The organism is Antarcticirhabdus aurantiaca (genome assembly GCF_009765365.1).
Lineage (GTDB): Bacteria > Pseudomonadota > Alphaproteobacteria > Rhizobiales > Rhizobiaceae > Antarcticirhabdus > Antarcticirhabdus aurantiaca.
This window is the reverse complement of the sequence record NZ_VTOM01000013.1, coordinates 1-52442: the sequence shown is the minus strand read 5'-3', so window position 1 is coordinate 52442 and position 52442 is coordinate 1. Positions and strand designations below refer to the sequence as shown.

At 67.5% G+C, this 52442-nt stretch carries 71 protein-coding genes and 1 tRNA gene (1 of these 72 running past the window's edge); 12 read left to right on the top strand and 60 right to left on the bottom strand.

Going from position 1 to position 52442, the window contains the following annotated elements:
* The 9 genes from bamA to FZN60_RS16055 form a co-directional block, all read right to left on the bottom strand.
* A protein-coding gene (bamA, locus tag FZN60_RS16095) for an outer membrane protein assembly factor BamA (protein WP_158874522.1) crosses the window boundary here: on the bottom strand, nt 1-764 show its 5' end (the start). The gene continues 1729 nt to the left of window position 1, outside the view; the window shows 764 of its 2493 coding nt (coding positions 1-764); it begins with the start codon at nt 762-764; its stop codon lies beyond the left edge, outside the window.
* Between the two features lie 206 nt (nt 765-970).
* Nucleotides 971-2110: an RIP metalloprotease RseP gene (gene rseP, locus FZN60_RS16090; protein WP_158874521.1), complete on the bottom strand. Its 1140-nt coding sequence runs from the start codon at nt 2108-2110 to the stop codon at nt 971-973.
* 51 nt (nt 2111-2161) lie between these two features.
* Nucleotides 2162-3013 carry a phosphatidate cytidylyltransferase gene (locus tag FZN60_RS16085; RefSeq protein ID WP_158874520.1) on the bottom strand — a complete coding sequence of 284 codons (852 nt, stop codon included), beginning with the start codon at nt 3011-3013 and terminating at the stop codon, nt 2162-2164.
* Between the two features lie 9 nt (nt 3014-3022).
* Entirely contained in the window at nt 3023-3739 is a 717-nt protein-coding gene (locus tag FZN60_RS16080) for an isoprenyl transferase (RefSeq protein WP_158874519.1), read from the bottom strand.
* 48 nt (nt 3740-3787) lie between these two features.
* Complete coding sequence (gene frr / locus FZN60_RS16075) at nt 3788-4345, bottom strand: ribosome recycling factor (protein ID WP_158874518.1); 558 nt, start codon at nt 4343-4345, stop codon at nt 3788-3790.
* Between the two features lie 32 nt (nt 4346-4377).
* The gene (gene pyrH / locus FZN60_RS16070; protein ID WP_158874517.1) at nt 4378-5085 is read right to left on the bottom strand and encodes a UMP kinase; all 708 of its coding nucleotides are present in this window, start codon (nt 5083-5085) and stop codon (nt 4378-4380) included.
* Nucleotides 5086-5187: 102 nt separating this feature from the next.
* Nucleotides 5188-6114: a translation elongation factor Ts gene (gene tsf, locus FZN60_RS16065; RefSeq protein WP_158874516.1), complete on the bottom strand. Its 927-nt coding sequence runs from the start codon at nt 6112-6114 to the stop codon at nt 5188-5190.
* A gap of 145 nt (nt 6115-6259) precedes the next feature.
* Complete coding sequence (gene rpsB / locus FZN60_RS16060) at nt 6260-7060, bottom strand: 30S ribosomal protein S2 (RefSeq protein ID WP_158874515.1); 801 nt, start codon at nt 7058-7060, stop codon at nt 6260-6262.
* 209 nt (nt 7061-7269) lie between these two features.
* Nucleotides 7270-8079, bottom strand: a complete 810-nt coding sequence (locus FZN60_RS16055) for an EipB family protein (RefSeq protein WP_158874514.1) — start codon at nt 8077-8079, stop codon at nt 7270-7272.
* Between the two features lie 93 nt (nt 8080-8172).
* Here FZN60_RS16055 and FZN60_RS16050 point away from each other — a divergent pair, with 93 nt between their 5' ends.
* The 4 genes from FZN60_RS16050 to FZN60_RS16035 are packed head-to-tail and all read left to right on the top strand — an operon-like array spanning nt 8173 to nt 11125.
* The gene (locus FZN60_RS16050) at nt 8173-8640 is read left to right on the top strand and encodes a RidA family protein (protein WP_158874513.1); all 468 of its coding nucleotides are present in this window, start codon (nt 8173-8175) and stop codon (nt 8638-8640) included.
* A 3-nt stretch (nt 8641-8643) separates the two neighbouring features.
* Entirely contained in the window at nt 8644-9363 is a 720-nt protein-coding gene (locus FZN60_RS16045) for a glycerophosphodiester phosphodiesterase family protein (protein WP_158874512.1), read from the top strand.
* Between the two features lie 49 nt (nt 9364-9412).
* Nucleotides 9413-10666 (top strand): GNAT family N-acetyltransferase, encoded by a 1254-nt coding sequence (locus FZN60_RS16040; RefSeq protein WP_158874511.1) that lies wholly within the window; start codon nt 9413-9415, stop codon nt 10664-10666.
* A gap of 33 nt (nt 10667-10699) precedes the next feature.
* Complete coding sequence (locus FZN60_RS16035; protein ID WP_158874510.1) at nt 10700-11125, top strand: HIT family protein; 426 nt, start codon at nt 10700-10702, stop codon at nt 11123-11125.
* Between the two features lie 13 nt (nt 11126-11138).
* Here the strand turns inward: FZN60_RS16035 and FZN60_RS16030 are convergent, their stop codons facing one another.
* The 5 genes from FZN60_RS16030 to FZN60_RS16010 all read right to left on the bottom strand — a co-directional run bounded on the left by FZN60_RS16030 (nt 11139) and on the right by FZN60_RS16010 (nt 15886).
* Entirely contained in the window at nt 11139-11516 is a 378-nt protein-coding gene (locus FZN60_RS16030; protein ID WP_158874509.1) for an AzlD domain-containing protein, read from the bottom strand.
* The gene (locus FZN60_RS16025) at nt 11513-12268 is read right to left on the bottom strand and encodes an AzlC family ABC transporter permease (RefSeq protein ID WP_158874508.1); all 756 of its coding nucleotides are present in this window, start codon (nt 12266-12268) and stop codon (nt 11513-11515) included. The genes FZN60_RS16030 and FZN60_RS16025 overlap by 4 nt, the downstream gene beginning before the upstream one ends.
* Nucleotides 12269-12356: 88 nt before the next feature.
* A complete protein-coding gene (gene clpA, locus FZN60_RS16020; RefSeq protein WP_158874507.1) occupies nt 12357-14906 on the bottom strand; it encodes an ATP-dependent Clp protease ATP-binding subunit ClpA in 2550 nt (849 codons plus the stop codon).
* 8 nt (nt 14907-14914) lie between these two features.
* On the bottom strand, nt 14915-15256 hold the full coding sequence (gene clpS, locus FZN60_RS16015) for an ATP-dependent Clp protease adapter ClpS (RefSeq protein WP_158874506.1): 342 nt from the start codon (nt 15254-15256) through the stop codon (nt 14915-14917).
* 237 nt (nt 15257-15493) lie between these two features.
* A complete protein-coding gene (locus FZN60_RS16010) occupies nt 15494-15886 on the bottom strand; it encodes a phasin family protein (RefSeq protein WP_158874505.1) in 393 nt (130 codons plus the stop codon).
* A 310-nt stretch (nt 15887-16196) separates the two neighbouring features.
* Here FZN60_RS16010 and FZN60_RS16005 point away from each other — a divergent pair, with 310 nt between their 5' ends.
* Entirely contained in the window at nt 16197-17696 is a 1500-nt protein-coding gene (locus FZN60_RS16005) for a serine hydrolase (RefSeq protein ID WP_422570232.1), read from the top strand.
* A 211-nt stretch (nt 17697-17907) separates the two neighbouring features.
* Here the strand turns inward: FZN60_RS16005 and FZN60_RS16000 are convergent, their stop codons facing one another.
* The 4 genes from FZN60_RS16000 to FZN60_RS28655 form a co-directional block, all read right to left on the bottom strand.
* The gene (locus FZN60_RS16000) at nt 17908-18612 is read right to left on the bottom strand and encodes a DnaJ domain-containing protein (protein WP_246726862.1); all 705 of its coding nucleotides are present in this window, start codon (nt 18610-18612) and stop codon (nt 17908-17910) included.
* Complete coding sequence (locus tag FZN60_RS15995; RefSeq protein ID WP_199266575.1) at nt 18609-19328, bottom strand: VWA domain-containing protein; 720 nt, start codon at nt 19326-19328, stop codon at nt 18609-18611. Before FZN60_RS15995 ends, FZN60_RS16000 begins: the two co-directional genes overlap by 4 nt.
* A 71-nt stretch (nt 19329-19399) precedes the next feature.
* Nucleotides 19400-19834, bottom strand: coding sequence for a DUF1489 family protein (locus FZN60_RS15990; RefSeq protein ID WP_158874503.1), 435 nt, complete (start codon nt 19832-19834; stop codon nt 19400-19402).
* Between the two features lie 52 nt (nt 19835-19886).
* Nucleotides 19887-20036, bottom strand: coding sequence for a hypothetical protein (locus FZN60_RS28655; protein WP_199266574.1), 150 nt, complete (start codon nt 20034-20036; stop codon nt 19887-19889).
* Between the two features lie 177 nt (nt 20037-20213).
* Between FZN60_RS28655 and FZN60_RS15985 the strand changes: the two genes are divergently transcribed.
* Both FZN60_RS15985 and FZN60_RS15980 read left to right on the top strand, forming a co-directional pair.
* Nucleotides 20214-20930: a DUF599 domain-containing protein gene (locus FZN60_RS15985; protein WP_158874502.1), complete on the top strand. Its 717-nt coding sequence runs from the start codon at nt 20214-20216 to the stop codon at nt 20928-20930.
* Complete coding sequence (locus FZN60_RS15980; RefSeq protein ID WP_158874501.1) at nt 20927-21193, top strand: DUF3253 domain-containing protein; 267 nt, start codon at nt 20927-20929, stop codon at nt 21191-21193. Before FZN60_RS15985 ends, FZN60_RS15980 begins: the two co-directional genes overlap by 4 nt.
* Here the strand turns inward: FZN60_RS15980 and FZN60_RS15975 are convergent.
* Both FZN60_RS15975 and FZN60_RS15970 read right to left on the bottom strand, forming a co-directional pair.
* Nucleotides 21154-21984: a YdcF family protein gene (locus FZN60_RS15975; RefSeq protein WP_158874500.1), complete on the bottom strand. Its 831-nt coding sequence runs from the start codon at nt 21982-21984 to the stop codon at nt 21154-21156. The two genes, FZN60_RS15980 and FZN60_RS15975, sit on opposite strands and share 40 nt — an antisense overlap.
* Before the next feature lie 13 nt (nt 21985-21997).
* Entirely contained in the window at nt 21998-22828 is an 831-nt protein-coding gene (locus FZN60_RS15970) for an aldo/keto reductase (RefSeq protein WP_158874499.1), read from the bottom strand.
* Nucleotides 22829-22922: 94 nt separating this feature from the next.
* On the opposite strand from FZN60_RS15970, the gene FZN60_RS15965 reads away from it, so the two are divergent.
* The gene (locus FZN60_RS15965) at nt 22923-23885 is read left to right on the top strand and encodes a heparan-alpha-glucosaminide N-acetyltransferase (protein ID WP_246726861.1); all 963 of its coding nucleotides are present in this window, start codon (nt 22923-22925) and stop codon (nt 23883-23885) included.
* Nucleotides 23886-23891: 6 nt separating this feature from the next.
* On the opposite strand, the gene FZN60_RS15960 is transcribed toward FZN60_RS15965, so the two are convergent.
* The 3 genes from FZN60_RS15960 to FZN60_RS15950 all read right to left on the bottom strand — a co-directional run bounded on the left by FZN60_RS15960 (nt 23892) and on the right by FZN60_RS15950 (nt 26028).
* On the bottom strand, nt 23892-24290 hold the full coding sequence (locus FZN60_RS15960) for a MerR family transcriptional regulator (protein ID WP_158874498.1): 399 nt from the start codon (nt 24288-24290) through the stop codon (nt 23892-23894).
* Nucleotides 24291-24382: 92 nt separating this feature from the next.
* Nucleotides 24383-25798 carry a magnesium transporter gene (mgtE, locus tag FZN60_RS15955; RefSeq protein WP_158874497.1) on the bottom strand — a complete coding sequence of 472 codons (1416 nt, stop codon included), beginning with the start codon at nt 25796-25798 and terminating at the stop codon, nt 24383-24385.
* Nucleotides 25799-25943: 145 nt separating this feature from the next.
* Nucleotides 25944-26028: transfer RNA gene (locus tag FZN60_RS15950), tRNA-Leu, on the bottom strand.
* A 143-nt stretch (nt 26029-26171) separates the two neighbouring features.
* Between FZN60_RS15950 and lipB the strand changes: the two genes are divergently transcribed.
* The gene (lipB, locus tag FZN60_RS15945) at nt 26172-26909 is read left to right on the top strand and encodes a lipoyl(octanoyl) transferase LipB (protein ID WP_158874496.1); all 738 of its coding nucleotides are present in this window, start codon (nt 26172-26174) and stop codon (nt 26907-26909) included.
* A 4-nt stretch (nt 26910-26913) separates the two neighbouring features.
* Here the strand turns inward: lipB and FZN60_RS15940 are convergent, their stop codons facing one another.
* Complete coding sequence (locus FZN60_RS15940) at nt 26914-27867, bottom strand: DMT family transporter (protein WP_158874495.1); 954 nt, start codon at nt 27865-27867, stop codon at nt 26914-26916.
* Between the two features lie 62 nt (nt 27868-27929).
* Between FZN60_RS15940 and FZN60_RS15935 the strand changes: the two genes are divergently transcribed.
* The 3 genes from FZN60_RS15935 to FZN60_RS15925 all read left to right on the top strand — a co-directional run bounded on the left by FZN60_RS15935 (nt 27930) and on the right by FZN60_RS15925 (nt 30038).
* Complete coding sequence (locus FZN60_RS15935; protein WP_158874494.1) at nt 27930-28370, top strand: YaiI/YqxD family protein; 441 nt, start codon at nt 27930-27932, stop codon at nt 28368-28370.
* Nucleotides 28371-28446: 76 nt separating this feature from the next.
* Complete coding sequence (locus FZN60_RS15930) at nt 28447-29256, top strand: cytochrome b/b6 domain-containing protein (protein WP_158874493.1); 810 nt, start codon at nt 28447-28449, stop codon at nt 29254-29256.
* Entirely contained in the window at nt 29253-30038 is a 786-nt protein-coding gene (locus FZN60_RS15925; RefSeq protein WP_158874492.1) for a molybdopterin-dependent oxidoreductase, read from the top strand. Before FZN60_RS15930 ends, FZN60_RS15925 begins: the two co-directional genes overlap by 4 nt.
* 27 nt (nt 30039-30065) lie before the next feature.
* Here the strand turns inward: FZN60_RS15925 and FZN60_RS15920 are convergent, their stop codons facing one another.
* The 36 genes from FZN60_RS15920 to FZN60_RS15745 form a co-directional block, all read right to left on the bottom strand.
* Nucleotides 30066-30788: an ATP12 family chaperone protein gene (locus FZN60_RS15920; RefSeq protein ID WP_158874491.1), complete on the bottom strand. Its 723-nt coding sequence runs from the start codon at nt 30786-30788 to the stop codon at nt 30066-30068.
* Nucleotides 30789-30860: 72 nt separating this feature from the next.
* On the bottom strand, nt 30861-31562 hold the full coding sequence (locus FZN60_RS15915) for an HAD-IA family hydrolase (protein WP_158874490.1): 702 nt from the start codon (nt 31560-31562) through the stop codon (nt 30861-30863).
* The gene (locus tag FZN60_RS15910; protein WP_158874489.1) at nt 31562-32551 is read right to left on the bottom strand and encodes an RluA family pseudouridine synthase; all 990 of its coding nucleotides are present in this window, start codon (nt 32549-32551) and stop codon (nt 31562-31564) included. The genes FZN60_RS15915 and FZN60_RS15910 overlap by 1 nt, the downstream gene beginning before the upstream one ends.
* A gap of 37 nt (nt 32552-32588) precedes the next feature.
* Nucleotides 32589-32969, bottom strand: a complete 381-nt coding sequence (crcB, locus tag FZN60_RS15905) for a fluoride efflux transporter CrcB (protein ID WP_158874488.1) — start codon at nt 32967-32969, stop codon at nt 32589-32591.
* Nucleotides 32970-32971: 2 nt separating this feature from the next.
* The gene (locus FZN60_RS15900; RefSeq protein ID WP_158874487.1) at nt 32972-34321 is read right to left on the bottom strand and encodes a replication-associated recombination protein A; all 1350 of its coding nucleotides are present in this window, start codon (nt 34319-34321) and stop codon (nt 32972-32974) included.
* Nucleotides 34322-34324: 3 nt separating this feature from the next.
* Nucleotides 34325-35854 (bottom strand): DegQ family serine endoprotease, encoded by a 1530-nt coding sequence (locus FZN60_RS15895; protein WP_158874617.1) that lies wholly within the window; start codon nt 35852-35854, stop codon nt 34325-34327.
* A gap of 132 nt (nt 35855-35986) precedes the next feature.
* Nucleotides 35987-36178, bottom strand: a complete 192-nt coding sequence (locus FZN60_RS15890) for a hypothetical protein (protein ID WP_158874486.1) — start codon at nt 36176-36178, stop codon at nt 35987-35989.
* A gap of 282 nt (nt 36179-36460) precedes the next feature.
* Nucleotides 36461-37477, bottom strand: coding sequence for an NAD-dependent epimerase/dehydratase family protein (locus tag FZN60_RS15885; protein ID WP_158874485.1), 1017 nt, complete (start codon nt 37475-37477; stop codon nt 36461-36463).
* A gap of 119 nt (nt 37478-37596) precedes the next feature.
* Nucleotides 37597-38019: a 50S ribosomal protein L17 gene (gene rplQ / locus FZN60_RS15880; RefSeq protein WP_158874484.1), complete on the bottom strand. Its 423-nt coding sequence runs from the start codon at nt 38017-38019 to the stop codon at nt 37597-37599.
* 151 nt (nt 38020-38170) lie between these two features.
* Nucleotides 38171-39196: a DNA-directed RNA polymerase subunit alpha gene (locus FZN60_RS15875; protein WP_158874483.1), complete on the bottom strand. Its 1026-nt coding sequence runs from the start codon at nt 39194-39196 to the stop codon at nt 38171-38173.
* Nucleotides 39197-39331: 135 nt separating this feature from the next.
* The gene (rpsK, locus tag FZN60_RS15870) at nt 39332-39721 is read right to left on the bottom strand and encodes a 30S ribosomal protein S11 (protein ID WP_158874482.1); all 390 of its coding nucleotides are present in this window, start codon (nt 39719-39721) and stop codon (nt 39332-39334) included.
* Nucleotides 39722-39853: 132 nt separating this feature from the next.
* Nucleotides 39854-40222, bottom strand: coding sequence for a 30S ribosomal protein S13 (gene rpsM, locus FZN60_RS15865; protein ID WP_158874481.1), 369 nt, complete (start codon nt 40220-40222; stop codon nt 39854-39856).
* A gap of 179 nt (nt 40223-40401) precedes the next feature.
* The gene (locus tag FZN60_RS15860) at nt 40402-40986 is read right to left on the bottom strand and encodes an adenylate kinase (protein ID WP_158874480.1); all 585 of its coding nucleotides are present in this window, start codon (nt 40984-40986) and stop codon (nt 40402-40404) included.
* A complete protein-coding gene (gene secY, locus FZN60_RS15855) occupies nt 40983-42326 on the bottom strand; it encodes a preprotein translocase subunit SecY (RefSeq protein ID WP_158874479.1) in 1344 nt (447 codons plus the stop codon). The genes FZN60_RS15860 and secY overlap by 4 nt, the downstream gene beginning before the upstream one ends.
* Nucleotides 42327-42482: 156 nt before the next feature.
* Nucleotides 42483-42965, bottom strand: coding sequence for a 50S ribosomal protein L15 (gene rplO, locus FZN60_RS15850; protein WP_158874478.1), 483 nt, complete (start codon nt 42963-42965; stop codon nt 42483-42485).
* A gap of 22 nt (nt 42966-42987) precedes the next feature.
* Nucleotides 42988-43194, bottom strand: coding sequence for a 50S ribosomal protein L30 (gene rpmD / locus FZN60_RS15845; RefSeq protein WP_158874477.1), 207 nt, complete (start codon nt 43192-43194; stop codon nt 42988-42990).
* 23 nt (nt 43195-43217) lie between these two features.
* Nucleotides 43218-43784 carry a 30S ribosomal protein S5 gene (rpsE, locus tag FZN60_RS15840; RefSeq protein ID WP_158874476.1) on the bottom strand — a complete coding sequence of 189 codons (567 nt, stop codon included), beginning with the start codon at nt 43782-43784 and terminating at the stop codon, nt 43218-43220.
* Between the two features lie 161 nt (nt 43785-43945).
* Nucleotides 43946-44308 (bottom strand): 50S ribosomal protein L18, encoded by a 363-nt coding sequence (gene rplR, locus FZN60_RS15835; protein WP_158874475.1) that lies wholly within the window; start codon nt 44306-44308, stop codon nt 43946-43948.
* Nucleotides 44309-44319: 11 nt separating this feature from the next.
* Nucleotides 44320-44853 (bottom strand): 50S ribosomal protein L6, encoded by a 534-nt coding sequence (gene rplF, locus FZN60_RS15830; protein ID WP_158874474.1) that lies wholly within the window; start codon nt 44851-44853, stop codon nt 44320-44322.
* A 47-nt stretch (nt 44854-44900) separates the two neighbouring features.
* Nucleotides 44901-45299, bottom strand: a complete 399-nt coding sequence (gene rpsH / locus FZN60_RS15825) for a 30S ribosomal protein S8 (protein WP_158874473.1) — start codon at nt 45297-45299, stop codon at nt 44901-44903.
* A gap of 12 nt (nt 45300-45311) precedes the next feature.
* Complete coding sequence (gene rpsN / locus FZN60_RS15820; RefSeq protein WP_158874472.1) at nt 45312-45617, bottom strand: 30S ribosomal protein S14; 306 nt, start codon at nt 45615-45617, stop codon at nt 45312-45314.
* A 27-nt stretch (nt 45618-45644) separates the two neighbouring features.
* On the bottom strand, nt 45645-46202 hold the full coding sequence (rplE, locus tag FZN60_RS15815; RefSeq protein ID WP_158874471.1) for a 50S ribosomal protein L5: 558 nt from the start codon (nt 46200-46202) through the stop codon (nt 45645-45647).
* On the bottom strand, nt 46195-46506 hold the full coding sequence (rplX, locus tag FZN60_RS15810; RefSeq protein WP_158874470.1) for a 50S ribosomal protein L24: 312 nt from the start codon (nt 46504-46506) through the stop codon (nt 46195-46197). The genes rplE and rplX overlap by 8 nt, the downstream gene beginning before the upstream one ends.
* 11 nt (nt 46507-46517) lie before the next feature.
* Complete coding sequence (gene rplN, locus FZN60_RS15805) at nt 46518-46886, bottom strand: 50S ribosomal protein L14 (RefSeq protein WP_158874469.1); 369 nt, start codon at nt 46884-46886, stop codon at nt 46518-46520.
* Nucleotides 46887-46961: 75 nt separating this feature from the next.
* Complete coding sequence (gene rpsQ / locus FZN60_RS15800) at nt 46962-47213, bottom strand: 30S ribosomal protein S17 (RefSeq protein ID WP_158874468.1); 252 nt, start codon at nt 47211-47213, stop codon at nt 46962-46964.
* 9 nt (nt 47214-47222) lie between these two features.
* Entirely contained in the window at nt 47223-47423 is a 201-nt protein-coding gene (gene rpmC, locus FZN60_RS15795; RefSeq protein ID WP_158874467.1) for a 50S ribosomal protein L29, read from the bottom strand.
* A 12-nt stretch (nt 47424-47435) separates the two neighbouring features.
* The gene (rplP, locus tag FZN60_RS15790; RefSeq protein WP_158874466.1) at nt 47436-47849 is read right to left on the bottom strand and encodes a 50S ribosomal protein L16; all 414 of its coding nucleotides are present in this window, start codon (nt 47847-47849) and stop codon (nt 47436-47438) included.
* A 25-nt stretch (nt 47850-47874) separates the two neighbouring features.
* Complete coding sequence (gene rpsC, locus FZN60_RS15785) at nt 47875-48591, bottom strand: 30S ribosomal protein S3 (RefSeq protein ID WP_158874465.1); 717 nt, start codon at nt 48589-48591, stop codon at nt 47875-47877.
* The gene (gene rplV, locus FZN60_RS15780; protein ID WP_158874464.1) at nt 48591-48980 is read right to left on the bottom strand and encodes a 50S ribosomal protein L22; all 390 of its coding nucleotides are present in this window, start codon (nt 48978-48980) and stop codon (nt 48591-48593) included. The genes rpsC and rplV overlap by 1 nt, the downstream gene beginning before the upstream one ends.
* Nucleotide 48981: 1 nt before the next feature.
* Nucleotides 48982-49260, bottom strand: a complete 279-nt coding sequence (gene rpsS / locus FZN60_RS15775; protein ID WP_158874463.1) for a 30S ribosomal protein S19 — start codon at nt 49258-49260, stop codon at nt 48982-48984.
* Between the two features lie 11 nt (nt 49261-49271).
* Nucleotides 49272-50108, bottom strand: a complete 837-nt coding sequence (rplB, locus tag FZN60_RS15770) for a 50S ribosomal protein L2 (protein ID WP_158874462.1) — start codon at nt 50106-50108, stop codon at nt 49272-49274.
* 22 nt (nt 50109-50130) lie between these two features.
* Nucleotides 50131-50424, bottom strand: coding sequence for a 50S ribosomal protein L23 (locus FZN60_RS15765; protein ID WP_158874461.1), 294 nt, complete (start codon nt 50422-50424; stop codon nt 50131-50133).
* Complete coding sequence (gene rplD, locus FZN60_RS15760) at nt 50421-51041, bottom strand: 50S ribosomal protein L4 (RefSeq protein ID WP_158874460.1); 621 nt, start codon at nt 51039-51041, stop codon at nt 50421-50423. Before rplD ends, FZN60_RS15765 begins: the two co-directional genes overlap by 4 nt.
* The gene (gene rplC, locus FZN60_RS15755) at nt 51041-51760 is read right to left on the bottom strand and encodes a 50S ribosomal protein L3 (protein WP_158874459.1); all 720 of its coding nucleotides are present in this window, start codon (nt 51758-51760) and stop codon (nt 51041-51043) included. The genes rplD and rplC overlap by 1 nt, the downstream gene beginning before the upstream one ends.
* A 60-nt stretch (nt 51761-51820) precedes the next feature.
* A complete protein-coding gene (gene rpsJ, locus FZN60_RS15750) occupies nt 51821-52129 on the bottom strand; it encodes a 30S ribosomal protein S10 (RefSeq protein WP_007066362.1) in 309 nt (102 codons plus the stop codon).
* 188 nt (nt 52130-52317) lie between these two features.
* The coding region (locus tag FZN60_RS15745; protein ID WP_500786075.1) for an EF-Tu C-terminal domain-related protein at nt 52318-52442 on the bottom strand (125 nt) is incomplete at its 5' end.

Genomic DNA, 52442 nt, shown 5'->3' with positions numbered 1-52442 from the left:
AGCTCGGCCACCGAGGACACGACGCGGAAGTCGGCATAGCCGCGATTGTAGTAGAAGCGCCGCAGCGTCTCCTCGTCAGCGCGCAGGCGGTCCTGATCATAGACGTCGTTGCGCTGCAGGAAGGAGAGGAGGCCCGACTCGCGCAGCGAGATGACCTGCTTCAGGCGGGCGTCGCTGAAGGCATTGTTGCCGACGAAGCTGATCGATTGGATCTGGGTGCGATCGCCTTCCTGGATGTCGAACACGACGTTGACGCGGTTCCCCTCGACGGGGATCGTGCGAACGCTGATGCCCGCGTCGGCGCGCCCGATCCGGGTATAGGCCTCGCGGATCGAGGCGACGTCGGCCTGCGCCGTCTGGGCGGAGTAGGCGCCGCGCGGCTGGGTCTGGACGACGGATGCGAGCTGCGGATCCTTCAGGCGCGAATTGCCCTGGAAGAGGACCTGGTTGACGATCTGATTCTCATCGACGTTGACGACGAGCGTTCCACCGGACTGGCTGATGCGGACGTCGGAGAAGAGCCCCGTCGAGAAGAGGCGACGGACCGCCTCGTCGATCTCCGACTCGCCGACGTTCTGGCCGGGGCGGATCTGAATGAAGGACCGGACGGTTTCGGCGTCGACGCGCTGGTTGCCCCGCACCTCGACCCTGTTGACCACCGCAGCCGCCGCGCTCGTCACCAGGGCGAGCGGCAGGCTCGCCATGATCGTCGAGGACAATGCGAGCGCCGAGGCGGCTTTGAAAAGCTTTGAACCAGGCTTCATCGGCCCCATCACCCTAAATTTCCAAGACGTCGCGCAAGCTTGAGCACAGCCTCGCCCCCGTCTGCGTTTTACCGGCTTACGAGGACGGTTCAAGCAAACTGGACCGAAGTCCTTGAGGATTCGACAAACCGTTGCAGCCGCGTCACGTCACGCGAACGGCATGGTAAACGAACGGTCAACGTCGTCCCCCTTCCCGGCGGATGCCTTCAGGCACGCCCCAGCGTGTCGTTCCAGAAGGCGAAGAGCATCAGCGCCATGACAAGAACGAAGCCGATGCGGAAGGCGATCTCCTGCACCCGCTCGCTCAGCGGCCGTCCCCTGACCGCCTCGTATGCGTAGAAGAGAAGATGCCCGCCGTCCAGCATGGGGATCGGCAGAAGGTTGAGGATACCGATCGAAATCGACAGGACGGCCGCCATGTTGAGGAGCGCCGCGAAGCCGAGCGTCGACACCTGGCCCGACATCTCGGCGATGCGGATCGGCCCGCCGATCTGGCTGACGTCCTGCTTGCCCTGCACCAGTTCGCGCATGAAGGCGAAGGTGCGCTCGGTGATGAACCAGGTCTGAGACAGACCGAACTGCACCGATTCGAGCGCCGACAGCTCCTCCACGCGGAAGGCCGAGGACTGGTCGTTGGCGACCAGGCCGATCACGGGCTGGGTGAAGGTGTTGCCGAAGGGATCGGTCTGGGTCTCGGTACGCGGCGTGACGGTCAGCTGCAGATCCCGCCCGTCGCGGTTCACCACCATCGCGATCGGCGAGTCGGGGCGCGACGAGACGTAGCGCTGGAGATCGCTGAAATAGGTCAGCGGCTCGCCGTCGGCCGAAACGACGCGGTCGCCCGGCTGGAAGCCCGCCGCCGCAGCCGGCGAGCCGGCGCGAACCTCGGCCACGACGGGATCGCCCACGACGCGCCCTTCGAAGAAGCCGACGCCGGTGAAGATCGCGATGGTCAGGAGGAAGTTGGCGATCGGGCCCGCGGCGACCGTCGCGGCCCGGCGCCCGACGCTCTTGGCCGGAAAGGCTTCCGAGCGCTCCTGCGCCGTCATCCGATCGACCGCCGCCCGGTCGGGAACGCTCGCCGCGTTCTCGTCGCCGAGGAAGCGGACGTAGCCGCCCAGCGGAATGGCGCAGAGCTTCCAGCGCGTGCCGCGCCGATCGTTGAAGCCGACGATCTCCGGGCCGAAGCCGATCGAAAAGGCGAGAACGCGAATGCCACACCAGCGGCCGACCAGGAAGTGCCCGAGCTCGTGGAAGAACACGATCACGGTCAGGACGAACAGGAACGGCACGATCCAGACGAGAACGCCGCTCCACAGCGAGGCGAAGCCCGCACCGAAATCCATCTGATGTCGCTCCTTGTCGCCGGGACGGCGACCGCGCCGCCCGCCCCGTCCTTATAGCTGAAATATGGCGCGGGCCGGATGCGCGAACCCGTGCATCAGGGTGCCGACCGCCCAAGCCGCGGCGATCGCGACGAGGAGCGCGTCGACGCGGTCCATCAGGCCGCCGTGCCCCGGAATGATCCGGCCCGAGTCCTTCACGCCGAAGCGCCGCTTGACCCAGGACTCGAACAGATCGCCGGCCTGCCCGATCAACGAAAGGACGGCGGCGAGCACGACCACGAAGACCGACACGAAACCGGTGACCCACCAGAAAAAAGCAACGCCGAACACGACCCCCGCGACGAGGCCGCCGACTGCTCCCGAGATCGTCTTCTTCGGCGAGACCGCCGGCAGGAGCTTGGGTCCGCCGAAGGTGCGGCCTGCGAAATAGGCGAAGATATCGGTCGGCCAGACGATGCAGATCACGAAGCCGAGCGCCGCGAGACCCTCGATCTCGTCACCGCGCAGCATGCCGGGCGCGAGGCCGGCGAGGGCCGCGTAGACGAGGCCGCCGAGCACCCAGTCGGCCTTGCGCTCGCGCCGGTCGACGAAGGCGATGAAGAGGCTGCCGAGCGCGACCACCGCCACGGCCAGCGTGTTGAAGCCGAAGAAGAAGAGGAGCAGCGACAGAAGCAGCGTTCGGCGGGCGAACGTGAAGATCGGCCCCGCCCGCTTGGCCCGCGTCATGCGCGACCATTCGTCGAACACGATCACCGCGGCGGCGCAGCAAAGGACGCGGAACGGCCATCCGCCGATGATCAGCAGCGCCAGGACGATGAGGCCGAGCACGACGGCCGAGATCAGGCGAGACTTGAGATCCGCCCAGGTGGGCGCTTCGATGATACGACGGAGGCTGAGACCCATCGGCCGGGACTATATCGCGATGTCGCAGGAGATCCCGCCGTAGCGTCGATCGCGACTCGCATACTGCGCCAGCGCCTCCTCGAAGGCGCGCCGATCGAAATCGGGCCAGAGGCAGGGCAGGAAGACGAATTCCGAATATGCGGCCTGCCACAGCAGGAAATTGGACAGGCGCAGCTCGCCGCTTGTGCGGATGATGAGATCGGGATCCGGAATGCCGGCCGTATCGAGATGCTGGTCGAGGCACTCGGCGGTCAGCTTGTCGGCGGGTATCTCGCCCGCCGCGAACTTCTCCGCGATGCGGCGCATGGCGCGGGCGACCTCGTCGCGGGCGCCGTAGTTGAAGGCGATGACGAGCGTCTGCCGATCGTTGTTCCGGGTGAGGTTTTCGGCCTCCTCCAGAAGACCGAGGATGTCGGCCGACAGGTTGTCGCGCGCGCCGATCACCCGGACCTTGACGCCCTCCTTGTGGAGGTCGGCGAGGTCGCGGCGGATGAAGTGCTTGAGGAGGCCGAGAAGCTCGTCGACCTCCTCCCTCGGCCGGCGCCAGTTCTCGGAAGAGAAGGCGAAGAGGGTCAGGACCTCGATGCCCATCTCACCCGCCGCGCGAACGGCGCTACGCACCGCTTCCACGCCGCGGCGATGTCCCATGGATCGCGGGAGGCCGCGGGACTTCGCCCAGCGTCCGTTTCCGTCCATGATGATGGCGACGTGTCGAGGATGCCGCACCGAAAACCGTCCTTGCCAATCGATGAAAACGACGCGCGAACCGCGCGCTCAGACCTGCATGATCTCGCCTTCCTTCGCGGAAAGCAGCTTGTCGATCTCGGCGATGGTGTCGTCGGTCATCTTCTGGACCTTGTCGGACATCTGCCGGCTCTCATCCTGCCCGATATCGCCGTCCTTCTCCATCTTTTTGAGGCTGTCCATGCCGTCGCGGCGGACGTGACGGGCGGCAACGCGGGCGCTCTCGCCATATTGATGGGCGACCTTGACCAATTCCTTGCGGCGCTGCTCGTTCAGCTCCGGAAGCGGGATGCGCAGCGTTTGTCCGTCGGTGATCGGGTTGAGGCCGAGGCTGCTCTCGCGGATCGCCCGCTCGACCTTACCCACCATCTGCTTGTCCCAGACCGTAACCGCCACCATGCGCGCTTCGGGCACGGTGATGTTGGCGACCTGATTGAGCGGCATCGAGGAGCCGTAGGCGTCGACCATGATCGGATCGAGGAGATTCGGTGAGGCGCGGCCGGTGCGAAGGCCGGCGAGATCGCTCTTGAAGCTGTTGATCGCGCCGTCCATGCGGCGCTGCAGTTCCTTGATGTCGAGGCTGGCCATGGCCCTCTCCTTCGATGACGCGTTCGTCTGGTTCAGTCGGATACGATCGTGGCGCGGCCGCGCCCGTCGAGGATGCGTTCCAGCTCGCCCGGCTGGTGGATCGAGAACACCACGACGGGAATCCTGTTCTCCCGCGCCAGCGCGACGGCGGCGATGTCCATCACGGCGAGGCGCTTATCGAGCACCTCGGAATGGGTCAGGCGGTCGTAGCGCGTCGCGGTCGGGTCGAGCTTGGGGTCGGCCGAATAGATGCCGTCCACCTGCGTGCCCTTGAACAGGGCTTCGGCGCCCATCTCCGCAGCGCGCAACGCTCCGGCCGAATCGGTCGTGAAGAACGGGTTGCCGGTGCCGCCTGCGAAAATGACGACGCGGCCCGCATCGGCGTGCGCGCGGGCGGCACGCTGGGAAAAGCTCTCGCAAAGCTCCGGCATGGCGATGGCCGACAGGACGACGGCCTCGACCCCGAGCTTGACGAGCGAGGTGCGCAAGGCGAGCGCGTTGATCACCGTGCCCAGCATACCCATGTGGTCGCCGGTCACGCGGTCGCCGCCGCGCGAGGCCACGGCGACGCCGCGGAAGATGTTGCCGCCGCCGATGACGATGGAGATCTCGACGCCCTTCGCGTGGACGGCGGCGATGTCGGCCGCGATGCGGTCGACGACGGCGACGTCGATGCCGAAGCCCTGGCTGCCCATGAGAGCCTCGCCGGACGCCTTCAGAAGTATCCGCTTGAAGGTCATGCCGTATATCCTCTCCGCCGCGTTGCCGCCGTGCCGGATACAGGAAGGGCGTCCGCTTGTGAAGCGGACGCCCTTCGGGTCTGCGCCGATTGAAAGACCGGCTTACTTCTTGCCGGCCGCGGCAGCGACTTCGGCGGCGAAGTCGCTCGCTTCGCGCTCGATGCCCTCGCCCAGCGCCAGGCGCGAGAAGGCGACGATCTTGGCCGGAGCGCCGAAGTCCTTCTCGGCGTCCTTGAGCGCCTTCTCGACCGTCAGGTCCGGGTTGATGACGAAGTTCTGCTTCAGGAGGACGACCTCCTCGTAGAACTTGCGCAGACGACCCTCGACCATCTTCTCGATAATGTTCTCGGGCTTGCCGGACTGGCGCGCCTGGTCGGAGAAGATCGCCTTCTCGCGCTCGACGACGGCCGGATCGATCTCGCTCTCGGACAGCGAGAGCGGGTTCGTGGCGGCGACGTGCATGGCGACCTGGCGGCCGAAGGCCGTCAGGGCGGCCTTGTCGCCGGTCGACTCGATGGCGACGAGAACGCCGAGCTTGCCGAGGCCGTCGGCGGCCTGGTTGTGGACGTAGGTCGCGACGACACCCTCGCCGACCTCGAGCTGGGCCGAGCGGCGAAGCTGCAGGTTCTCGCCGATGGTGGCGACGGCGTCCTTGATCGTGTCGACGACCGACTTGCCGCTGGTCGGATGGCTCGCGGCCGAAACGGCGTCGATCGTGCCGTCGGTGGTCAGCGCGACCTGGGCGACCTCGCGCACGAGCGCCTGGAAGGCCTCGTTGCGGGCGACGAAGTCGGTCTCGGAGTTGATTTCGACGGCGACGGCCTTATTGCCGGACGAAGCGACGCCGATGAGGCCCTCCGCCGCGGTGCGGCCCGACTTCTTGTCGGCCTTGGCGATGCCCTTCTTGCGGAGCCAGTCGATCGCCGCCTCCATGTCGCCGTTGGTCTCGGCGAGAGCGGCCTTGCAGTCCATCATGCCTGCGCCGGTCTTCTCGCGCAGCTCCTTCACCATCGCGGCGGAAATGCTCATGGTTCCCTCTTCAGAAACGATTGGGCGCACCGGCTCTGTCGAGAACTGGTGCGCCGGAAGGATGACGCCCGGATGACGGGAGTCTCAGTCGGGATGAAGGCCCGCCCGATCCGGGCGGACCTTCGATGGATCGCTGCCTCGCGGCTCAGGCCGCGGCGGTCTGCTGGTCGTCGGCGACGGCCGGAGCTTCCTCGGCGGACAGCTCGGTCTCGATCGGAGCCTCTTCCATCGCGCCGATGTCCATGCCCATCGCGCCCTGCTGGCGCGCGATGCCGTCGACGGCGGCGCGGGCGATCAGGTCGCAGTAGAGCGTGATGGCGCGGGCGGCGTCGTCGTTGCCCGGGATCGGGAAGTCGATCGGCGTCGGATCGCAGTTCGAATCGACCACGGCGACGACCGGGATGTGGAGGCGCTTGGCTTCCTCGATCGCGATCGACTCCTTGTTGGTGTCGATGATGAAGATCATGTCCGGCACGCCGCCCATGTCCTTGATGCCGCCGAGCGCGCGGTCGAGCTTGTCGCGCTCGCGCTGGAGGGTCAGGCGCTCCTTCTTGGAGTAGCCCTGAGCCTCGCCGGTGAGCATCTCGTCGAGCTTGCGCAGGCGCTGGATCGAGTTCGAGATGGTCTTCCAGTTCGTCAGCATGCCGCCGAGCCAGCGGGCGTTGACGTAGTACTGGGCCGAGCGGTTCGCCGCGTCGGCGACGATCTCGGACGCCTGGCGCTTGGTGCCGACGAAGAGCACGCGGCCGCCCTTGGCGACGGTGTCGGACACCGCCTGCAGCGCGCGGTGCAGCATCGGCACCGTCTGGGCGAGATCGAGGATGTGGATGTTGTTGCGCGCGCCGAAGATGTACGGCGCCATCTTCGGGTTCCAGCGATGGGTCTGGTGGCCGAAGTGGACGCCGGCCTCGAGGAGCTGGCGCATCGAATAGTCTGGCAGAGCCATGAACTGGTCCTTTACCGGTTGAGCCTCCACGGAACGAAGCGAATCCCCATGATTCGCCACCGGTGGGACGTCGTCCGGATCTTCAGGACCCGAGCCTACGCACCCGACTTCCGTGTGTGGAATGGTCGCGCCTTACACCAGATCATCCGATCCGGCAAGGCGACGACGTGCTTCATATGGGAAGCCGGAGACGGCATTCCCAGACCCGCTCACGGGCAGGCGGGCGCGTCGAGATAGTCCAGGGAGGCGATGCCGCCCTCGAAGCTATAGCCCTCGAACTTCATGACGAGGTCGTCCGAAACGCCGTTCTCGAACAGCGTGAAAGCCGTCTCGAAGATCGGCATGCCGTCCTCGTTGCTGTCCTTGTTGTAGAAGGACTCGATGACGCGCCAGGCCCGCATGTCCTTCAGCGCAGCACCCTTGTCGGGTCTCACGTCCTTGCTCTGTCCGCTCGACGGCTTCGCGACCGGCGTGATGATCGCCGTGCTCGTCAGGAGCTTCTCCGCCTCGTCGTCGCCGTCGAAGAGCGGTGTTTCCACCACGCTGCGGCCGGCGAGCGCCGCCGCCACGAGATTCTCGGTGTGCTGCATCGGGAAGATCGAGGCCGGCAGCTCGATGCGCCGGCTGGCGGGCGCCTCCATGGTGACCACCGTCGCGCCGTTCTCGTTCACCGCGCTGCCGCGGATCTCCGACTGCTCGTTACCGTCGAGAAGAGTCCTCGTCTCGAACGTGAACCGGCGCCCGTCGGTGGCCTCGGTCGAGTTGGTGCGCTGATCGGTGACCGTGATCTCGCTCGCCTGGACGAAGCGCGCGACGAAGCGATATTCGAGACTGTAGCTCTCGCAGCTCGGACGGGCGAGCTCGATCGCGATGCGCCCTTCTCCGCCTTCGACCTCTTCGGACTGACCGGTGAGCTTCAGGTCGTAGGAGGCGCGGTGCGGCTGCAGCTCGACGGCGCCGGCCGGTACGGTAAGCCACAGCGCGGCCAAGGCCGCGATGGACAGAGGTTTGCCGGTCATGACACAAGGCCCTTCGAGACGGCGGCGCTTCGGCGCCGCCTCCAACGGTAGAGCATCGCCCCTGCCGCGGCAAACAAGGGAAGGACGGACCCCATGAGCCAGACGATCGCCGAACGCCTCGACGCTGCCGGAGTCACCCTGCCGGACGCGGCAGCGCCGGTCGCCAACTACGTGGCCTACGTTCTTTACGGCTCGCTCCTCCAGACCTCCGGCCAGTTGCCGCTGGACGGCGGCAAGGTGGCCGTGACGGGCAAGCTCGGCGGCGCGGTCTCCGTCGAGGAGGGCCAGAAGGCGGCGCGCTTCTGCGCGATCAACATCCTGGCCCAGGCGAAAGCAGCCCTCGGGGGCGATCTCGGCCGCATCAAGCGCCTGCTGAAGCTCACCATCTTCGTGTCCAGCGCGCCGGGCTTCACCGAGCAGCACAAGGTCGCCAATGGCGCGTCCGACTTCCTCGTCGAGATCCTGGGCGATGCCGGCCGTCATGCCCGCTCGGCCGTCGGCTCGCCTTCGCTGCCGCTCGACGCGGCGGTGGAGATCGAGGCGCTCTTCGAGGTCGCCTGAGCCATGGCCGACCTGTCCTGGCTGACGGCACGGCCGATCGCCCATCGCGGCCTGCACGACGGCAATCGCGCGGTCTACGAGAACTCGCTCGCCGCCGCCCTGCTGGCGATCGACGAGGGATTCGCCATCGAGTGCGACGTCCAGCTGTCGGCCGACGGCACGCCGCACATCTTCCACGACGACACGCTCGACCGGCTGACCAGCGCTACGGGCCGCATCCGAGCCCAGGACGACGCCGCCATCGCGGCGCTCCGGCTCGGCGAAACGGCGGAGGGCATCCCGACCGTCGCCGCCTTCCTCGATGCGGTGGCGGGCCGCGTCCCGATCCTCATGGAGCTGAAGGGCGAGAGCGCCGAAGCCGACGGACACTACGTTCCGGCCATCAAGGATCTCGTCGACGCCTATGACGGCCCCCTCGCCCTCATGTCCTTCGACGCCTGGCTCGTCGAAGGCGTGATCGCCGCGGGCGTCGAGCGCCCGGTGGGATTGACGGCGGAGGGTACGTCGGCGGCCGAGCTCGAGCGCCATCGCGCCCTCTACGACAAGGGCTGCACCTTCACCTCCTATTCGGTCCACCACCTGCCCAACGCGTTCACGAGCCACGTGCGCGAAGGGCTGGGCGCGCCCGTGCTGACCTGGACGGTGCGCACGCTCGAGGAGCGCGACTGGAGCCGCCTTCACGCCGACCAGATGACCTTCGAGGGCTTTCGGCCGCAGGCGTGACAGCCTTCGCGCGCTTGCGGAATCCGCGCGGACCCATAAGTCTGTCGGCATGACGGATCGGCGCCGCAGCGCGAAGAACGACGACACGCAGGCGGTCTCGATCGCCGTTTCCAACAGCCTCTCGGCCATACCGGCCGAGACCTGGAACAGGCTGGCCGCGACCGACGGTATCGTCGGTCCCGACGGCCTGCCGGACAACCCCTTCCTGTCGCACCAGTTCCTGTCGGCGCTGGAAGACAGCGGCTGCGTCGGCGGCCGCTCGGGCTGGCAGCCGCAGCACCTCCTTCTGCAGGACCCGGACGGATCAACCGTCGGCGTCGCGCCCGCCTACGCCAAGAGCCACAGCCAGGGCGAATACGTCTTCGACCATGGCTGGGCCGATGCCTTCGAGCGCGCGGGCGGCGACTACTATCCCAAGCTCCAGCTCTCGGTTCCCTTCACGCCGGCCACCGGCCCGCGCTTTCTCGTCGGGTCCGAGCCGGGCGCGGAGGCACGCCGTGCGACTCTCGCCGCCGGCGTCGAGGCCTATGTGCGCCAGACCGGCATCTCCTCCGCCCACGCCACCTTCCTGGAGGCGGACGATCTCGGGATCGCGGAGGCCTCCGGCTGGCTGCACCGGACCGACCAGCAGTTCCACTTCGTCAACCGCGGCTACGGCAGCTACGACGACTTCCTCGACACCCTCGCTTCCCGCAAGCGCAAGGCGCTGAAGAAGGAGCGGCGCGAGGCGCTGGCGAACGGCATCGCGATCGAGCAGCTCACCGGTTCCGATCTGACGGAAGCCGTCTGGGACGCATTCTATGAATTCTACATGGACACCGGCGGGCGGAAATGGGGGCGCCCCTATCTCAACCGGCGCTTCTTCGGCCTGATCGGCGAGAGGCTCGGCAGCCGCATCCTTCTCGTCATGGCCAAGCGCGAGGGCCGCTACATCGCCGGCGCGCTGAACTTCCTCGGCCGGCGCCGCATCTACGGGCGCAACTGGGGCTGCATCGAGGAGCATCCCTTCCTGCATTTCGAGGTCTGCTACCATCAGGCGATCGACTACGCGATCGCCCACGGGCTGGAGGTGGTCGAGGCCGGCGCGCAGGGGCAGCACAAGCTCGCCCGCGGCTACGAGCCGGTGACGACACATTCCGTCCACTACGTCGCCCATCCCGGCCTGCGCCGCGCCATTGCATCCTATCTCGAATCGGAGCGCGCGGAGGTCGAGCGGATGCAGGACGTTCTCGGCGACCACACGCCCTTCCGCCGCGGCGAGCGCCCCGGCGATGCGGTGGACGCGGAGCGGGAGGACGACTAGTTCTCGCCCAATCAACAGGCGAGGAGATGGGCCATGGCCGCCGAGTACGATCCGACCAACATCTTCGGCAAGATCCTGCGCGGCGAAATCCCGAGCCATAAGCTGTTCGAGAACGACGACGTCCTGGCGATCATGGACGTCATGCCTCAGTCCAAGGGCCATTGCCTCGTCCTCCCCAAGGCACCCTCGCGCAATCTCCTCGACGCGTCCGACGCGGCGCTCGCCAAGCTCCTGCCCGCAGCGGCCCGCCTCGCGCGCGCGGCGAAGGCGGCGTTCGACGCCGACGGCGTGTTCGTGTGCCAGTTCAACGAGGCGCCGGCCGGGCAGACGGTGTTCCACCTCCACGTCCACGTCATCCCCCGCTACGAGGGCGTCGACCTCGTGCGCCACGGAGCCGGCATGGCCGACAACGCGGTGCTGGCGGAGCAGGCGGAAGCGATCCGCGCGCAGCTGAGCTAGCCAGCGACGCGCGTCATCGGGGACCGGCCGCGCCGAGCAGCAGCGCGCCTCCGACCAGCACCACTTCCGCCACCGCGATGCCGGCGAGGATGCGCCGGCCGCCGAAGACGTAGGTGCCGAAGCCGCTCGCGATGGATGCCACGCGGAGCCAGGTCGGCAGCTTCGCGAGCTCGCCCGACGGGTAGAGCACGAGCTGCGCGATCACCGCCGCGACGAGGGCCGTCGCGACGGTGCGGGCCAGCTTCGCCGCCGTCGCGTCGTCGCGGACACCGCCGGCCGAAGCGATGCCCAGGAAGCGCCAGATGTCGGTCGGCAGCCATCCCGCGAGCAGGATGAAGACGAAGGGCCACCAGGGCGCGTCGAGCGAGCGGTAGGTGAGATCGAGGATCACGGCGCCCGTCGCGCCTCCAGCCAGCGGCCGATGACGAAGGCCGGCACGCCCCCGAGGAGCCCCGCGACCACCAGCTCGAACTGGGGCGCGACGGCGTGCGCGAGCGGCAGGGCCAGCATGCCGAAGACGAGCGCCAGCCGCCCCGCCAGGTCACGCGCCGAGCCGTAGAGGCTCGACAGAAAGTAGACGGGCGTCAGGAAGGCGAGCGCGCCGGTGACCAGCGCCGGAAGCTGGCCGATGAGGTTGAAGACGACCGCGATCAGCACCGTGTTGGCGAGCGTCAGCGTCACCGCGAAGCCCGCGAAGAAGGCCGTGCGCATGTCGCGCGGCACGCGGCCGACGCGCTCCATCGCGAACACCCAGGCGGTGATCGCGACGAAGTGCGAGAGAAGATAGAGAGTCAGGCGCCGCGTGCGCGGTCCCTTCAGCTCGGGTGCGAGCGCCACGACCATCGGCGTCAGACGCAGCGAGGACAGCGCGACCGCGAAGGCGGCGGCCGCCAGCGACGTGCCGGCGGTGATCGCGCCGATCAGGATGATCTGAGCCGGCAGCGCCCAGATCATGAGGCTCATGAACGAGGCCTCCAGCCAGCCGAGACCGGCCTCGCGCGCGAGGCCGGCGAAGCCGATCATCGCCGTCGAGAGAATCAGGGCGGGCGTGCTGAGAATGCCCCGCATGCCCTGCAGGACCCAGAAGACGGTCGAACCGTCCTCGTCGTCCCGGTCGTTCGGCCCAGGCGCCGCTGCCGCCATCTGCTGCCCCCGCCGGGTCCCCTCGACCCTGAAACGAAACCGCCCCCCGATCGGCGGGGGGCGGTTCCTTCAATCCGATTTCGTCGGATCAGTGAAGTCGGCGCGGAACCTTCGGGACGGTGCCGCCCCGCTTGCCGCCGTTCTTCTCGCCCGTGGTCTCGGGCGCGGCGGAGGACTCCTCGGCCTCGGTGCCGGCGCGCAGCGAGGCTTCCGCCTCCGGCGCGTCGTCGTCGCTCTCGACGTCGTCCTCGTCCTCGTCGATCTCGTCGTCGTCCTCGATCTCCGAGCCGTCGGAGGCGACCGCCGCGAGCTTGCGACCCTTGGCGCCCTTGGGCTTGGGCGGAACCTCGTCGGCGATCGTCTCCAGGACGATCCGCTTCTCGCCGTTCTCGCCCTCGGCGATCGTCACCTTGACGGTGCCGCCGCGCTTGAGCTTGCCGAAGAGCACCTCGTCCGCCAGCGGCTTCTTGATGTGCTCCTGGATGACGCGGCCGAGCGGACGCGCGCCCATGTGCTCGTCGTAGCCTTTCTCGGCGAGCCAGGTGATCGCCTCCGGCGACAGCTCGAAGGTAACGCCCCGCTCGGACAGCTGGGCCTCGAGCTGCATGACGAACTTCTCGACCACCTGGTGGATCACCGGCGTCGGCAGCGGGCCGAAGGGGATGATCGCATCGAGGCGGTTGCGGAACTCCGGCGTGAACAGGCGGTTGATCGCCTCCTCGTCCGCGCCCGTCCGCTTGGAGGAGCCGAAGCCGATCGCGGCCCGGGCCATCTCGGAGGCGCCCGCATTCGTCGTCATGATCAGGATGACGTTGCGGAAGTCGATGCGCTTGCCGTTGTGGTCCGTCAGCTTCCCGTGGTCCATGACCTGAAGCAGGATGTTGAACAGGTCCGGATGGGCCTTCTCGATCTCGTCGAGGAGGAGCACGCAATGCGGATGCTGGTCGACGCCGTCGGTCAGGAGGCCGCCCTGGTCGAAGCCGACATAGCCCGGAGGGGCGCCGATCAGCCGCGAGACGGTGTGCCGCTCCATGTACTCCGACATGTCGAAGCGCAGGAGCTCGACGCCGAGCGTGGATGCGAGCTGGCGCGCCACCTCCGTCTTGCCGACGCCCGTCGGGCCGGAGAAGAGATAGGAGCCGATCGGCTTGTCTGGCTCGCGCAGCCCAGCCCGGGCGAGCTTGATCGCCGAGGTCAGCGCCTCGATCGCCGCGTCCTGGCCGTAGACCACCCGCTTCAAGGATTCGGAGAGGTTCGAGAGAACCATCTCGTCGTCCTTGGAAACGGACTTGGGCGGGATGCGCGCCATGCTGGCGATCGTCGCCTCGATCTCCTTGACGCCGATCTGCTTCTTCCGCTTGGCCTCGGGCAGGAGCATCTGCGAGGCGCCGGTCTCGTCGATCACGTCGATCGCCTTGTCCGGCAGCTTGCGGTCGTTGATGTAGCGCGCCGACAGCTCCACCGCCGAGCGGATGGCGTCGTTCGTGTACTTCACCGAGTGGAAGTCCTCGAAATAGGGCTTGAGGCCCTTGAGGATCGCGAAGGCGTCCTCGATCGAGGGCTCCTTGACGTCGATCTTCTGGAACCGGCGCACGAGCGCGCGGTCCTTCTCGAAGAACTGCCGGTACTCCTTGTAGGTGGTCGAGCCGATGCAGCGGATCGCGCCGGAAGAGAGCGCGGGCTTCAGGAGGTTCGACGCGTCCATCGCCCCGCCCGACGTCGCGCCGGCGCCGATCACCGTGTGGATCTCGTCGATGAACAGGACGGCGCCCGGGTACTCCTCGAGCTCCTTCACGACCTGCTTCAGCCGCTCCTCGAAGTCGCCGCGGTAGCGCGTCCCGGCGAGAAGCGTGCCCATGTCGAGCGAGAAGATCGTGGCGTCGGCCAGCACTTCCGGAACGTCGCCCTCGACGATCCGCTTGGCGAGACCTTCGGCGATCGCCGTCTTGCCGACACCCGGATCACCCACGTAGAGCGGGTTGTTCTTGGAGCGGCGGCAGAGGACCTGGATCGTCCGGTTGATCTCCTCGGCGCGTCCGATGAGCGGGTCGATCTTGCCCGACCGCGACTTCTCGTTGAGATTCACGCAATAGGCGCTGAGAGCGTCCTGCGCGGTCTTGCGCTTGCCTTCGTCCTCGGTTCCCACGGTCGACTGCTCGTCTTCGGCGCCGCGCACCGGCCGTGACTCCGAGCCGCCGGGCCGCTTGGAGATGCCGTGAGAGATGAAGTTGACCGCGTCGTAACGGGTCATCTCCTGTTCCTGCAGGAAGAAGGCCGCGTGGCTCTCGCGCTCGGCGAAGATGGCCACGAGCACGTTGGCGCCCGTCACCTCTTCCCGGCCCGACGACTGGACGTGAATCACCGCGCGTTGAATGACGCGGTGGAAGCCGGCCGTCGGCTTGGAATCCTCGTTGTGGCCGGTGACGAGGTTGGCGAGTTCGGTATCGATGTATTCCGTCAGCGACGCGCGCAGCGAGTCCAGGTTGACGCTGCAGCCTTTCATCACGGCTGCCGCGTCCTTGTCTTCGACGAGGGCGAGCAGCAGGTGCTCAAGCGTCGCGAATTCCTGATGCCGGTCGTTGGCGAAGGTCAGCGCCTGATGGAGGGATTTCTCCAGACTTTGTGAAAATGTCGGCAAGCTTCACCTCAATTCTTTTCCATCACGCATTGCAGCGGATGTTGATGCTGGCGGGCGAAATCCATGACCTGCGTGACCTTCGTCTCCGCGACCTCGTAGGTATAGGTGCCGCACTCGCCAACCCCGTGGTTGTGCACATGCAGCATGATGCGGGTGGCTGCCTCCCGGTCCTTCTGGAAGAACCGCTCGAGCACGTGAATGACGAATTCCATCGGGGTGTAATCGTCGTTCAGAAGCAGCACCCTGTAAAGGCTCGGCTTCTTCGTTTTGGGCTTCGTGCGGGTGATCACCGAGGTGTTGCGGTCGGTATCGCCGTCGTTCGGTCCGCCCGCCTGGCCACCCTTGGCCATCCTCCGGTCCACCGTCCCTCGCACGTCGTTCTGTCCTGGTGCCGCCGTCATCATGTGAACCGTATGTATGTGCCCGTCCGGGGAATTTAAGACGCTGAAAAGTCGCGGTGATCGACGGGCCGGCCGGAAGCCTGGATCCGGCCGATCCAATCGCCCAACGCAAGAAAGGCCCGGAACCTGAGTTCCGAGCCTTCCGCAAACTTCGCCGCCCCGCAAGGGGGAAGCGCATGAGGCCGATCAGGCGGCCTGCTGGAACGCCTCGTCCGCCTGAGCGGCGGCCTTGCGGCCGTACTCGGTCGCGGAGTTCGCGGCCTTGGAGAAGGTCGCCTCGAAGGGCTTGTAGGTCTCCTTGGCGATGTCGGCATAGATCTCGCCGATGCGGGTCGCCTGGGCGATCCAGGCCTGGTAGGCCGAGGCGGCGTACTCGTTCTGGACCTCGATCACCTTCTCGACGCTGCGCGCCTGGACGAGCTTCTCGAGCATCTGGGCAGAGCTCTCGTAGGAGCGCTTGGTGAAGTCCGAGGTCTCCGTCGCGATCTGCTGAAAGCCCTTGGTGACCGCGCTGAAGGACTTCATCGCGTTGTCGGCGGCTTCCTTGCTGATCTGGTTCGCGTCTTCGTAGGCAGCCATGGTGACACTCCCTTCTTTGATTGGAACTGGAGCGCTGGCGCTCCGACCGATTGTTGGTCGCCACCTATTTATTGCACTGCACAATGAAATTCAACAGTGCTGCGGTGCAATATGGATGGGCGTCCAACGTCTGGCGTACCGTGGGCTTCGTCTCGTGGACAGTTCGGCAACCATAAACGGATTGGTAAGCGCACGGGGATAGCGTGGAATCCACGGAAACATCACTGCGCCGCCGCAATTTGGCGCGCCTTGTGAGGCTTTAGGAGCACGCCTCCAGATGCCTCGGAAGAGTCAGCGAAAGAGTAGCCTCGTGCGAAAGCCCCTACCCCGTCTCAGGTCCGCTCTCTTCTCGGTTACGAAAAGCCTCGGCATCGTCGCGCTCGGCTTCGGTTTGGCGACGCAGGTGCCGGGTGTCGCCTCGGCGAACCCGAAGTACGCGGCCTTCGTGATCGACGCGAACAACGGCCGGGTGCTCTACGAGGAGGACGCGGACGACTACCGCTATCCCGCCTCGCTAACGAAGATGATGACCCTCTACATGACCTTCGAGGCGCTGGAGCAGGGCCGCGTCCGCCTCGACTCGGCCATGCCGGTCTCCGCCTACGCCGCCGGCCGTCCGCCGTCCAAGCTGGGCATGAAGCCGGGCTCGACGCTGAGCGTCGAGGACGCCATCAAGGGCCTCGTCACCAAGTCGGCCAACGACGCCTCGGTGGTTCTCGCCGAGTTCCTCGCCGGTTCGGAAGACCGCTTCGCCTCGGCCATGACGCAGAAGGCCCGCCGCATCGGCATGTCGAAGACGACGTTCCGCAACGCCAACGGCCTGCCCGACGACGGCCAGCGCACGACGGCCCGCGACATGGCGACGCTCGGCATCGCGCTGCGCGAGCATTTCCCGCAATATTACAAGTACTTCTCGACCCGCTCCTATTCGTTCCGCGGGCGCACCGTGAACGGTCACAACCGCGTCCTCGACCGGGTGAAGGGCGTCGACGGCATCAAGACCGGCTACATCCGGGCGTCCGGCTTCAACCTCGTCTCCTCCGTGGTTCGCGGCGACAAGAAGCTCGTGGCCGTGGTGATGGGCGGCCGCTCGGGCCGCTCGCGCGACGATCACATGGTCGAGCTCCTGACGCGCTACCTGCCAGCGGCGAGCTCCTCGCCCAAGGCCGGCCAGCTCGTCGCCTCCGCGCCCGCCACGCTCGGCGGCCCGCCGGCCACCGCCGCGAGCGCCGTCGGCGTCGCGACGCTCGCCAGCATCCCGGTTCCGGGCTCACGTCCGATGGAAGCTCTGTCGCCCGCCTCGATCGATCAGCGCGTGGCCATGGCCTACGGCACCTCGGCTGCCGACGCGGTTTCGGCGATGCCGGTGCCCAACGAGCGGCCGCTGATGGGCCGCGACGCGCTGCGGGCCGCGCTCGTCGAAGAGCGGCCGGCGGTCGGCGGCCTGCAGGTGCCGACGGCGCAGCCGCTGCCGCGCGAGCGCCGCACCCCGGCAGCCGCGGTTACCGGTGGCTCCGATCTCGATCCGACCACGACCGGGGTGGTCGCGGCGCGCGAGTCGAGCCCGTCCTCGGCCTGGGTGATCCAAATCGCCGCCTCTCCGAGCCGCGAGCAGGCGCTGGAGATGCTGGCCGAGGCCAAGGCCAAGGCCGGCCTGCGCTCCGCCGAGCCCTTCACGGAGAGCGTCGGAAACGGATCGTCGAAGCTCTACCGCGCCCGCTTCGCCGGCTTCCAGACCAAGGACGAAGCCTGGAGCGCCTGCGCCAGCCTGAAGAAGAAGTCCTACTCCTGCTACGCCGTCGCGAACTGACGCGACCCTGAACCTCGAAGGGATCGGCCGAAGCCGCCCGTCCCTTCCTCAGCTTCAAGACCCTTCCCGCCTTCGTTCGACGACCCGGCAGCCGAAGCGATCCACGGATCGCGCGGTTCTTCGCCCGGGCGAGCGGACCATCGCGTCCATCCGACGGACGCGGCTTTCAATCTCCAGGCGCCGAGCGCCACCTTGTACCGTGTTGCTGGAGTTAAACGTGTCGGTCGACCAGAACAGCCTTGGCCTCGTTGACGCGCGCCGCGAGGCGGTGCGTCCCGCCGTGATCGGGATGCACCCGCTTCATCAGGCGGCGATGGGCCTCGCGGATGTCCGCCAGGGTCGCTCCCGGCTCAAGGCCAAGGACCTCGTAGGCCTCCTGCTCACTCATGGGGCGCGCGCCTGGCGCGCCTCCCAGCCTGTCGCCCGCGTCCGCCTTCGCGTCGGCACGCCGGCCGGGCGAACGGCGGTCAAGATACGCTTCAAGTAGCCGCAGGCTGTCGGCGTCGGCCGCGACTTCGCTCCGCAGCGCCTCCAGGGCCGCTTCGTCCAGCTCGGACAGACGCGCGCCGTGAAACGTCCCTGACAGAACCGGGCCGTCCATCGCGCCGGTATCGTGATCGAGCGTCATGTCGAGGTAGCTGGATCGCACGTTGGATGTGGACTCCAGCCCAGCCTCGGCCGCCCGGCTGCGGTTGGTCGCGCGGACTCGGCCGAGCCATGCCAGACCGAAGCCGAGAAGCGGCATCCCCACGGCGCCCCGTCCGAGCAGCGTCGCGATGCCGCCGGCGGCGATCAGGGCCGTCGGCGCGGCGATCCGGAGTACCTGGGCCGCCCGTTCCGGCGGAACCGACAAGGCGAGCCGAAGCCCGGCCAGCGCGATAGCCGCGAAAACGAGAAGGCCGGCGACGATCGTCACCGTCCCCCGCCTCCGCCGTTCATCTGCGCCAGGAGCAGTCGAGCCTCGCGGCTTCCTTCGCGCTCGAGCGCGGGACGGCCGTCGGCGGCGAAGGCCGCGACCGCGCGGAGGAGATTGCGCAGGGATTCGGCGGCCGAACCGTCGAAACGCGCGTAGGCGCCCCGGCTCAGGCGGGCGGCCTCGCGGTAGGTCCGCTCCGCCACGCGGTCGCGACCTTCCTGGAACATGAAGCACGGAACGCCCAGAAGGCCGAGCTCGCCTGCGGTGGCGCAGAGATCGTCCGCCTGCTCCTCCATGGCGTCGCCGACGAAGACCAGAGCCGCGACCTTCTCTGCCGAAGCCTGCTTGCGGGCGTGCTGCAGGACACGCCCGATCTGCGTATGGCCGCCTCGGCAATCAATCGTCGTCATGATGTCTCGTAGCCGCGCCGAGTCGAGGCTCCAGCGGGATGCTCGACATTCGGAGAGCCCGCGGAAGTAGACGAGCTGCACCGCGAGCCGGCCGCTGCCGCCCGCCGCGTCGAACATCTCGGCCTGGAGGGCGCAGGCTCGGTCCCAAGTCGGCTGACGGCTCATGGTGGCGTCGAGCCCGAAGATCAGGCGCCCGGCCGCGCTTCCGCTGGCCTCGACGTGCTTCAGGAACGCCGCCACCTCTTCGCGCGGCGATCGCCCGACGCTGGGCACGCGGGAACGATTGTGACTGATCTCGCCGGCCATGCCCGAACCTCCCGACCTGTTGGGGAGGATGTGGGAACGGACGGGACTTTAAGAAAGGTGGCGTGCCCGCGTCAAAGAAGGCCGAGGCCGGCCAGTTCGCGCATCAGCTCGGGCGGCAGCCCCGAGCCGAGCCGGTCGCCGTCGATGTCGGCCGGCCGATCGTCATGCTCGAGATAGCGCCATCCCTGAAACGGCCGCCGCGGCGCCCAGTCCGTCGCGGTGAACTCCGGCTCGAGCACGATCTGGCAGCGCGCGATGCCGTCCGCGTCGGTGACGGGCCGCAGATCCAGAATGCGCTGTCGTACCTGCACGTGCCCCTTGATCACCCAGTAGAGCGACCCGCCGTCGAGGATGTCGACGTTTCGCTTGGGAAACATGCGGGTGGTGTGGATCTGCTCGAAGGGACGCTTGGCGGCGCGTGCGGCCTCGCGCCGCTCGCCGACCCATTCGCGCAGATCGTCGATCGTATCGACCCCAACGCAGAGCTTGATCATGTGGAGAGGCATGAGGCGCGTCCTGGCGCAGAGGCGCCGCGCCCGTCAAGCGCGGCAGATGGCGTCAGCGGGACGCGGTCGCCTGCGGCAAGGCCAGCTCGGCCTCGCGATGCTCGGCGTCGGTGAAGAGGAAGCCGACCGCCAGAGCCAGGCAGAACGCGCCGATGGCCCAGGCCGCGACGGACCAGCATGACCGAGCAGCGGTTTCTTCCATGGACGGCTTCCTGTTAATGGCTGTGGCGGCAACATCGGCTTCGGCCGCGCCGAGCCCGCCTCTCTATCCCTCAAGTCGCGCCCGCTCAACCACGTTCCTCTCGATGCTGTGGATTATGCCTCTTCCTTCACCGCTCGTTCACGAGTCGTCGCGTCCGCTCGAAGCCGGAGGTGCGAGGTGAACTTCGGGCTCGGCGACGGCTTCGCCCTGGCGCTCTTCCTGGGGCTCTGGGTTTTCTACAACTGGTTCACGGATTACGGCCCGTGGTCGCAGCGCGGCCTCAGCCAAGCCATGCGACGGCAGCGACAGCGTTGGATGAAGGTCCTCCTCCTGCGCGACCTGCGCATGATCGACACCGCCATCATGACCGGCCTCCAGCAAGGCACCGGCTTCTTCGCATCGAGCTGCATCTTCGCCATCGGCGGATGCTTCGCGCTTCTCGGCTCGGCGGATCGCATCGCGCAGATCTCGGCCGACCTGCCCTTCCAGGAGCCGCTCGACCGGCGGCTGGTGGAAATGAAGCTGCTCGGCCTCGTGGTGATCTTCGCCTACGCCTTCTTCAAGTTCGCCTGGTCCTACCGCCTGTTCAACTACTGCTCGATCCTGATCGGCGCGATTCCGATGCGCGCCGAGGCGCAGGCCGATCCCGAGCGGGCCGAGCGGGCGGTCCGGCGGGCGGCCGAGCTGAATGCCCTTGCGGCGCAGCACTTCAACGCGGGGCTGCGCGCCATCTTCTTCGCCCTCGCCTATCTTGGCTGGTTCCTTGGCCCCGGCTTCCTGGTCGCCACGACCCTCCTCGTTCTCGGCATCGTCGGCCACCGCCAGTTCTTCTCCTCGGCCCGGGCCGCGGTGATCGACGGCGAGGACGACGAACACGGAGGAGATCCGCGATGAGCGAAAACGTCCGGCAGGCGATCCTCGACGCGCTCGCGGCTCAGAGCCAAGGCCGGTCGATCGACCCGACCGCGGTCGCCCGGTCCATCGCGGGCTCGGACGAACGGCTTTGGAGCCGGCTGATGGCACCGATCCGGGCCGAGGCCGTTCGTCTCGCCGAGGAAGGGCGGCTCGTGATCGTGCGGAAGAACCGCCCGGTCGATCCTCGCGCCTTCAAGGGGGTCTACAGGCTCCGCGCGCCCGAGCCGTCATCGGAGGACTGAGGCCCGGGAAAGAGCTCGGGAATGCGGCCAGTCCACCAATAGGCGGCAAGGCCGAGGCCCTCGCGCACGGAAAGCTGAACCTTCTCGATGTTCCGGGTGACGAAGGTCGACGGCCGCCAGATCGTGGGGCCTGCCGGGGTCCGGTAGTCGACGGGATACGGCACGACGTCGAAGCCGGCAGCCCGGAAGCAGCCGACCGAGCGGGGCATGTGGAAGGCGGAGGTGACGAGGAGCCAGGTCTCGCCCGGCTGCGGGCTGGCGATCTCGCGCGAATAGACCGCGTTCTCCGCCGTGTTGCGCGCCCGGTCTTCGAGGATGAGGCGGTCCGGCTCCAGGCCGAGACTCTCGAAGAAGTCCCGCGCCATGTCGGTCTCGGGAATGTCCTCCTGCAGGATCGCCGCCACGCCGCCGGTGAAGAGCACCCGCGCGTCCGGATAGCGCCGCGCGAGCACCATGGCTTCCGTCATGCGGTCTGCCGCCTCGTTCAGCTCGTCGACGCCCCGGGTCCGGCCGACGCGCGTGTCGACGGCCCCGCCGAGGACGACGATGCCGGCGATCCGGTCCGGCAGCGTCTCGGGCCGCGGGAAGCGGTTCTCGAGCTGCGCCAGCATCACGAGCCCCAGCGGCGAAAGCGCGATGACGGCGAGGATGATCACCGCGCCTCCGCCCGCCGTCCAGGCCGAGCGGCGCCAGCCGACCATGGCGAGGAGCCCGGCAAGGACGAAGAGGAAAAGCACGAGGACGATCGGCTGGAGGAGATAGCCGAGGATCTTGGACAGGACGAAGAACATGAACGGCGCCGCGTCAGACGCGATCCCAGACGGGCGCGAACGAGGGATCGACGAGCCGCTTGCGCCGGCCCGTCATCGCAGAGATCGCCGCGTGCTCCTGCGCCGTCAGCTCGAAGTCGAAGACGCCGAGGTTCTCCGCGAGGCGTTCCGCCTTCGACGTGCGCGGGATCGCGCCGACGCCGTCCTGCTGCACCTCCCAGCGCAGGACCACCTGCGCCGGCGTCCTGCCGTGGGCGCGCGCGGCGGCGACCACGGGCTCGCTCGTCAGCACCTCGCCGCCCTGGCCGACCGGCGAATAGGCGATGGTCGCCATACCGTGGCGCCGGCAGGCGTCGATGATCGCATCCTGTGACAGAAGGGGATGATACTCGACCTGGTTGCAGGCGAGCTTTCGCGGCGACAGGTGAGCCGCCTCGTCCACCATGGTGGACGTAAAGTTGGCGACGCCGATGTGGCGGGTCAGCCCGTCCTCGGCGGCCCGGTTGAGTCCGGCGATCGAGTCCTCCAGCGGCACGTCGGCATTGGGCCAGTGGATCAGCAGGAGGTCGACCGGACCGATGCCGATCCTGTCGATCGAGCCGCGGGCCGATTCGACCAGCTTGTCGGCAGCGATGTCGGTCCACCAGACCTTCGTGGTCACGAAGAGCTCGTCGCGACCGAGCCCGCTTCGGCGTATGCCTTCGCCGACTGCGTCTTCGTTGCCGTACATCGCCGCCGTGTCGATGTGCCGATAACCGGCCGCGATGGCCTTCACCACCATGTCCGCGCAGGCCTCGCCCTTCAGCGTCCAGGTTCCCAGTCCGATGGCCGGAATGGCGGCGCCGTTGGCATCGATGACGATCATGCAGTTCGACCTTTCCGCTGCGGCGCCCCGTGTTGCACCGCGTTGTCGCCGCCGAAGATAGGCGCTACGCACGGTCGGCAACCAGGAGATCGCCGTGTCCGAGATCGCCAACCCGTCGCAGCGCGGTCGAATCGACGCCATCGACCTCGCCCGCTTCGCCGCTCTCGTCGCCATGGCGGTCTATCACTTCACCTGGGATCTCGAATTCTTCGGCTACGTCGCGCGCGGCACCACGGGCCAGGGCGGCTGGCGCCTCTTCGCCCGCGCCATCGCGTCGAGCTTCCTGTTCCTGGCCGGCGTCAGCCTCGTCCTGGCGCACGGCCGAGAGATCCGCTGGCGGCCCTTCTGGACCCGATGGCTGCAGGTCGCGGGCGGCGCGGCGGCGATCACGGTCGCGACCTACTTCGCGACGCCCGGGAGCTTCGTCTTCTTCGGCATCCTCCACGAGATCGCCGTGGCGAGCCTCGTCGCGCTGCTGTTCCTTCGCCTGCCCTGGTTCGTCACGGCGCTCGCGGCGGCGGCGGTTCTCGCGCTCCCGCACTTCGTCGCGCTGCCTGCTCTGAACACGCGCTGGCTCGCTTGGATCGGCCTCTTCGAGCGCCCACCGATCTCCAACGATTTCGTCCCGGTCTTTCCCTGGCTCGGCGCGGTGCTGCTCGGCGTTGCCGCGGGGCGGCTCGCGACGGACCATCGGCTCTGGGACCGGCTCCGAGGCTTGAACCCCCGCCTCGCCCGCGCCGCGCCGCTGACCTGGCTCGGGCGGCACACGCTGCTCTTCTACCTGCTGCACCAGCCTCTGCTGATGGCCGTCGTCTGGCTGGCGACTCAGGTCGCGCCGCCCGACCTGTCGGCGCGCTTCCAGGACGATTGCCGCCGGCAGTGCCTCGCCTCGCAGAGCGAAGCCTTGTGCGCGAACTATTGCGGCTGCGCGGAGCGCGAGCTGGACGCGCGCGGGATCATGGACAGCGTGATGGCGGGAGCCGGCGAGCAGAGCGCGCGCGACGCCCTGGAGGAAGTCGTCCGGCTCTGCTCGTTCGAGGCGCTCGACCCGCAGTGAGGCCGATCAGCCGTCGACCTTGGGCGCGACGCCGAGTTCGGCCATCCGCGTGAGGCAGGCCTCCTCGGCGGAGTCGAGCTCGCCGAGCAGCTCCTCGATGTCGCGGCGCTTCTGCTCGAGCTGCTCGCGCTTCTCGTGGACGCGCCGGACGATCGCACGCAGCTGACCGGCCTCGCCCGGCGGGCTGCGATACATCTGCATGATCTCGCGGATCTCGGCGATCGAGAAGCCGAGGCGCTTGCCGCGCAGGATGTTCTTCAGAAGCTGCCGGTCGCTCTGCCGGAACAGTCGCGTGCGACCGCGCCGGATCGGCGAGATCAGCCCCTCGTCCTCGTAGAAGCGGATCGTGCGTGTGGAGACGTCGAACTCCCGCGTGACTTCGGTGATCGTGTAGTAGTCGCGCATCCTACTCGAAACCGCTCCGGCGCCGACAATCGGGTTCCTGCATGATGCCAGATTGACGTAAAAGTCAAAGTGATTTGGTCAGCCAACCATGATCAATGGACGCCGAACCACCAGGTCGCCAGACCGAGAAAGGCGAAGAAGCCGACGACGTCGGTCACGGCGGTGACGAAGACCGCCGAGGACACGGCCGGATCGGCCCCGAAGCGATCGAGCGTGAGCGGGATGAGAATGCCCGCCAGCGCCGCCACGATCATGTTGACGACCATGGCGCAGGCGATGATGCCGCCGATGTCGACGCTGGAGAACCAGAGACCGGCGACGGTCCCGATCAGGACCGCGAAGACGACGCCGTTGATCGCGCCGACGCCGAGCTCGCGCCGGATGATTCGCGCCGAATTGCGGAAGTCGAGGTTGCGCGTGGCGAGCGCGCGCACGGTGACCGTCATGGTCTGCGATCCCGCATTGCCGCCCATGCCGGCGACGATCGGCATCAGCACCGCCAGCGCGACGATCTGCTGGATCGTGGCGTCGAAGAGCTCGATCACCGTGGCCGCGAGGAAGGCCGTCACGAGATTGACCGCGAGCCACGGCACGCGCGAGCGCGAGGTCCGCAGCACCTTGTCCGACAGTTCCTCGTCGCCGACGCCGCCGAGACGCCGGATGTCCTCCTCCGCCTCCTGCTGGACGATGTCGATCACGTCGTCGACCGTCAGCACGCCGACGAGGCGATCGTTCGAATCGACCACGGCTGCCGAGAGCAGGTCGTACTGCTCGATGATCTGCGCGGCCTCTTCCTGGTCCATCTCGGCCGGGATCGCGTGCCGCGTCTCGTGCATGATGTCTTCGATCTTCTCCGGCCGCTTGGCCCGGAGAATCCGGTCGAGGTCGACGGCGCCCAGGAGCTTGAAGGCGGGATCGATGACGAAGATCTGCGCGAAGCTTTCCGGCAGATCCTCGTCCTCGCGCATGTAGTCGATCGTCTGGCCGACCGTCCAAAAGGGCGGCACGGCGACGAACTCGGTCTGCATGCGCCGGCCGGCGGTTTCTTCCGGATAGTCCAGCGAGCGCCGCAGCCGGATCCGCTCGCGGAACGGCAGCTTCTCAAGGACCTCGCGCCGGTCCTCCTCGTCGAGGTCCTCGAGGATGTAGACGGCGTCGTCCGAGTCGAGCTCGCGCAGCGCCTGCGCGATCTTGTCGTTCGGCATGGCGTCGACGATCGACATGCGGATCGCTTCGTCGACCTCGGTCAGCGCCGTGTAGTCGAAGGCGTCGCCCATGAGGCGGACGAGTTCCTGGCGCTGGTCGTTCTCCAGCTCCTCCAGGAGGTCGCCCAGCTCCGATTCGTGGAGATGGCCGATCGTGTCCTTGAGGTAGGACTCGTCGCGGCTCTCGATCGCCTCCTCGACCTTTTCGAGGAATTCCGAGGCGACGGCGCCTTCGTCGTCGTAGATTTCCGATTCGGGCTCGGGTGCGGCAGGAGGTTCGCGGCGAAGCTCTTCGTCGGTCATCCGCCCCTCCTGTTCGGACTTTGCGCGCGGCGCTGCCATGACATAGTGGCGCGGCTAAAGAAAGCGCGAACGCGCCCGATCGACTTTCGCCGCGGGCTGCCCAGCATCGTCAGAGGAAAGATCCGCCTCAGGCGGAGAAAAAGGCTGGTGCGGTCGAGAAGACTCGAACTTCCACGGGTTGCCCCACAGCGACCTCAACGCTGCGCGTCTACCAATTCCGCCACGACCGCACGCCGTGTGCCGGGAGCTCGTCGCCGCCGGTGGAAGGGCGTGTAACAAGTCTGTTGCAGGCGCACAAGTCTCCTTTTGCGCTCGCGGGAGGAAAGTTGGGACGACGCTTTCGCGAGGCTGGTGCGGGGGTTAGAAGCGTTCCATGGACAGCCCCTCCACCCAGCATCGAATGGCCACCGAAACCACGGCGTTCCGGCCTGCACCCGGCAGCCCATCGGTCTCCTGGGTGATCCGCGACGGCCTGACGCCCTACGAGGAATCGCTCGGCTTCATGGAGGCCAGGGTCGAGGCGATCGCGTCGGGGGCGGCGCCGGAGACGGTGCTCCTGGTGGAACATCCCCCGCTCTACACCGCCGGCACCAGCGCCCGGGCGGAAGACCTTCTGGGCGTCTCGCCCTTTCCCGTCTTCGCGGCGGGGCGTGGCGGGCAATACACCTATCACGGCCCCGGCCAGCGCGTGGCCTACGTGATGCTCGACCTTCATCGCCGCCGGCCGGACGTGCGCGCCTTCGTGGCGGCGCTGGAGGCCTGGATCATCGGGACGCTGGCGGAATTCCAGGTCCGGGGCGAGCGGCGCGAGGATCGCGTCGGCGTGTGGGTCGCCCGGCCCGAGCGCCCGCCCCTGCCGGACGGCTCGCCGGCCGAGGACAAGATCGCGGCGATCGGCATCCGGCTGCGCAAGTGGGTGACGTTCCACGGCATCTCGCTGAACGTCGATCCGGACCTGTCGCACTTCGGCGGCATCGTGCCCTGCGGAATCCGCGGCGGCTACGGTGTCACGAGCCTCGCCGATCTCGGCATTCTCGTCTCGATGCCGGAGGTCGACACGCTCCTGCGCCGGAACTTCGAGAACGTTTTCGGCCCCACGGTCGACGGCTGAAACGTCAGCGCTCGGCGGCGTTGGTGGGCGCACGGCGCGCGATCAGGCGCTCGCGATGGAAGATGTAGGCGCCCGAGCCGACGATGATCGCGATGCCGAGCCATTTCAGCGTGTCGGGGAAGCTGCCGAACACGACGTATCCCAGGATCACGGCCGAGACGATCTCGGCATAGGCGAAGGGCGCGAGCGTCGAGGCCGGCGCCAGCCGGAAGGCTTGCGCGAAGAGCGTGTGCCCCACGAGGCCGACGATTCCCGTGGCGAGGAAGATCAACCAGGTGTCCAGGCGCGTGGGGAAGGTCAGGCTCAATTCCTTCACGTCCAGAGCCGAGCCGACGACCATCAGGAGCGCCAGCGCGACCGTGCCGCCGATGCCGCCGAAGACGTGCATCGCCAGGGCCGAGCCGGTGTCCGCGAGAAGACGGCTGAGGATCGAGTAGACCGCGATGCACACGGCGCAGAGAACGGGAAGCACCGCGATGAAGCCGAGATCCGCGAAGCTCGGTCGGATGATCAGCATGGCGCCGCCGAAACCGACGCCCACCGCGACGGCGCGCCGCCAGCCCACCGTTTCGCCGAGAATCACGGCGGAGAGCACCGTCACGAGCATGGGCTCGACGAAGAAGATCGCGGTCGTGTCGGCGAGCGGCATGAAGCGCAGCGCCGCGAAGAAGAAGACGCCGCCGATGCCGAGAAGCGCGCCGCGCAGGAGGTGAAGCCCGAGCCGGCGCACCTTCAGCGCCCGCGGACCTTCGGTGATCAGAAGCAGCGGCAGCATGTAGAGCGCCTGCTGGACGAGACGGATGAGCGACACCTCGCCGGGCGACACGCCGTGCTCGGTCACGAGGATCTTGGCGAGCGCGTCCAGAACGGGGATGATGAGCGCGCCGATCAGCATCAGCAGGATGCCGCGCGACACTTCGGCGGAGCTGTTCTCGACGGCGCGCGCGGCGATGGCCATCGGTCGCCCTCCTCCCGATTCAAAGATGCGCTTCGTTCTAGTGGAGGCTACTGGGAAACACCATGACGCAGCTCTTCGTCGATGCCGACGCCTGCCCCGTGAAGGACGAAGCGATCGAGATCGCCCTTCGCCACGGCTGGTCTGCGGTGCTCGTCTCCAACGGCGGCATGCGCCCGTCGCGTTATCCCGGCGCGCGGATCGTGACCGTGCCGAGCGGTGCGGACGCGGCCGACGACTGGATCGTCGAGGCCTGCGGGGCCGAGGACGCGGTGATCACGGCCGACATTCCGCTCGCCGCCCGCGCTCTGGAAAAGGGCGCGCGGGTGCTCGGCCCGTCCGGCCGACCCTTCACGCCCGAGTCGATCGGCCAGGCGCTTTCGATGCGCGCCTTCTCCCAGCACCTGCGCGAAACCGGCGAGTCGAAGGGCTACAATGCGGCCTTCACGCCCGCCGATCGCTCGCGCTTCCGCCAGGCCCTCGATCAGCTGCTGCGACGATCCTGACCGGCGAAAGGCTGTATCCCGCGCGCTCCGCCTTACGTAGCTCGCGATATGGGGCAACCACGGCGGGAGGCGCGACATGGCGCGAAACGTGACCGAGTTGGTTTATCGGCAAAGGCTGCCGACGCGGCTGACCCATTGGGCCTGGGCCGTCTGCCTGTTCTTCCTGCTCCTGTCGGGCCTGCAGATCTTCATGGCGCGACCGGACCTTTATATCGGGCAGCAGTCCGGCTTCGCCTTCGACAACGCCATTCTCTCGATCGGCGCCACCATGGACGGCGCGACGATGAAGGCGCGGACGGTGCTGTTCGGCCATAGCTTCGACACGACCGGGTGGCTCGGGGCGATCTGGGAGGATGGCGACCTCCAGCCGAAGACGTTTCCCTCCTGGCTGACCATCCCCGGCTATCGGGACCTCGCCACGGGGCGCGTGGTCCATTTCTTCTTCGCCTGGGGGCTCGTCTTCGTTCTCGCGCTCTGGCTCGTCGCGAGCCTCGCCAACGGCCATGTCCGCGACCTCGTGCCGTCGCGCCGCGACTGGCGCGGCCTGCCGCGCGACGTCCTCGACCACCTCCGCCTGCGCCTGTCGCACGGGCGCCGCTACGGGGCCCTGCAGAAGCTCTCCTACGCCCTGATCCTCTTCCTGGTGCTGCCGCTGATGATCCTGACGGGCCTCACCATGTCGCCGGGCTTCAACGCCTTCATGCCGTGGACACTCGACCTCTTCGGCGGACGGCAAACCGCGCGGACGCTGCACTTCCTGCTGATGCTCGTCCTCGTCGGCTTCACCGCCGTGCACCTCGCCATGGTGCTCCTCGCCGGGCCCTTCAACGAGCTGCGCTCGATGATCACCGGCTGGTACCGCGCCGATCCGGAGTCCGAACGATGATGCGCCTGCTTCTGTCCCGCCGCCGCTTCCTCACGGGTGCCGCGGTGTCCGCCTCGACGATGCCGCTCGCCGGCTGCTTCGATTCGCTCGGCCAGCGCGACGGAACGGCGCGCGGCGTGATGGAATCGGCCGAGTGGCTGACCTACCGCGTCCAGCGCTGGATGCTGGGCAGCGACTCGCTCGCCCGGGAATATGCCGAGAGTGAGATCCGCCAGCCGCAGCGCCCGAACGGCACGACGAATCCTCAGGACGCCGACTACCGGCGCCTCGTCGCGGATGGATTTGCCGGCTATCGTCTCGGCGTGTCCGGCATGGTGGCGCGACCGGGGAGCTTCTCGCTGGACGAGATCCGCGCCATGCCCGGACGGACCCAGATCACGCGGCACGACTGCGTCGAAGGCTGGAGCTGCATCGCCAAGTGGACCGGCGTGCCGCTCGCGAGCGTGCTCGACGCCGTCGGCGTCGCCCCCACGGCGCGCTTCGTCGTATTCGACTGCTTCGACACGATGGAGAACGGCTTCACCGGCCCGGTGAGATACTACGAGTCGATCGACATGGCGGACGCTCGCCATCCCCAGACGATCCTCGCCTATGGCTGCAACGACCAGCCGCTTTCGGTGGCCAACGGTGCGCCGCTGCGCCTGCGCGTCGAGCGGCAGCTCGGCTACAAGATGGCGAAATACGTCCGGGCGATCACCGTCACCGATACCCTCGCCGGCTTCGGCGAAGGCGGCGGCGGCTACTGGGAAGACCGCGGCTACGAATGGTTCGCGGGGATCTGACGAAACGATCGCCGAGGGGCGCGGCGCTCAGCCACGCCCGAGAAGAAGGCTGGCCGCCCGCATCTCGTCCCAGCGTCGCGCGCGGCGCTCGGCCGCTTCCTCGTCGGCGCCCCACTGCTCGATGTTCCAATCCTCGTCGAGGTGGGCGAGGCTCCAGGCCTCGTCCGCCGTCAGCCGCCCGTCCGCCAGAGCCAGCGCGAGAAGGGCGGAGCCCGTCAGCGTCGTCGCCTGATGCAGGGCGGCGATCCGGAACGGATCGGTCTCGCGCGCGACGTGCGACCGCACCGCCGCGAGCGACTCGTCCGGCTGCGCGACGTGCATGACGCCCTCGGCGAGGCGGAAGCCTCCGCCGAGCCGTGCCTCGGCCCAGGCGACCACCGGGTCCCACCGCTCGCGCTGGCGCTGCGCGAGGCGCTCCGGCTCACCGGCGCGGTAGAACAGGAGGTCGGTCTCGGCGTAGCGGGCGACATCGTCGCGCACCGGCGCGGGGTCGTCGGCAATGCCGTCGATGATCGTGTTGAGGAGCCGCGTCATCGGCATGGTCGCGGGCTCGATGAACTCGCCCTGCGCCTCCCATTCCGCGGCAGCCGCCTCCGCTGCCGCGCGATCGGGCACGGAAAAGCCGCGGCACGCCGGCGTCTTCATGCGCCGGCCGTCGAGGAGAACGGCGAAGCCGCCCTCGCCTTCCGCGATCGTGACCGCCTCGTAGAAGCGCTTGGTGAGTTCCGGACGCCGGAGGGATTCGCTCATGACGGACCTGACGGATTGCTGCGGGGCGGCAGAGCACCCCTGTGCCGCATATCGGCGGTGCTTCTCGCGCCGTCAACCGGCGGCGGAACGCCGCTCCGAAGCGATCGATCCAGCGGCGAGCCAGTCGCCGATCAGTCGCTCCAGCTCGCCGACATCGCCGGCAACCGCGCGGGCGCCGAGCGCCAGCAGCTCGGCCGGCGTCGACGCACCCCAGGACACGCCGATCGCCTCGGCGCCGGCCGAGCGCGCCATGGCGACGTCGAACACGGCATCGCCGATCACCAGCGCCTGCGAGGCGTCGCAGCCGAGCTGCGAGCAGCATTCCAGAACCATGGCGGGATGCGGCTTCGACGGGCAGTCGTCGGCGGTGCGCACGGCGAGGAAGATGCCGTCCAGCCCGTGCGACTCCACGATGGCCGCGACACCGCGGCGCGACTTCCCGGTGACGAGGCCGACAGCCACGTCATCGCGCGCGGCGAGCCGGCGCACGAGATCCTCCATCCCCTCGAACAGCGTTTCGCGGAACGCCACGTCCTGGCGCGCCGCTCGGAAGGCGGCGCGGTAGCGCTCGGCCAGCGCCGTATGCTCGTCGGCGGCGCCGGCCGGGTGAAGCCGGGCCATCGCCTCTTCGAGCGACAGGCCGATGATCGCGCGCGTCGCGGCGTCGCCGGGCTCGGCCAAACCGTGGGCGAGAAAGGCGCGCCGCATGACCTCGCAGATCAGGCCGAAGGAATCGGCGATCGTGCCGTCGCAGTCGAAGAGGATCGCCCGCATCACTCGTCGCCGCCCTCGTTCTCGTCGAAGCCGAAGAGGTTCCAGGTCTGGACCATGTGCGGCGGCAGCGGCGCCACCTGATCGATGATGCCGCTTCCGTCGGGATGCGGGATGCGAATGCGCCGGGCGTGGAGATGCAGGCGGTTCTGGACGCCGCCGGGGAAGTCGAAGTTCGTGTCCGCCTCGAAGTACTTCGGATCGCCGAGGATGGGGTGGCCGATATGGGCGGCGTGGACGCGCAGCTGGTGGGTGCGGCCTGTATAGGGCTCCATCTCCAACCAGGCGAAGCGCTGCGCCACCTGATCGATCACCCGGTAGTGCGACAGCGCGTGGTCGGCGCCGTCCTCGCCGTGACGGCCGATGCGCATGCGGTCGCCGTCCGGCGTCTGCTCCTTGACGAGATAGGTCGAGATGCGCCCCTCGTGCGGCGCCGGCACGCCCTTCACCAGGGCCCAGTAGGTCTTCTGCGTGTCGCGCTCGCGGAAGGCCTTGGTCAGGGCGACCGCGGCGCCGCGCGTGCGGGCGACCACGAGGATGCCGGACGTGTCGCGATCGAGACGATGAACGAGGCGCGGCTTCTCGCCGCGCTTGCTACGCCAGGCCTCCAGCATCTTGTCGACGTGGCGCGACACGCCGGAGCCGCCCTGCACCGCGAGGCCCGAGGGCTTGTTGAAGACGAAGACCTTGTCGTCCTCGTAGACCAGCATCCGAGCGAGAACGTCGGCGTCGTGCCGGTCGCGGATGGTGTTGGCCGTCAGCGGCACGTTGTTGCGTGCCGCATCGACGCCGAGGGGGGGCACGCGCACGACCTGGCCGGGTGCCAGGCGCGTGTCCGTCTTTACCCGGCCGCCGTCGACGCGGACTTGGCCGGAGCGCAGGAGCTTCTGCAACGGCCCGAAACCGAGACCCGGATAATGCACCTTGAACCAGCGATCGAGGCGCATGCCCGCCTCGTCCCCCTGGACCGTGACCTGCTCGACCGTTGCCATCCGCCTGCTTTCGCCTGTCTTTTGCGCGGGAATAGCATCACGCCAGGGAGCGGGCGAGCGCCAGGCCTGCGAAAAGTGCGGCGAGACCGAGAAGCACCGAGCCCGCGACATAGAAGAAGGCGAGCGCGAGCTCGCCGCGCTCGGCGAGCATGGCCGCGTCGAGCGTGAAGGACGAGAAGGTCGTGAAGCCGCCGAGAACGCCCGTCCCCAGAAGCAGCCGCAGCTCGTTCGACGCATCGAAGCGCCGCGCCACGACCTCCACCACGATGCCCATCAGGAAGGAGCCGAGGAGGTTCACGAACAGCGTGCCCCAGGGAAAACTGGAGCCGAAGAGGCGCGTCGCCGCCAGCGTCGAAAGATAGCGGGCGACCGAACCCATCGCCCCGCCGAGCGCGACGAGGAGGATGTTGAACGCCACGCTCAGCGCCCGCGGTTGCGCTCGGCGCGCAGCTGGCTCCAGCGCTGCAGCCGCTCGCCGAGGCGCACCTCAAGGCCGCGCTCGGTCGGGCGGTAGAAGCTCGGGCGCTCCATGCCGTCGGGAAAGTAGTTCTGGCCGGAAAACGCGTCGGGCGCGTCGTGGTCGTAGGCGTAGCCCGTCCCGTAGCCCTCGTCCTTCATCAGCTTGGTCGGCGCGTTGAGGATGACTTTGGGGGGAAGCAGCGAGCCGCTCTCCTTCGCCGCCCGCATGGCGGCCTTGTAGGCGACGTAGACCGCGTTCGACTTCGGCGCGGTGGCGAGATAGACGGTCGCCTCCGCCAGGGCGAGCTCGCCCTCGGGTGAGCCGAGGTAGTCGTAGGCATCCTTGGCCGCGAGTGCGACGGTCAGCGCCTGCGGGTCGGCGAGACCGATGTCCTCGGAGGCCATGCGGACGAGGCGGCGGCCGAGGAACAGCGGGTCCTCGCCGGCGTCCAGCATCCGGCAGAGCCAATAGAGCGCCGCGTCCGGATCCGATCCTCGGACGGATTTGTGCAGGGCCGAGATGAAGTTGTAGTGCCCGTCCTGGCCCTTGTCGTAGATCGGCGCGCGGCGCTGGACGATCTCCGACAGGGCGGCGGCGTCGAAGATCTCGCCGGGCCGCCCGGCGCGCCAGACCTCCTCGGCCAGCGTCAGGATCGCGCGACCGTCGCCGTCCGCCATGCGGATCAGCGCGGCACGCGCGGCATCGTCGAGCGGCAGCGGGCGCTTCTCCGCGGCTTCGGCCCGCTCCAAGAGGCGGGCGAGACTGTCGGCATCGTGGGACCGGAAGGTCAAGACGCGGGCGCGGCTGAGCAGCGCCGCGTTCAACTCGAAGGACGGGTTCTCCGTCGTCGCTCCGACGAGCGTGACGGTTCCGTCCTCCATGACGGGAAGGAAGGAGTCCTGCTGCGCCCGGTTGAAGCGGTGGATCTCGTCGACGAAGAGCAGCGTGCGCCGCCCGTTGTCGCGCCGCAGCCTTGCAGCCTCGAAAACCTTCTTCAGGTCGGCGACCCCGGAGAAAATCGCCGAGATCTGCTCGAAGGCGTAGCCGACCTCGCCGGCGAGAAGCCGCGCAACGGTCGTCTTGCCGGTGCCGGGCGGCCCCCAGAAGATCATCGAGCCGAGGCTGCCGGCCTCCAGCATCCGAGACAGGACGCCGCCCTCGCCCGTCAGGTGCTCCTGCCCGACGACGTCGGCCAGAGCCGCCGGGCGCAGGCGGTCGGCCAGCGGCCGTGCGGCGTCCGACGCGGCGCTGCTGCGCGTGGCCCGCTCCGGCGCTTGTCGCGGCGCATCGCCGAAGAGGTCGGACGCCATGGCTCAGCGCACCCGTTGAGCGAAGACCTGATCGCCGCGCCGAACCTCGAAGGTCCAGCCGGGCGGCGAGTCGGCAAGGGTGGATTCCAGCGCGGCCGTCGATTCGACGGGCTCGCCGTTCAGCGACAGGATCACGTCGCCCGGCGCGAAGCCGAAGCGGTCGGCGAAGGAGCCGCGCACCACGCCGACCACCACGACGCCGGTCGCGTCCTGCGGCATGTCGAGTTCGCCCGCGAGCTTCGGCGACAGGTTGGCGATCTCGAGCCCCGAGAACGGCGTGCGGCCCGCCAGCCGTCGACCGTCGCGCGGCGGCACCTCGGGCGCGGCGTCGAGCTTCAGCGACAGTGTCTGGCGCGCATCGCGACGCAGGACCTCGACCTCGACGGTGGTTCCGATGCCGGCCGTCGCGAGCCGATAGCCGAGCGCGTCCGGATTCTCGATGGGGACGCCGTTCATGGCCATGACGACGTCGCCGACTTCGATGCCCGCCGCCTCCGCCGGTCCGCCGGACAGCATGCCTTGCACCAGCGCACCGGTCGGACGATCGAGCCCGAGCGCACCGGCGATGTCGGGCGTGACCGGCAGGAACGAGGCGCCGATGAACGGCCGCTCGAAGGCGTTGCCGCTCTCGGCCGCCTGCACGAAGGCGCGGACCATGTTGGAGGGAATGGCGAATCCGATGCCGTTGGAGCCGCCGGAGCGCGAGAAGATCGCCGTGTTCACGCCGATCAGCCGCCCCTTCATGTCGATGAGCGCGCCGCCCGAATTGCCGGGATTGATGGCCGCGTCGGTCTGGATGAAGAAGCCGAAATCGTTGACGCCGACATGGGTGCGCGCGAGCGCCGAGACGATGCCGTTGGTGACGGTCTGGCCGATGCCGAAGGGATTGCCGATGGCGAGCACGAGGTCGCCGATCTGAGCCTCGTCGGAATTGCCGAGCGGAAGCACGGGAAACGGGCCGGGTCCGCGGATGCGCAAGACGGCCAGATCCACCTTGTCGTCGCGCGAGACGATCTCGCACTCGAACTCGCGCCCGTCGGCGAAGGCGACCTTCACCTCGTCGGCGTTCTCGACGACGTGGTTGTTGGTGATGACGAGGCCGTCGGGCGTGACGATCACGCCGGAGCCGAGCGAGGACTGCAGGCGCGGCGGACGCCCGTCCTGGTCGAAGAAGCGGCCGAAGAAGGGGTCGTCGGCGAAAGGCGAGCGGCGCTGCGGAGCGGCGCGCGCGGCATAGACGTTGACGACTGCCGGCGCCGTCTGGCGCACGAGCGGCGCGAAGCTCAGGTCGATCTGTGCCTGGCTCTGTGGAACGCTCGGGCTCGGCAAGCCGCCGGGCTGACCGAGCGGCACCGGCTCCGCCGGGACGGGCACGCTGGGCGCAGGCGCCGCATTCGGCGCAGCCTGGGCCAGGCGAGCCGGCGTCTCGGCCGTGTCGGCCGGGCGGGAACTGCCGCTGAAGAGCTGCGTCGCCGCCCCGGCCGCCGTTCCGGCTGCGATCGCCAGGACAACGATGCCCGCCGTCCGCTTCATCTTCGTCAAGCGCCTCTCCTCGGTCTCGTCGCCCGCGACGAACGCTGGAGTAGATCAGGCCGGCTCAACAAAAAAGGGGCCGATCAGCCCCCTGCTCGTTTCCGTCACCCGCCATTCGGCGGGAGGTGGACCTCAGCGGGTCGAAACAGTCTCGATGCCCGACTGCGTCGCGGCGTTCGCCGGCAGCTCCGCCGTGGCATAGCTCGCGATCATGACCGCGAAGGCGCCCATGGCGCCGAGCAGGGTCAGGACCGTCCGGCGGAGCGAAAACTGCGCACCGGCGTGGGTATTCGTCGCATCGTTCATCTGGATCTCGATCTGCATTACTTCCGCCACATTTTCATGCGCGGCAGCGTCCCTCGCTTGGTCCCGGAAACGCGCGGCATCGCTGAAAGTTTCAGGCGGTGCGCTGCGATTCCCGTTGTGCTCTGCAAGACGCTGGCCGTTTTGCATGGGTCGAGACCGGACGCTATTGCTGCCAAGCAACAGGCTGGCTCCAACTCCCTGCAATTTAGTCCTCGATTTCTAATCAGGACTTAAGCACGGCAGCCGTTTCAGGCGTGTGTCGCCGCTGTTGCAGCAATGCACCACCGGGTGGATAGGGACTCACACGATTCGAAACCGCCGGAGGCTCTTCGCCATGGCGGCGATCGCCTCCTCCGGCGGACGGAAGCGCAGGCCGAGGATCGTCTCCGCCGGTGCCGTATCGAACTGCTTGCCTCGGCCGAGATCGGGAACGAGCGTCCGCACCGAGGGAATCACCGCGGCGGCTGCGCGAACGAGCGCATCCGGAAGCGCGAATCGCGGCACGCGGCGCCGATAGGCCGGCTCAGCCCGCGCAATCCCGGCTCCGAGTTGCAGGAGGCTTCGCGTCCCTCCTGACAGGATGAAGCGATGCCCGACCGCATCGGTGGCCGTGAGCGCCGCCACGTGCGCCCGCGCCACGTCCCGCACGTCGACGATGCCGAAGGACACGGCGGGGACGGCGGGCATGACGCCCCGCATCATCATGGCGACGACGTCCGCCGACGTACCCGTGCGTCGATCCAGCAGCGGTCCGAGAACCAGCGCCGGATTGACCGCGACCATAGCCCCGCCGGCGGCCTCGACTGCCGCCCAAGCGGCGCGCTCGGCCTCCGTCTTGGACACGCCGTAGGCATGGGCACCCGGCCCGTCGACATTCGACCAGTCGCGCTCCGACCAGACGTGGTCGGCACGGCTCTCGTGACCGAGGTACACGGCGACGACGGACGACGTCAGGACGATCCGCTCGGCACCCGCTCGGAGGGCAGCACCGACGGCCCGCAACGCCCCGTCCCTCGCGACCGGGACAAGGCCGAAGCGGTCGCGCGGCTGCCGAGCCGGAAAGGGCGAGGCGGTGTGAACAAGGAAGCGGCAGCCGGCGGCAGCGTCGGCCCAGCCGGCATCACCTCCCAGGTCAGCCCGGACGAACTCCAGACGCGTCGTATCGCCGCCCGCCTCGAGAAGCGCGGCATGCACCTCGTCGGACCGATCCAGGTTGCGTAGCGTGCCCCGCACCCGATAGCCCGACGTCAGCAGGTCCAGCGCAACGTGCTTGGCGATGAAGCCGGATGCGCCGGTGAGAAGTACGAGATCGCTCATGGGTCCTCGGCGTCGTTCGACGCGCGGCATCTATGCTCCCGCCGGATTCGATCCAGCGGACATGAAAAAGGGGCCCACAGGCCCCTTAAACGTCTCGCAGTGCCGGTCGGGCGAATGCCTCACTCGGCGGAGTCGGCAGCCTCGGCCTCGACGCGGGCGCGGTCGATGGCGCCGCGGGCATCGACATCGCGGTCGACGAACTCGATCACGCCGAGCGGCGCGTTGTCGCCCCGGCGGAAGCCGGCCTTGAGGACGCGGGTGTAGCCGCCGTTGCGATCGGCGTAGCGCGTGGCGATGACGTCGAAGAGCTTCTTGACGACGGTCTCGTTGCGAACCTTCGAAATCGCCTGACGGCGGGCGTGGAGATCGCCGCGCTTGCCGAGGGTGACGAGCTTCTCGACGACCGGACGCAGGTCCTTGGCCTTCGGCAGCGTGGTGACGATCTGCTCGTGGATGATGAGCGAGGCCGCCATGTTGGCGAAGAGCGCCTTGCGGTGCTCGTGCGTGCGGTTGAGTTTACGGCCGCGGCTTCCGTGACGCATGGGTGTTGTCCTCTCGAAAAAGAACCGGGCGAACCCGGCGTTCGGCATCCTCGCTATCCCGTGGAACCGGGAGCCATGTGCCTTTGAATCATTGCTGCATCATGCGCGACCCGCCGCCGGCGAACCGGCGACGGATCAGGTCGGTGAGGGATCAGTACTGATCCTCGAAGCGCTTGGCGAGGTCGTCGATATTCTCCGGCGGCCAGGCGGCGACTTCCATTCCGAGGTGGAGACCCATGGAGGCGAGAACCTCCTTGATCTCGTTCAGCGACTTGCGGCCGAAGTTCGGAGTGCGCAGCATCTCCGCCTCGGTCTTCTGGATCAGGTCGCCGATATAGACGATGTTGTCGTTCTTCAGGCAGTTCGCCGAGCGAACCGAAAGCTCCAGCTCGTCGACCTTCTTGAGGAGCGCCGGGTTGAAGGCGAGCTCGGCGATCTGCTCGTCGCTTGCCTGCCCGCCGCGGGTCTCGCGCTGCGGCTCCTCGAAGTTGACGAAGACCGAGAGCTGGTCCTGAAGGATGCGCGCGGCGTAGGCCACGGCGTCCTCGCCCGAGATCGAGCCGTCGGTCTCGATCTGCATGGTCAGCTTGTCCTTGTTCAGGTCCTGACCCTCGCGGGTGTTCTCGACTTTGTAGGACACCTTCTTGACCGGCGAGAACAGCGAGTCAACCGGGATCAGCCCGATCGGCGCATCCTCGGCGCGGTTCTGGTCGGCGGGGACATAGCCCTTGCCGGTGTTGACGGTGAACTCCATGCGGATCTCGGCGCCCTCGTCGAGGGTGCAGATCTCATGCTCGGGGTTGAGGACCTCGATGTCGCCGACCGTCTGAATGTCGCCGGCGGTGACAACGCCGGGACCCTGCTTGCGGACCACCATGCGCTTCGGGCCTTCGCCCTGCATGCGAATGGCGATTTCCTTGACGTTGAGGACGATGTCCGTGACGTCCTCGCGGACGCCCGCGATCGAGGAGAACTCGTGAAGGACGCCGTCGATCTGGACGGCGGTGACGGCCGCGCCCTGGAGCGACGACAGGAGAACGCGGCGAAGCGCGTTGCCGAGGGTGAGGCCGAAACCGCGCTCCAGGGGCTCCGCGACGAGCGACGCCTTGGTGCGACCATCGCCCTTGAAGACGACCTGGTTCGGCTTGGTGAGATTCTGCCAGTTGCTGGCGATCATGGCATTGGCCTTTCAGTTACCTCGCCACCATCCAATCGTGGCGATGGATCTGAGAACGGGCGGTCCCAGCCGCCCAGCCGGCGCGACGGGATCGCCGCGCCGGTTATGTCGTGAATCGAAGAGAGCGAGCAGCGCTCAGACGCGGCGCTTCTTGCGCGGACGCACGCCGTTGTGCGGGATCGGCGTCACGTCGCGGATCGACGTGATCGTAAAGCCGGCGGCCTGGAGGGCGCGGAGCGCCGACTCACGGCCGGAGCCCGGGCCGCAAACCTCGACCTCGAGGGTGCGCATGCCGTGTTCCTGCGCCTTCTTCGCCGCATCCTCGGCCGCGATCTGAGCGGCGAAGGGCGTCGACTTGCGCGAGCCCTTGAAGCCCTGCGAGCCGGCCGACGACCAGGCGATCGCGTTGCCCTGGGCATCCGTGATCGTGATCAGCGTGTTGTTGAAGGAGGAGTTCACGTGGGCGACGCCGGACGTGATGTTCTTGCGCTCGCGGCGGCGAACGCGCTGGACTTCCTTGGCCATTCTTCTTTCCCTTGGATATCGACACCGCCGTAACGCCGGCGGCTCCACCTGACCGCCCGCGGCTTGCCCGCAAACGGCGAAAAGCCGGGCGGGGCTCGAAGCGCCCTGCCCGGCCGAACCCGCTTACGCGGATTACTTCTTCTTGCCGGCGATCGCCTTCGCCGGACCCTTGCGGGTGCGGGCGTTGGTGTGGGTGCGCTGGCCGCGCACCGGCAGGCCGCGACGATGGCGCAGGCCGCGGTAACAGCCGAGGTCCATCAGACGCTTGATGTTCATCGCGGTCTCGCGGCGCAGATCGCCCTCGACCTGATAGTCGCGATCGATGATCTCGCGGATCTGCAGGACCTCGGCGTCGGTCAGATCGTTCACGCGACGCTCGGCCGCGAGCTTGACCTTTTCCATGATCTCCTGGGCGAACCGGGGACCGATGCCGTGGATGTACTGCAGCGCGATCACGACGCGCTTGTTGGTGGGGATGTTGACGCCAGCGATACGGGCCACAACGAAACTCCTGCTTTCAATCGGGCGCCGCGGCCCTGTTCCTTGAACAAGCGGAGCCAGAAGCGCATACGCGACCGGCCCCGACTTCACATCAGCGAAGCCGCGCCGATCGCATCAATTAACGAAGTGGCGCGACATATATGGGGCGAGCTCCGACGAGTCAACCGGAGCCGCCGGGCTCAGGCCTTTTCGAGAAGGCTGTCGATTTCCTCGGCGACGTGCTCGATCGGAGCCATGCCGTCGATCTTCCTGACGAGACCGCGCGCCCTGTAGAACGGCGCGACCGCCGCGGTCTGGGCCCGGAACTCGTCGAGGCGGCGCCGGAACACGTCGGGATTGTCGTCCTTTCGGACCGGCAAACCCCTCGCCTCGGTTTCGGCCGCACGCTTGGCGATGCGTCCGATCAGCGCCTCCTCGTCCACCACGAACTCGATCACCGCGTCGAGCTTGATGTTCTTGGCGGCCAGGAGTGCGTCGAGGGCTTCGGCCTGCGCCAGCGTGCGCGGAAAGCCGTCGAGGATGAAACCCTTCCGGGCATCAGGCTCGTCGATTCGGTCCGACACGATGCCGATGACGATCTCGTCCGACACGAGCTGGCCCGCATCCATGACGGCCTGGGCTCGCTTGCCGATCTCCGTCTGCGCCGCGACGGCGGCGCGGAGCATGTCGCCCGTGGAAAGCTGGGGTATTCCGTGCTTCTCCACGAGGCGCTGCGCCTGCGTGCCCTTGCCCGCCCCCGGCGGTCCCAGAAGAATCAGTCTCATCGTCCTCCCCGTCTCCCTCCACGCAGCTTCGCCTTCTTGACGAGGCCCTCATACTGGTGCGCCAGGAGATGGCCCTGCACCTGCGCGACAGTGTCCATCGTGACGGACACGACAATCAAGAGCGACGTTCCGCCAAGATAGAACGGAATGCCGACGGCCGAGATGAGGAACTCGGGCAGAAGACAGATGATCACCAGATAGATCGCGCCGACGACGGTGATACGGGTCAGAACGTAATCGATGTATTCCGCGGTCCGCTCGCCCGGGCGGATACCCGGGATGAAACCGCCATGCTTCTTGAGATTGTCCGCCGTTTCCTTCGGGTTGAAGACGACAGCGGTGTAGAAGAAGGCGAAGAAGCCGATCATCAGCGCGTAGAGCGCCATGTAGAGCGGCTGACCATGCCCGAGCGCGGTGATGATCGCGCTCGCCCATCCCGGCAGCTGAGTCGTGTCGGTGAAGTTCGCGATCGTCACCGGCAGGAGCAGGAGCGAGGACGCGAAGATCGGCGGGATGACGCCCGCGGTGTTGAGCTTCAGCGGCAGGTGCGAGGTATCGCCCTGGAACATCCGGTTGCCGACCTGGCGCTTCGGATATTGGATCAGCAGGCGCCGCTGGGCGCGCTCGAAGAAGACGATGCCGGCGATGCAGACGACGGCGACGACCATGACGAGGAGAATCACGGTGGTCGACAGAGCGCCCGTGCGGCCGAGCTCAAGGAGCTGAGCCAGCGCGGCCGGCAGGTTCGCCACGATGCCCGTGAAGATGATCAGCGAGATGCCGTTGCCGATGCCGCGCGCGGTGATCTGCTCGCCGAGCCACATCAGGAACATGGTGCCGCCGACCAGCGTGATCACGCTGGAGATGCGGAAGAACAGCCCGGGATCGACGACGATGCTGCCCTGCGTCTCGAGGCCGGCGGAGATGCCGTAGGCCTGGACGGTCGCGAGAATCACCGTGCCGTAGCGGGTGTACTGGTTGATGACCTTGCGGCCCTGCTCGCCCTCCTTCTTCAGCGCTTCCAGCGACGGGACGACCGAGGTCATCAGCTGGATGATGATCGAAGCGGAGATGTACGGCATGATGCCGAGGGCGAAGATCGCCATGCGGCCGACGGCGCCGCCGGCGAACATGTTGAACAGGCCGAGGATGCCCGTCGACTGCTGCGCGAAGGCGCGCGCCAGCTCGTCCGGATTGATTCCCGGCATGGGGATGTAGGTGCCCAGCCGGTACACGATAAGCGCACCCAGCGTGAACCAGATGCGCTTCTTGAGGTCCGTCGCCTTGGAAAAGGCTGCGAAGTTCAAGTTGGATGCGAGTTGTTCCGCAGCCGATGCCATGGCGGAAATATCTCCGGAAAGCCCCGGGGATCGCCGCGATACACCCCTCGGGCGCTAGACGCGGCGATCCCCCGGGGCGGGAACACGAGCACCCTCCCCCGAGGGAGCACGAGAGATAGATGGGAGCCGCCTCGCCCGCAAGCGAGGCGAAACCCCTCAGGCCTGCGGGGCCTCGTTCGTCTCGCCGAGGATCGACACGGCGCCGCCGGCCTTCTCGACCTTCTCGACGGCCGACTTCGACGCGCCGTCGACCGTGATAGAGACCTTCGCGGTCAGATCGCCGTCGCCGAGGAGGCGGACGCCATCGCGGGCCTTGTTGACGAGGCCGGCGCCCTGAAGCGCGACGATGTCGATCGCGGCCGAGCCGTCGAGCCGGCCCGCATCGATCGCGGCCTGGATCTTGCCGACCGAGACGATGTTGTACTCGAGGCGGAAGATGTTGGTGAAGCCGCGCTTGGGCAGGCGGCGATAAAGCGGCATCTGGCCGCCCTCGAAGGCGTTGATGGCAACGCCCGAGCGCGCCTTCTGACCCTTCACGCCGCGCCCGCCGGTCTTGCCCGAGCCGGAGCCGATGCCGCGGCCAATGCGCTTGCGGGCCTTGGTCGCGCCGTCCTTGTCGGCGATCTCGTTCAGTTTCATCGGTTCAATCCTTCGAAAAAGCTCAGGCGCCGTCCACGACGCGGACGAGGTGCTTGACCTTCGCGATCATGCCGCGAACGGCCGGCGTATCCTCGAGGACGCGACGACGGTGAAGCTTGTTCAGGCCCAGGCCGATCAGCGTCTGGCGCTGGTCGACGGGGCGGCGGATCGGGCTGCCGGTCTGCTCGACGGTGAGCGTCTTGCCCGTGGCGGTGTCGGTCTTGGCCATGACTGGTCCCCTTACCCCTCGGCTCACGCTTCCTCGGCCGCAGCGGCGGCGCCGACGACGTTGGCGCGGCGAGACTGCAGGGTCGAGTACTTGATGCCGCGGCGAGCTGCGACGTCCTTGGGATGCGCCGAAACCTTGAGCGCGTCGAAGGTGGCGCGAACCATGTTGTACGGGTTCGACGAGCCGAGCGACTTCGCCACGACGTCGTGCATGCCGACGGCCTCGAAGACGGCGCGCATCGGACCGCCGGCGATGATGCCGGTACCGGCCTCGGCCGTGCGCAGCAGAACCTTGCCGGCGCCATGGCGGCCCGACACGTCGTGGTGCAGCGTGCGACCGTCGCGCAGCGGCACGAAGATCAGGTCGCGCTTGGCGGCTTCCGTCGCCTTTCGGATAGCTTCCGGCACTTCGCGGGCCTTGCCGTGACCAAAGCCGACGCGGCCCTTCAGGTCGCCGACGACGACGAGCGCGGCGAAGCCGAAGCGACGGCCGCCCTTCACCACCTTGGCGACGCGGTTGATGTGGACCAGCTTGTCGACGAAGCCGTCGTCGCGATCCTCACGATCGTTGCGATCATTTCTGGGCGCCATGATCCTGTCCTTGTTCTTTTCCGGATGGCGTCAGGGAATGGTTTCGAGCCTGTCGAAACCGGCGAAAGCGGCCCAGGCGACGTTGCGCCGGGCCGCTTATTCGATGCGTCGCTATAAACCAGGTGAGCGCCGCGGAAAACCCCGCCGCCCACCCCGACGGATCAGAAGTTGAGCCCGCCTTCGCGCGCCGCTTCGGCCACGGCCTTGACGCGGCCGTGATAGATGAACGAGCCGCGGTCGAAGACCACGTCCGTCACGCCGGCGGCCTTGGCGCGCTCGGCGAGGAGCTTGCCGACGGCCGCCGCCGCCGCGACGTCCGCGCCGGTCTTGAGGCTGGAGCGCAGGTTGGCGTCGAGCGTGGAGGCGGCCGCGAGGGTCACGCCTTCCACGTCGTCGATGACCTGGGCGTAGATGTTCTTCGAAGAGCGGTGGACGGACAAGCGCGGACGCCCGTTCGCCACCTTCTTGACGACGCGGCGGATGCGCGACGCGCGCTTCTGCCGGACTTCCTTGGGGCTGGACATGGGAGGGTGCCTTACTTCTTCTTGCCTTCCTTACGGACGATCTTCTCGCCCGCGTACTTCACGCCCTTGCCCTTGTAGGGTTCCGGGCCGCGGTACTCGCGGATTTCCGCCGCGACCTGACCGACCTGCTGCTTGTCGATGCCGGTCACGACGATCTCCGTCGGCTTCGGCACTGCGACCGTGATGCCTTCCGGCACCTGATAGACAACGTCGTGGCTGTAGCCGAGCGCGAGCTGCAGGTTCTTGCCCTGCATCGCGGCACGATAGCCGACGCCGCTGATCTCGAGGCGCTTCTCGAAACCCTTCGAGACGCCCGAGAAGATGTTGGAGATCATCGTCCGCGACATGCCCCACTTGGAGCGGGCATCCTTGGACTGATCGCGAGGATCGACGTGAACCGCGCCGTCCTCCAGCTTGACGAGCACTTCGTCGTTGACGACGAATTGAAGCTCGCCCTTCGGCCCCTTGGCCTTGACGGTCCTGCCGTCGACGGAGGCGGTGACGCCACTCGGCACCGCGACCGGCTTCTTACCAATACGAGACATCTCTCAAAACCCTGTCGTTCGTCGCGTTGCGATGCCCTGCCGAAGCGTCAGAAGACGCGGCAGAGCACCTCGCCGCCGACGTTCTGCTCGCGGGCGCTGTGATCGGCCATCACGCCCTTGGGCGTGGAGAGCACCGAAATGCCCAGACCGTTTGCGACCTGCGGGATGGTCTTGGCGGACACGTAGACCCGGCGGCCGGGCTTCGAGACGCGGGCGATCTCACGGATCACCGGAGTGCCCTCGTAGTACTTCAACTCGATTTCGAACTCGGCCTTGCCGTTCTCGAACTCGGTCTGCGTGTAGCCGCGGATGTAGCCCTCGTCCTTGAGGACGTCGAGCACGCGGGCACGCAGCTTCGAAGCCGGCGTGGAGACCGAATTCTTGTTGCGCATGACCGCGTTGCGGATGCGGGTGAGCATATCGCCCAGAGGATCGGACAAAGACATGGCGAATCCTCCTTACCAGCTCGACTTGACCAGGCCAGGGATCTGGCCATTGTTGCCAAGCTCGCGAAGCGCGATGCGGCTCATCTTGAGCTTGCGGTAGTAGGCGCGCGGGCGCCCGGTCACGTCGCAGCGATTGCGCACACGAACCTTCGAGCCGTTCCGGGGAAGCGCCGCAAGCTGCAGCTGCGCCTTGAAGCGCTCCTCGATCGGCGTGTCGGCATTGGTGGTGATCGCCTTCAAGGCAGCGCGCTTGGAGGCGAACTTCGCCACCAGCTTCCCGCGCCGCTTGTTCTTCTCGATCATGCCCTTCTTGGCCATGGCCTTGTGTCCTCTACTCGCCTGTCGTTACTGGCGGAACGGGAAGTTGAACGCCTTCAGAAGGGCGCGGGCTTCGTCGTCGGTCTTCGCCGTCGTGCAGACGATGATGTCCATTCCCCACATCTGATCGACCTTGTCGTAGTTGATCTCGGGGAAAACGATGTGCTCCTTGATGCCCATGGCAAAGTTGCCGCGGCCATCGAAGCTCTTGGGGTTCAGGCCGCGGAAGTCGCGAACGCGCGGCAGCGCGATCTGAACGAGGCGGTCCATGAACTCGTACATGCGATCCTTGCGCAGGGTGACCTTCGCGCCGATCGGCATGTTCTCGCGGACCTTGAAGCCCGCGATCGAGTTGCGGGCGCGGGTGATGACCGGCTTCTGGCCAGCGATCTTCGCGAGGTCCTCGGCGGCGACCGAAGGCTTCTTCGAGTCGCCCGTGGCCTCGCCCACGCCCATGTTGATGACGATCTTGTCGAGACGCGGAACCTGCATCTCGTTGCCGTAGGCAAACTGCTCGCGGAGGGCCTTGCGGATCTCCTCGCGATAAACGCGCTTCAGGCGCGGCTCGTAGGTGGCCTCAGCCATCGATCTGCTCCCCGGTGCGCTTGGCGACGCGCACCTTCTTCCCGTCCTCGAGAACCTTGATGCCGACCCGCGTCGCCTTGCCGTCGCCGAGAACGATGGCGATGTTGGACAGGTGGATCGGAGCTTCCTTGGAAACGATGCCCGCTTCCTGGCTGGCGGTCTGGCGCTGGTGGCGCTTGACCATGTTGACGCCGCGCACGACGGCCTTGTCGTCCTTGGGCATCACCTGGACGACCTCGCCCTGCCGGCCCTTGTCCTTGCCGGCGAGCACGACGACCTTGTCGCCCTTGCGAATCTTGTTCATCGCGCGGCTCCTTACAGCACTTCGGGTGCCAGCGAAACGATCTTCATGTGGTTCTTGCCGCGAAGCTCGCGGGGAACCGGGCCGAAGATGCGGGTGCCGACCGGCTCTTTCTTGTTGTCGATCAGAACGGCGGCGTTCCGGTCGAACCGGATCACCGAGCCGTCGGCCCGACGGATATCCTTCGCGGTGCGAACCACCACCGCCTTCATCACATCGCCCTTCTTGACGCGTCCGCGCGGAATCGCTTCCTTGATCGAGACGACGATGATGTCGCCGACCGAGGCGTACTTCCGCTTGGAACCGCCGAGAACCTTGATGCACATGACACGACGAGCGCCCGAGTTGTCGGCGACGTCGAGGTTTGTTTGCATCTGAATCATGTGAGGTCGCCTTTACAGCTCTTCTCGGAATCGGGATCGCGCCCTATAGCGCGTCTCCCGCTCCTTGTCTTCACCTTACGCCGAGGCGGCCTGGTTGCCGCCTGACACGACGATCCAGCTCTTGTCCTTCGAGATCGGACGGGTCTCCTCGATGGAGACGACGTCGCCGACCTTGAACTGGTTGGACTCGTCGTGGGCCTTGTACTTCTTCGACCGGCGCACGGTCTTCTTGAACAGCGGGTGGGTGAAGCGACGCTCCACCAGCACCACAACCGTCTTGTCGTTCTTGTCGGAGACCACCGTCCCCTGCAGGATGCGCTTGGGCATGGTCCTACCTCAGCCTTGAGCCGCCGACGCCTTCTGGCGGGCGATCGTCTTGATGCGGGCGATGTCGCGGCGCACTTCCTTGAAGCGCGACGTGTTCTCGAGCTGGCCCGTCGCCCGCTGGAAGCGGAGGTTGAACTGCTCCTTCTTCAGCTTGGCGAGTTCCGTGGTGAGTTCGTCCTGGGTCATGGACTTGACGTCGGAAGCTTTCACGTCACGCTCTCCTTACTCTGCGATGCGCTGGATGAAGCGCGTGCGGATCGGCAGCTTGGCTGCGCCGAGGCGCAGGGCCTCGCGTGCGGTGACTTCGTCGACGCCGTCGATCTCGAACATGATGCGACCGGGGGCGACGCGGGCCGCCCAATACTCGATCGCGCCCTTGCCCTTGCCCATGCGGACTTCGGTGGGCTTGGCGGTGACCGGGAGGTCCGGGAAGATCCGGATCCAGACGCGGCCCTGACGCTTCATCTGGCGGGTGATCGCGCGGCGGGCCGCCTCGATCTGCCGCGCGGTGACGCGCTCGGGCTCCAGGGCCTTGAGGCCGAAGCCGCCGAAGTTCAGCTCGGTGCCGCCCTTCGAATTGCCGTGGATGCGCCCCTTGAAGGCCTTCCGGAATTTGGTGCGCTTTGGCTGAAGCATTGCATTCGTCTCCGAAACTCAGGCGTCAGGCGTGGTCGCGACGGCGACCGCCGCCACCACCATGGCCCTGACCCTCGCCTTCGACCTGGCGGCGCTCGGACGCCATGGGATCGTGCTCGAGGATCTCGCCCTTGAAGATCCAGACCTTGACGCCGCAGATGCCGTAGGCGGTCTCGGCCTCGGCCGTGCCATAGTCGATGTCGGCGCGCAGCGTGTGCAGCGGAACGCGGCCCTCGCGGTACCACTCCGTGCGCGCGATCTCCGCGCCGCCGAGACGGCCGCCGCAGTTGATGCGGATGCCTTCGGCGCCGAGGCGCATCGCCGACTGGACGGCGCGCTTCATGGCGCGGCGGAACGCGACGCGGCGCTCCAGCTGCTGGGCGATCGACTGGGCGACGAGCGTCGCGTCGATCTCCGGCTTGCGCACCTCGACGATGTTGATGTGCGTCTCGGCGTTGGTCAGCGCGTTGAGCTTCTTGCGAAGCTTCTCGATGTCGGCGCCCTTCTTGCCGATCACGATGCCCGGACGAGCCGAGTGGATCGTGACGCGGCACTTCTTGTGCGGGCGCTCGATGACGATCTTGGAGACCGCGGCCTGCTTGAGCTCGTCGAGCAGGTACTTGCGGATCTTCAGATCCTCGTGGAGGAGCTGGCCGTACTCGCCGGTGTTGGCGAACCAGCGCGAGTCCCAGGTCCGGTTGATGCCGAGACGCAGGCCGATCGGATTGACTTTCTGGCCCATCAGGCGGCCTCCTCGACTTCTTCGACCTCGCGGACGACGATCGTCAGGTGGGAGAAAGGCTTCTCCACCCGGCTCGCCCGGCCGCGGCCCCGCGCATGGAAACGCTTCATCGTGATCGACTTGCCGACGAAAGCCTCGGCGACGACCAGCGAGTCGACGTCCAGGTCGTGGTTGTTCTCGGCGTTTGCGATCGCGCTTTCCAGCGTCTTCTTCACCGTCTCGGCGATCCGCTTGCGCGAGAAGGTCAGGTCCGCGAGAGCGCGGTCGACCTTCTTGCCGCGGATCAGCTGCGCAACGAGGTTGAGCTTCTGAGGGCTCACGCGGATCGTGCGCGCGACGGCCCTCGCCTCGTTGTCCTTCAGCTGACGTTCACCCTTCGCCTTGCCCATGTTACTTCCTCTTCGCCTTCTTGTCGGCGCCGTGGCCGTAATAGGTGCGGGTCGGTGCGAACTCGCCGAACTTGTGTCCGACCATGTCCTCGTTGACCGAGACCGGGACGTGCTTGTTGCCGTTGTAGACGCCGAAGGTGAGGCCGACGAACTGGGGCAGGATCGTGGAGCGACGGCTCCAGATCTTGATCACCTCGTTGCGGCCACCACCACGGACCTTGTCGGCCTTCTTGAGAAGGAAGCCATCGACGAACGGGCCCTTCCAGACGGAACGTGTCATTGGGAAACCCCTTACTTCTTCCGCTCGTGGCGCGAGCGCATGATGTACTTGTCGGTGGACTTGTTCCGACGGGTCTTCTTGCCCTTGGTCGGCTTGCCCCACGGCGTGACCGGGTGGCGGCCGCCCGAGGTGCGGCCTTCGCCGCCGCCGTGCGGGTGGTCGACCGGGTTCATCACGACGCCGCGGACGTGCGGGCGACGGCCGAGCCAGCGCGAACGGCCGGCCTTGCCGATGTTGATGTTGCCGTGGTCGGGGTTCGACACGGCGCCGACGGTGGCGAAGCAGGAGCTCGGCACCAGGCGCTGCTCGCCCGAGTTCAGGCGCAGGATCGCCATGCCGGCATCGCGGCCGACGAGCTGGGCGTAGGCGCCGGCGGAGCGGGCGATCTGACCACCCTTGAGCGGCTTCATCTCCACGTTGTGGATGATGGTACCGACCGGGATTGCCGAGAGCGGCATCGCGTTGCCCGGCTTCACGTCCACGCCGGACAGGCCCGACACGACCTTGTCGCCGACGGCGAGGCGCTGCGGCGCGAGGATGTAGGCGAGCTCGCCGTCCTCGTACTTCAGCAGCGCGATGAACGCCGTGCGGTTCGGATCGTACTCGAGGCGCTCCACCGTGCCGACGACGTCGAGCTTGCGACGCTTGAAGTCGATCATGCGGTAGGTGCGCTTGTGACCGCCGCCCTGGTAGCGGGCGGTCACGCGACCGAGGTTGTTGCGTCCGCCCTTGGAGTGTAGGCCCTCGGTCAACATCTTGACCGGCTTGCCCTTGTAGAGCTCCGAACGGTCGACGATGACCAGCTGGCGCTGGCTCGGCGTGTTCGGCTTGAAGTTCTTCAGTGCCATTGTGCCAATCCTCCGGCCGAAATCAGAGACCGGTCGAGACGTCGATGGACTGGCCGTCGGCCAGCGTCACGATCGCCTTCTTCTGGTCGCTCTGGCGGCCCGGACGGCCGCGGAAGCGCCGCACCTTGCCCTTGCGCACGAGCGTGTTGACTGCCGTGACCTTCACGCCGAACAGCGCTTCGACGGCAGCCTTGATCTCGGGCTTCGACGCGGTCTTCGGAACGTTGAAGACGACCTGGTTCGACTCCGAGAGCAGCGTCGACTTTTCGGTGATCACCGGCGAGGTGATGACGTCGTAGTGGCGCACATCGGTCATTTGAACCGCTCCTCAAGGGCCTCGACCGCGGCCTTGGACAGGACCAGCGTCCGGCGGCGAAGGATGTCGTACACGTTGATGCCCTGAACCGGCAGGACGTCGATCTGAGCGATGTTGCGAGCCGAGCGCGCGAAGCCCTCGTCGATCTCCGCGCCGCCGATGATCAGCGCGTTGGCGAGACCGAGGCCCTCGAAGGCCTTGGCGACGACCTTGGTCTTGGCCTCGGACGACTTCAGCTCGTCGATGATGACGATCGAGTCGGTCTTGGCCTTGGCCGAGAGCGCGTGGCGCAGGGCGAGAGCCCGGAACTTCTTCGGCAGGTCGTGCTCGTGGCTGCGAACCACGGGACCGTGAGCCTTGCCGCCGCCGCGGAACTGCGGAGCGCGGGCGCTCGAGTGACGGGCGCGGCCCGTACCCTTCTGCCGGTACATCTTGGCGCCGGTGCGGGCGATCTCGGAGCGACCCTTGATCTTGTGCGTGCCGGCCTGACGCTTGGCCAGCTGCCAGCGCACCATGCGCTGCAGGATGTCCTCGCGCGGGTCGAGACCGAAGATCTCGTCGTTCAGCGTGACCGTGCCGGCGTCGGTGCCGTCGAGGGTCTTGATCTTGATGTCCATTACTCCGCCCCCTCGGACGCGTCAGTGGTGGTCGCCGCGGCCTTGGCCTGGCGCAGGCCGGCGGGCTTGGGCACGTTGGCCGGAGCCGCGACCTTGACGGCGTCGCGGATCTCGATCCAGCCGCCCTTCGATCCCGGCACGGCGCCGCGGATGAGGATCAGGCCGCGATCGCTGTCGGTGCGAACGACTTCGAGGTTCTGGGTGGTCACGCGGGTCTGGCCCATGTGACCGGCCATCTTCTTGTTCTTGAAGACCTTGCCCGGATCCTGGCGCTGGCCGGTCGAACCGTGCGAGCGGTGGGAGACCGAGACGCCGTGCGTGGCGCGAAGGCCGCCGAAGTTGTGGCGCTTCATGGCGCCGGCGAAGCCCTTGCCGATCGTGATGCCGGACACGTCGACCATTTGGCCGGCGACGAAGTGCTCGGCGGTCAGTTCGGCGCCGACGTCGAGCATGTTGTCGTCGGACACGCGGAACTCGACGATCTTGCGCTTCGGCTCGACGGAAGCCTGCGCGAAGACGCCGCGCATGGACTTGGACGTGTTCTTGACCTTGGCGAGGCCGGCGCCGAGCTGGACGGCCGTGTAGCCGTTCTTCTCCTTCGTGCGCTGACCGACGACCTGCAGGCTCTCGACCTTCAGGACGGTGACCGGAACATGCTCGCCGGCGTCGTTGTAGACGCGGGTCATGCCGACCTTCTGTGCTATCACACCTGAACGCATTGGTTCGTTCTTCCTTCAGAGGAACCTAGGAGCCGAGGCCCGTTCGGTTCGTGACGCTCCTTAGAGCTTGATCTCGACGTCGACACCCGCGGCGAGGTCGAGCTTCATGAGAGCGTCGACGGTCTGCGGGGTCGGGTCGACGATGTCGAGCAGGCGCTTGTGGGTGCGCATCTCGAACTGCTCGCGCGACTTCTTGTCGATGTGCGGCGAACGGTTGACCGTGAACTTCTCGATCCGCGTCGGCAGCGGAATGGGGCCGCGCACGTTGGCGCCCGTGCGCTTGGCGGTCGACACGATCTCGCGCGTGGAGGCGTCGAGGACCCGGTGATCGAACGCTTTGAGGCGGATGCGGATATTCTGGCCGTTCATTGCAATGATCCTCTCGTCGGAGTGGCGGGCCTGTGCCCAGCGCTTCTCCGAGCGCTTGTCTTCTCAGCAGCCGTTTCATGCGGATCGCGGCAGCACCCCGATCCAACCGCCCTCCGGGAGGGCAAGAAGGACACCGGCGGGGTTGGCCGCCGGTGTCCGAAGCCGCTTCGCTCCAAGCGGCTTGGTTCTTACTCGACGATGGAGGCGACGATGCCGGCGCCGACGGTGCGGCCGCCTTCGCGGATGGCGAAGCGCAGCTTCTCCTCCATCGCGATCGGAACGATCAGCTTGACGTCCATCGTCACGTTGTCGC

Bases quoted from the DNA above. Each gene is read 5' to 3' on its own strand.
- rseP (WP_158874521.1), bottom strand. From the start codon at position 2,110: ATGGATTTCGGTGCGGGCTTCGCCTCGCTGTGGAGCGGCGTTCTCGTC.
- FZN60_RS16085 (WP_158874520.1), bottom strand. From the start codon at position 3,013: ATGGGTCTCAGCCTCCGTCGTATCATCGAAGCGCCCACCTGGGCGGAT.
- frr (WP_158874518.1), bottom strand. From the start codon at position 4,345: ATGGCCAGCCTCGACATCAAGGAACTGCAGCGCCGCATGGACGGCGCG.
- pyrH (WP_158874517.1), bottom strand. From the start codon at position 5,085: ATGACCTTCAAGCGGATACTTCTGAAGGCGTCCGGCGAGGCTCTCATG.
- tsf (WP_158874516.1), bottom strand. From the start codon at position 6,114: ATGAGCATTTCCGCCGCGATGGTGAAGGAGCTGCGCGAGAAGACCGGC.
- rpsB (WP_158874515.1), bottom strand. From the start codon at position 7,060: ATGGCTCTGCCAGACTATTCGATGCGCCAGCTCCTCGAGGCCGGCGTC.
- FZN60_RS16055 (WP_158874514.1), bottom strand. From the start codon at position 8,079: ATGACCGGCAAACCTCTGTCCATCGCGGCCTTGGCCGCGCTGTGGCTT.
- FZN60_RS16050 (WP_158874513.1), top strand. From the start codon at position 8,173: ATGAGCCAGACGATCGCCGAACGCCTCGACGCTGCCGGAGTCACCCTG.
- FZN60_RS16045 (WP_158874512.1), top strand. From the start codon at position 8,644: ATGGCCGACCTGTCCTGGCTGACGGCACGGCCGATCGCCCATCGCGGC.
- FZN60_RS16040 (WP_158874511.1), top strand. From the start codon at position 9,413: ATGACGGATCGGCGCCGCAGCGCGAAGAACGACGACACGCAGGCGGTC.
- FZN60_RS16035 (WP_158874510.1), top strand. From the start codon at position 10,700: ATGGCCGCCGAGTACGATCCGACCAACATCTTCGGCAAGATCCTGCGC.
- FZN60_RS16025 (WP_158874508.1), bottom strand. From the start codon at position 12,268: ATGGCGGCAGCGGCGCCTGGGCCGAACGACCGGGACGACGAGGACGGT.
- clpS (WP_158874506.1), bottom strand. From the start codon at position 15,256: ATGGCCAAGGGTGGCCAGGCGGGCGGACCGAACGACGGCGATACCGAC.
- FZN60_RS16010 (WP_158874505.1), bottom strand. From the start codon at position 15,886: ATGGCTGCCTACGAAGACGCGAACCAGATCAGCAAGGAAGCCGCCGAC.
- FZN60_RS15995 (WP_199266575.1), bottom strand. From the start codon at position 19,328: ATGGCCGGCGAGATCAGTCACAATCGTTCCCGCGTGCCCAGCGTCGGG.
- FZN60_RS15990 (WP_158874503.1), bottom strand. From the start codon at position 19,834: ATGCCTCTCCACATGATCAAGCTCTGCGTTGGGGTCGATACGATCGAC.
- FZN60_RS28655 (WP_199266574.1), bottom strand. From the start codon at position 20,036: ATGGAAGAAACCGCTGCTCGGTCATGCTGGTCCGTCGCGGCCTGGGCC.
- FZN60_RS15980 (WP_158874501.1), top strand. From the start codon at position 20,927: ATGAGCGAAAACGTCCGGCAGGCGATCCTCGACGCGCTCGCGGCTCAG.
- FZN60_RS15975 (WP_158874500.1), bottom strand. From the start codon at position 21,984: ATGTTCTTCGTCCTGTCCAAGATCCTCGGCTATCTCCTCCAGCCGATC.
- FZN60_RS15970 (WP_158874499.1), bottom strand. From the start codon at position 22,828: ATGATCGTCATCGATGCCAACGGCGCCGCCATTCCGGCCATCGGACTG.
- FZN60_RS15960 (WP_158874498.1), bottom strand. From the start codon at position 24,290: ATGCGCGACTACTACACGATCACCGAAGTCACGCGGGAGTTCGACGTC.
- mgtE (WP_158874497.1), bottom strand. From the start codon at position 25,798: ATGACCGACGAAGAGCTTCGCCGCGAACCTCCTGCCGCACCCGAGCCC.
- lipB (WP_158874496.1), top strand. From the start codon at position 26,172: ATGGACAGCCCCTCCACCCAGCATCGAATGGCCACCGAAACCACGGCG.
- FZN60_RS15940 (WP_158874495.1), bottom strand. From the start codon at position 27,867: ATGGCCATCGCCGCGCGCGCCGTCGAGAACAGCTCCGCCGAAGTGTCG.
- FZN60_RS15935 (WP_158874494.1), top strand. From the start codon at position 27,930: ATGACGCAGCTCTTCGTCGATGCCGACGCCTGCCCCGTGAAGGACGAA.
- FZN60_RS15930 (WP_158874493.1), top strand. From the start codon at position 28,447: ATGGCGCGAAACGTGACCGAGTTGGTTTATCGGCAAAGGCTGCCGACG.
- FZN60_RS15925 (WP_158874492.1), top strand. From the start codon at position 29,253: ATGATGCGCCTGCTTCTGTCCCGCCGCCGCTTCCTCACGGGTGCCGCG.
- FZN60_RS15920 (WP_158874491.1), bottom strand. From the start codon at position 30,788: ATGAGCGAATCCCTCCGGCGTCCGGAACTCACCAAGCGCTTCTACGAG.
- FZN60_RS15915 (WP_158874490.1), bottom strand. From the start codon at position 31,562: ATGCGGGCGATCCTCTTCGACTGCGACGGCACGATCGCCGATTCCTTC.
- FZN60_RS15910 (WP_158874489.1), bottom strand. From the start codon at position 32,551: ATGGCAACGGTCGAGCAGGTCACGGTCCAGGGGGACGAGGCGGGCATG.
- FZN60_RS15900 (WP_158874487.1), bottom strand. From the start codon at position 34,321: ATGGCGTCCGACCTCTTCGGCGATGCGCCGCGACAAGCGCCGGAGCGG.
- FZN60_RS15895 (WP_158874617.1), bottom strand. From the start codon at position 35,854: ATGAAGCGGACGGCGGGCATCGTTGTCCTGGCGATCGCAGCCGGAACG.
- FZN60_RS15890 (WP_158874486.1), bottom strand. From the start codon at position 36,178: ATGCAGATCGAGATCCAGATGAACGATGCGACGAATACCCACGCCGGT.
- FZN60_RS15885 (WP_158874485.1), bottom strand. From the start codon at position 37,477: ATGAGCGATCTCGTACTTCTCACCGGCGCATCCGGCTTCATCGCCAAG.
- rplQ (WP_158874484.1), bottom strand. From the start codon at position 38,019: ATGCGTCACGGAAGCCGCGGCCGTAAACTCAACCGCACGCACGAGCAC.
- FZN60_RS15875 (WP_158874483.1), bottom strand. From the start codon at position 39,196: ATGATCGCCAGCAACTGGCAGAATCTCACCAAGCCGAACCAGGTCGTC.
- rpsK (WP_158874482.1), bottom strand. From the start codon at position 39,721: ATGGCCAAGGAAGTCCAGCGCGTTCGCCGCCGCGAGCGCAAGAACATC.
- FZN60_RS15860 (WP_158874480.1), bottom strand. From the start codon at position 40,986: ATGAGACTGATTCTTCTGGGACCGCCGGGGGCGGGCAAGGGCACGCAG.
- secY (WP_158874479.1), bottom strand. From the start codon at position 42,326: ATGGCATCGGCTGCGGAACAACTCGCATCCAACTTGAACTTCGCAGCC.
- rplO (WP_158874478.1), bottom strand. From the start codon at position 42,965: ATGAAACTGAACGAGATCGCCGACAAGGACGGCGCGACCAAGGCCCGC.
- rpmD (WP_158874477.1), bottom strand. From the start codon at position 43,194: ATGGCCAAGACCGACACCGCCACGGGCAAGACGCTCACCGTCGAGCAG.
- rpsE (WP_158874476.1), bottom strand. From the start codon at position 43,784: ATGGCGCCCAGAAATGATCGCAACGATCGTGAGGATCGCGACGACGGC.
- rplR (WP_158874475.1), bottom strand. From the start codon at position 44,308: ATGTCCAGCCCCAAGGAAGTCCGGCAGAAGCGCGCGTCGCGCATCCGC.
- rplF (WP_158874474.1), bottom strand. From the start codon at position 44,853: ATGTCTCGTATTGGTAAGAAGCCGGTCGCGGTGCCGAGTGGCGTCACC.
- rpsH (WP_158874473.1), bottom strand. From the start codon at position 45,299: ATGTCTTTGTCCGATCCTCTGGGCGATATGCTCACCCGCATCCGCAAC.
- rpsN (WP_158874472.1), bottom strand. From the start codon at position 45,617: ATGGCCAAGAAGGGCATGATCGAGAAGAACAAGCGGCGCGGGAAGCTG.
- rplE (WP_158874471.1), bottom strand. From the start codon at position 46,202: ATGGCTGAGGCCACCTACGAGCCGCGCCTGAAGCGCGTTTATCGCGAG.
- rplX (WP_158874470.1), bottom strand. From the start codon at position 46,506: ATGAACAAGATTCGCAAGGGCGACAAGGTCGTCGTGCTCGCCGGCAAG.
- rplN (WP_158874469.1), bottom strand. From the start codon at position 46,886: ATGATTCAGATGCAAACAAACCTCGACGTCGCCGACAACTCGGGCGCT.
- rpsQ (WP_158874468.1), bottom strand. From the start codon at position 47,213: ATGCCCAAGCGCATCCTGCAGGGGACGGTGGTCTCCGACAAGAACGAC.
- rplP (WP_158874466.1), bottom strand. From the start codon at position 47,849: ATGCTTCAGCCAAAGCGCACCAAATTCCGGAAGGCCTTCAAGGGGCGC.
- rpsC (WP_158874465.1), bottom strand. From the start codon at position 48,591: ATGGGCCAGAAAGTCAATCCGATCGGCCTGCGTCTCGGCATCAACCGG.
- rplV (WP_158874464.1), bottom strand. From the start codon at position 48,980: ATGGGCAAGGCGAAGGGTGAACGTCAGCTGAAGGACAACGAGGCGAGG.
- rpsS (WP_158874463.1), bottom strand. From the start codon at position 49,260: ATGACACGTTCCGTCTGGAAGGGCCCGTTCGTCGATGGCTTCCTTCTC.
- rplB (WP_158874462.1), bottom strand. From the start codon at position 50,108: ATGGCACTGAAGAACTTCAAGCCGAACACGCCGAGCCAGCGCCAGCTG.
- FZN60_RS15765 (WP_158874461.1), bottom strand. From the start codon at position 50,424: ATGACCGATGTGCGCCACTACGACGTCATCACCTCGCCGGTGATCACC.
- rplD (WP_158874460.1), bottom strand. From the start codon at position 51,041: ATGGACATCAAGATCAAGACCCTCGACGGCACCGACGCCGGCACGGTC.
- rplC (WP_158874459.1), bottom strand. From the start codon at position 51,760: ATGCGTTCAGGTGTGATAGCACAGAAGGTCGGCATGACCCGCGTCTAC.
- rpsJ (WP_007066362.1), bottom strand. From the start codon at position 52,129: ATGAACGGCCAGAATATCCGCATCCGCCTCAAAGCGTTCGATCACCGG.